General features: G+C 72.6%; 54 protein-coding genes (2 of these 54 only partly in view). 29 read left to right on the plus strand and 25 right to left on the minus strand.

Annotation, left to right across the window (positions count from 1 at the left end; genetic code table 11):
* Together ACIBNE_RS33205 and ACIBNE_RS33210 are read right to left on the minus strand one after the other, a co-directional pair.
* A protein-coding gene (locus ACIBNE_RS33205) for a threonine/serine exporter family protein (protein ID WP_399278233.1) crosses the window boundary here: on the minus strand, window positions 1-1,112 show its 5' portion. It extends 568 nt beyond the left edge of the window; 1,112 of the gene's 1,680 nt are visible here — the first part of the coding sequence; its start codon is at window positions 1,110-1,112; its stop codon lies beyond the left edge, outside the window.
* A 159-nt stretch (window positions 1,113-1,271) separates the two neighbouring features.
* Window positions 1,272-1,766 carry an inorganic diphosphatase gene (locus tag ACIBNE_RS33210; protein ID WP_399278376.1) on the minus strand — a complete coding sequence of 165 codons (495 nt, stop codon included), beginning with the start codon at window positions 1,764-1,766 and terminating at the stop codon, window positions 1,272-1,274.
* A gap of 56 nt (window positions 1,767-1,822) precedes the next feature.
* On the opposite strand from ACIBNE_RS33210, the gene dacB reads away from it, so the two are divergent.
* From dacB to folE, 6 genes are all read left to right on the plus strand, one after another.
* Complete coding sequence (gene dacB, locus ACIBNE_RS33215; RefSeq protein WP_399278235.1) at window positions 1,823-3,289, plus strand: D-alanyl-D-alanine carboxypeptidase/D-alanyl-D-alanine-endopeptidase; 1,467 nt, start codon at window positions 1,823-1,825, stop codon at window positions 3,287-3,289.
* Window positions 3,290-3,486: 197 nt separating this feature from the next.
* Complete coding sequence (locus ACIBNE_RS33220) at window positions 3,487-4,626, plus strand: zinc-dependent metalloprotease (protein ID WP_399278237.1); 1,140 nt, start codon at window positions 3,487-3,489, stop codon at window positions 4,624-4,626.
* Between the two features lie 199 nt (window positions 4,627-4,825).
* Complete coding sequence (tilS, locus tag ACIBNE_RS33225) at window positions 4,826-5,857, plus strand: tRNA lysidine(34) synthetase TilS (RefSeq protein WP_399278239.1); 1,032 nt, start codon at window positions 4,826-4,828, stop codon at window positions 5,855-5,857.
* A 54-nt stretch (window positions 5,858-5,911) separates the two neighbouring features.
* Window positions 5,912-6,451 carry a hypoxanthine phosphoribosyltransferase gene (gene hpt / locus ACIBNE_RS33230; protein ID WP_399278378.1) on the plus strand — a complete coding sequence of 180 codons (540 nt, stop codon included), beginning with the start codon at window positions 5,912-5,914 and terminating at the stop codon, window positions 6,449-6,451.
* A gap of 193 nt (window positions 6,452-6,644) precedes the next feature.
* Window positions 6,645-8,666, plus strand: coding sequence for an ATP-dependent zinc metalloprotease FtsH (ftsH, locus tag ACIBNE_RS33235; protein ID WP_399278241.1), 2,022 nt, complete (start codon window positions 6,645-6,647; stop codon window positions 8,664-8,666).
* A gap of 121 nt (window positions 8,667-8,787) precedes the next feature.
* Window positions 8,788-9,393 (plus strand): GTP cyclohydrolase I FolE, encoded by a 606-nt coding sequence (folE, locus tag ACIBNE_RS33240; RefSeq protein ID WP_399278243.1) that lies wholly within the window; start codon window positions 8,788-8,790, stop codon window positions 9,391-9,393.
* Window positions 9,394-9,472: 79 nt separating this feature from the next.
* Here the strand turns inward: folE and ACIBNE_RS33245 are convergent, their stop codons facing one another.
* From ACIBNE_RS33245 to ACIBNE_RS33270, 6 genes are all read right to left on the minus strand, one after another.
* Entirely contained in the window at window positions 9,473-9,964 is a 492-nt protein-coding gene (locus ACIBNE_RS33245) for a DUF3180 domain-containing protein (RefSeq protein WP_399278246.1), read from the minus strand.
* A 74-nt stretch (window positions 9,965-10,038) separates the two neighbouring features.
* A complete protein-coding gene (gene folK, locus ACIBNE_RS33250) occupies window positions 10,039-10,638 on the minus strand; it encodes a 2-amino-4-hydroxy-6-hydroxymethyldihydropteridine diphosphokinase (protein WP_399278248.1) in 600 nt (199 codons plus the stop codon).
* Complete coding sequence (folB, locus tag ACIBNE_RS33255) at window positions 10,635-10,994, minus strand: dihydroneopterin aldolase (protein WP_399278250.1); 360 nt, start codon at window positions 10,992-10,994, stop codon at window positions 10,635-10,637. The genes folK and folB overlap by 4 nt, the downstream gene beginning before the upstream one ends.
* Before the next feature lie 171 nt (window positions 10,995-11,165).
* Window positions 11,166-11,624 carry a nuclear transport factor 2 family protein gene (locus ACIBNE_RS33260; protein ID WP_399278252.1) on the minus strand — a complete coding sequence of 153 codons (459 nt, stop codon included), beginning with the start codon at window positions 11,622-11,624 and terminating at the stop codon, window positions 11,166-11,168.
* Between the two features lie 46 nt (window positions 11,625-11,670).
* Window positions 11,671-12,528, minus strand: coding sequence for a dihydropteroate synthase (folP, locus tag ACIBNE_RS33265; RefSeq protein ID WP_399278253.1), 858 nt, complete (start codon window positions 12,526-12,528; stop codon window positions 11,671-11,673).
* A 150-nt stretch (window positions 12,529-12,678) separates the two neighbouring features.
* A complete protein-coding gene (locus tag ACIBNE_RS33270) occupies window positions 12,679-14,517 on the minus strand; it encodes a phosphatidylglycerol lysyltransferase domain-containing protein (RefSeq protein WP_399278255.1) in 1,839 nt (612 codons plus the stop codon).
* A 152-nt stretch (window positions 14,518-14,669) separates the two neighbouring features.
* Between ACIBNE_RS33270 and ACIBNE_RS33275 the strand changes: the two genes are divergently transcribed.
* Window positions 14,670-15,785, plus strand: coding sequence for an alpha/beta hydrolase (locus ACIBNE_RS33275; protein ID WP_399278257.1), 1,116 nt, complete (start codon window positions 14,670-14,672; stop codon window positions 15,783-15,785).
* Between the two features lie 145 nt (window positions 15,786-15,930).
* Here ACIBNE_RS33275 and ACIBNE_RS33280 read toward each other — a convergent pair whose 3' ends face one another.
* Entirely contained in the window at window positions 15,931-17,073 is a 1,143-nt protein-coding gene (locus ACIBNE_RS33280) for an ABC transporter ATP-binding protein (RefSeq protein WP_399278259.1), read from the minus strand.
* Window positions 17,074-17,237: 164 nt separating this feature from the next.
* On the opposite strand from ACIBNE_RS33280, the gene ACIBNE_RS33285 reads away from it, so the two are divergent.
* The 4 genes from ACIBNE_RS33285 (at window position 17,238) to ACIBNE_RS33300 (ending at window position 20,906) form a co-directional block, all read left to right on the plus strand.
* The gene (locus tag ACIBNE_RS33285; RefSeq protein ID WP_399278261.1) at window positions 17,238-17,930 is read left to right on the plus strand and encodes an ABC transporter permease; all 693 of its coding nucleotides are present in this window, start codon (window positions 17,238-17,240) and stop codon (window positions 17,928-17,930) included.
* A 3-nt stretch (window positions 17,931-17,933) separates the two neighbouring features.
* On the plus strand, window positions 17,934-18,671 hold the full coding sequence (locus ACIBNE_RS33290; protein ID WP_399278263.1) for an ABC transporter permease: 738 nt from the start codon (window positions 17,934-17,936) through the stop codon (window positions 18,669-18,671).
* A gap of 32 nt (window positions 18,672-18,703) precedes the next feature.
* The gene (locus tag ACIBNE_RS33295; protein ID WP_399278265.1) at window positions 18,704-19,672 is read left to right on the plus strand and encodes an ABC transporter substrate-binding protein; all 969 of its coding nucleotides are present in this window, start codon (window positions 18,704-18,706) and stop codon (window positions 19,670-19,672) included.
* A 64-nt stretch (window positions 19,673-19,736) separates the two neighbouring features.
* Window positions 19,737-20,906, plus strand: a complete 1,170-nt coding sequence (locus tag ACIBNE_RS33300; RefSeq protein WP_399278267.1) for a hypothetical protein — start codon at window positions 19,737-19,739, stop codon at window positions 20,904-20,906.
* Window positions 20,907-20,986: 80 nt separating this feature from the next.
* Here ACIBNE_RS33300 and ACIBNE_RS33305 read toward each other — a convergent pair whose 3' ends face one another.
* Window positions 20,987-22,129 (minus strand): NADH-quinone oxidoreductase subunit D, encoded by a 1,143-nt coding sequence (locus tag ACIBNE_RS33305; protein WP_399278270.1) that lies wholly within the window; start codon window positions 22,127-22,129, stop codon window positions 20,987-20,989.
* 66 nt (window positions 22,130-22,195) lie between these two features.
* Window positions 22,196-23,155 (minus strand): SAM-dependent methyltransferase, encoded by a 960-nt coding sequence (locus tag ACIBNE_RS33310; protein WP_399278272.1) that lies wholly within the window; start codon window positions 23,153-23,155, stop codon window positions 22,196-22,198.
* Between the two features lie 95 nt (window positions 23,156-23,250).
* Here ACIBNE_RS33310 and ACIBNE_RS33315 point away from each other — a divergent pair, with 95 nt between their 5' ends.
* The 3 genes from ACIBNE_RS33315 to ACIBNE_RS33325 are packed head-to-tail and all read left to right on the plus strand — an operon-like array spanning window position 23,251 to window position 25,793.
* Complete coding sequence (locus ACIBNE_RS33315) at window positions 23,251-24,456, plus strand: sensor histidine kinase (RefSeq protein ID WP_399278274.1); 1,206 nt, start codon at window positions 23,251-23,253, stop codon at window positions 24,454-24,456.
* 48 nt (window positions 24,457-24,504) lie between these two features.
* Window positions 24,505-25,188, plus strand: coding sequence for a response regulator (locus ACIBNE_RS33320; protein ID WP_399278276.1), 684 nt, complete (start codon window positions 24,505-24,507; stop codon window positions 25,186-25,188).
* The gene (locus tag ACIBNE_RS33325; protein ID WP_399278278.1) at window positions 25,185-25,793 is read left to right on the plus strand and encodes an AAA family ATPase; all 609 of its coding nucleotides are present in this window, start codon (window positions 25,185-25,187) and stop codon (window positions 25,791-25,793) included. The genes ACIBNE_RS33320 and ACIBNE_RS33325 overlap by 4 nt, the downstream gene beginning before the upstream one ends.
* Window positions 25,794-25,928: 135 nt before the next feature.
* Here the strand turns inward: ACIBNE_RS33325 and ACIBNE_RS33330 are convergent, their stop codons facing one another.
* A complete protein-coding gene (locus ACIBNE_RS33330; RefSeq protein WP_399278380.1) occupies window positions 25,929-27,020 on the minus strand; it encodes a DUF5937 family protein in 1,092 nt (363 codons plus the stop codon).
* Between the two features lie 137 nt (window positions 27,021-27,157).
* Entirely contained in the window at window positions 27,158-28,441 is a 1,284-nt protein-coding gene (locus tag ACIBNE_RS33335; RefSeq protein WP_399278280.1) for a threonine aldolase family protein, read from the minus strand.
* 146 nt (window positions 28,442-28,587) lie between these two features.
* On the opposite strand from ACIBNE_RS33335, the gene ACIBNE_RS33340 reads away from it, so the two are divergent.
* The 10 genes from ACIBNE_RS33340 to ACIBNE_RS33385 all read left to right on the plus strand — a co-directional run bounded on the left by ACIBNE_RS33340 (window position 28,588) and on the right by ACIBNE_RS33385 (window position 36,567).
* On the plus strand, window positions 28,588-29,514 hold the full coding sequence (locus ACIBNE_RS33340; protein WP_399278282.1) for a Rossmann-like and DUF2520 domain-containing protein: 927 nt from the start codon (window positions 28,588-28,590) through the stop codon (window positions 29,512-29,514).
* A complete protein-coding gene (gene panC / locus ACIBNE_RS33345) occupies window positions 29,511-30,533 on the plus strand; it encodes a pantoate--beta-alanine ligase (protein WP_399278284.1) in 1,023 nt (340 codons plus the stop codon). Before ACIBNE_RS33340 ends, panC begins: the two co-directional genes overlap by 4 nt.
* Window positions 30,534-30,544: 11 nt before the next feature.
* Window positions 30,545-32,242: an L-aspartate oxidase gene (locus tag ACIBNE_RS33350; RefSeq protein WP_399278286.1), complete on the plus strand. Its 1,698-nt coding sequence runs from the start codon at window positions 30,545-30,547 to the stop codon at window positions 32,240-32,242.
* The gene (gene nadC / locus ACIBNE_RS33355; RefSeq protein ID WP_399278288.1) at window positions 32,239-33,264 is read left to right on the plus strand and encodes a carboxylating nicotinate-nucleotide diphosphorylase; all 1,026 of its coding nucleotides are present in this window, start codon (window positions 32,239-32,241) and stop codon (window positions 33,262-33,264) included. The genes ACIBNE_RS33350 and nadC overlap by 4 nt, the downstream gene beginning before the upstream one ends.
* Window positions 33,265-33,267: 3 nt before the next feature.
* The gene (locus tag ACIBNE_RS33360; RefSeq protein WP_399278290.1) at window positions 33,268-34,074 is read left to right on the plus strand and encodes a type III pantothenate kinase; all 807 of its coding nucleotides are present in this window, start codon (window positions 33,268-33,270) and stop codon (window positions 34,072-34,074) included.
* Window positions 34,075-34,204: 130 nt separating this feature from the next.
* Entirely contained in the window at window positions 34,205-34,777 is a 573-nt protein-coding gene (locus ACIBNE_RS33365) for a hypothetical protein (RefSeq protein WP_399278382.1), read from the plus strand.
* A gap of 30 nt (window positions 34,778-34,807) precedes the next feature.
* Window positions 34,808-34,984 (plus strand): hypothetical protein, encoded by a 177-nt coding sequence (locus tag ACIBNE_RS33370; RefSeq protein ID WP_399278291.1) that lies wholly within the window; start codon window positions 34,808-34,810, stop codon window positions 34,982-34,984.
* Window positions 34,985-35,078: 94 nt separating this feature from the next.
* A complete protein-coding gene (locus tag ACIBNE_RS33375) occupies window positions 35,079-35,522 on the plus strand; it encodes a BlaI/MecI/CopY family transcriptional regulator (RefSeq protein ID WP_399278293.1) in 444 nt (147 codons plus the stop codon).
* A 9-nt stretch (window positions 35,523-35,531) separates the two neighbouring features.
* On the plus strand, window positions 35,532-36,065 hold the full coding sequence (locus tag ACIBNE_RS33380) for an amino-acid N-acetyltransferase (protein WP_399278296.1): 534 nt from the start codon (window positions 35,532-35,534) through the stop codon (window positions 36,063-36,065).
* Between the two features lie 166 nt (window positions 36,066-36,231).
* A complete protein-coding gene (locus ACIBNE_RS33385) occupies window positions 36,232-36,567 on the plus strand; it encodes an Lsr2 family protein (RefSeq protein WP_399278298.1) in 336 nt (111 codons plus the stop codon).
* On the opposite strand, the gene ACIBNE_RS33390 is transcribed toward ACIBNE_RS33385, so the two are convergent.
* Window positions 36,546-37,166 (minus strand): SCO3374 family protein, encoded by a 621-nt coding sequence (locus tag ACIBNE_RS33390; protein ID WP_399278300.1) that lies wholly within the window; start codon window positions 37,164-37,166, stop codon window positions 36,546-36,548. The two genes, ACIBNE_RS33385 and ACIBNE_RS33390, sit on opposite strands and share 22 nt — an antisense overlap.
* Window positions 37,167-37,607: 441 nt before the next feature.
* Between ACIBNE_RS33390 and ACIBNE_RS33395 the strand changes: the two genes are divergently transcribed.
* A complete protein-coding gene (locus ACIBNE_RS33395; protein ID WP_399278301.1) occupies window positions 37,608-40,130 on the plus strand; it encodes an ATP-dependent Clp protease ATP-binding subunit in 2,523 nt (840 codons plus the stop codon).
* A gap of 72 nt (window positions 40,131-40,202) precedes the next feature.
* On the opposite strand, the gene ACIBNE_RS33400 is transcribed toward ACIBNE_RS33395, so the two are convergent.
* The 4 genes from ACIBNE_RS33400 to ACIBNE_RS33415 are packed head-to-tail and all read right to left on the minus strand — an operon-like array spanning window position 40,203 to window position 44,265.
* Entirely contained in the window at window positions 40,203-43,325 is a 3,123-nt protein-coding gene (locus ACIBNE_RS33400) for an NACHT domain-containing protein (protein ID WP_399278303.1), read from the minus strand.
* Entirely contained in the window at window positions 43,322-43,666 is a 345-nt protein-coding gene (locus tag ACIBNE_RS33405) for a trypco2 family protein (RefSeq protein WP_399278305.1), read from the minus strand. The genes ACIBNE_RS33400 and ACIBNE_RS33405 overlap by 4 nt, the downstream gene beginning before the upstream one ends.
* A gap of 57 nt (window positions 43,667-43,723) precedes the next feature.
* Window positions 43,724-43,972: a type II toxin-antitoxin system RelE/ParE family toxin gene (locus tag ACIBNE_RS33410; RefSeq protein ID WP_399278307.1), complete on the minus strand. Its 249-nt coding sequence runs from the start codon at window positions 43,970-43,972 to the stop codon at window positions 43,724-43,726.
* Window positions 43,969-44,265 (minus strand): hypothetical protein, encoded by a 297-nt coding sequence (locus ACIBNE_RS33415; protein ID WP_399278309.1) that lies wholly within the window; start codon window positions 44,263-44,265, stop codon window positions 43,969-43,971. The genes ACIBNE_RS33410 and ACIBNE_RS33415 overlap by 4 nt, the downstream gene beginning before the upstream one ends.
* A 276-nt stretch (window positions 44,266-44,541) precedes the next feature.
* Between ACIBNE_RS33415 and ACIBNE_RS33420 the strand changes: the two genes are divergently transcribed.
* Window positions 44,542-45,147 carry a M23 family metallopeptidase gene (locus ACIBNE_RS33420; RefSeq protein ID WP_399278311.1) on the plus strand — a complete coding sequence of 202 codons (606 nt, stop codon included), beginning with the start codon at window positions 44,542-44,544 and terminating at the stop codon, window positions 45,145-45,147.
* 22 nt (window positions 45,148-45,169) lie between these two features.
* Here the strand turns inward: ACIBNE_RS33420 and ACIBNE_RS33425 are convergent, their stop codons facing one another.
* The gene (locus ACIBNE_RS33425; protein WP_399278313.1) at window positions 45,170-45,748 is read right to left on the minus strand and encodes a TetR/AcrR family transcriptional regulator; all 579 of its coding nucleotides are present in this window, start codon (window positions 45,746-45,748) and stop codon (window positions 45,170-45,172) included.
* 115 nt (window positions 45,749-45,863) lie between these two features.
* Here ACIBNE_RS33425 and ACIBNE_RS33430 point away from each other — a divergent pair, with 115 nt between their 5' ends.
* The gene (locus tag ACIBNE_RS33430; RefSeq protein ID WP_399278315.1) at window positions 45,864-47,411 is read left to right on the plus strand and encodes an MDR family MFS transporter; all 1,548 of its coding nucleotides are present in this window, start codon (window positions 45,864-45,866) and stop codon (window positions 47,409-47,411) included.
* Between the two features lie 210 nt (window positions 47,412-47,621).
* On the opposite strand, the gene cseC is transcribed toward ACIBNE_RS33430, so the two are convergent.
* From cseC to ACIBNE_RS33455, 5 genes are all read right to left on the minus strand, one after another.
* A complete protein-coding gene (cseC, locus tag ACIBNE_RS33435; protein WP_399278317.1) occupies window positions 47,622-48,917 on the minus strand; it encodes a two-component system sensor histidine kinase CseC in 1,296 nt (431 codons plus the stop codon).
* A gap of 11 nt (window positions 48,918-48,928) precedes the next feature.
* Window positions 48,929-49,633 (minus strand): two-component system response regulator CseB, encoded by a 705-nt coding sequence (cseB, locus tag ACIBNE_RS33440; protein ID WP_399278319.1) that lies wholly within the window; start codon window positions 49,631-49,633, stop codon window positions 48,929-48,931.
* 13 nt (window positions 49,634-49,646) lie between these two features.
* The gene (locus ACIBNE_RS33445) at window positions 49,647-50,552 is read right to left on the minus strand and encodes a hypothetical protein (protein WP_399278320.1); all 906 of its coding nucleotides are present in this window, start codon (window positions 50,550-50,552) and stop codon (window positions 49,647-49,649) included.
* Complete coding sequence (locus ACIBNE_RS33450) at window positions 50,540-51,088, minus strand: SigE family RNA polymerase sigma factor (RefSeq protein WP_399278321.1); 549 nt, start codon at window positions 51,086-51,088, stop codon at window positions 50,540-50,542. Before ACIBNE_RS33450 ends, ACIBNE_RS33445 begins: the two co-directional genes overlap by 13 nt.
* A 215-nt stretch (window positions 51,089-51,303) precedes the next feature.
* On the minus strand, window positions 51,304-52,236 hold the full coding sequence (locus tag ACIBNE_RS33455) for an A/G-specific adenine glycosylase (protein WP_399278323.1): 933 nt from the start codon (window positions 52,234-52,236) through the stop codon (window positions 51,304-51,306).
* 175 nt (window positions 52,237-52,411) lie between these two features.
* On the opposite strand from ACIBNE_RS33455, the gene ACIBNE_RS33460 reads away from it, so the two are divergent.
* Together ACIBNE_RS33460 and ACIBNE_RS33465 are read left to right on the plus strand one after the other, a co-directional pair.
* Complete coding sequence (locus tag ACIBNE_RS33460) at window positions 52,412-54,217, plus strand: histidine kinase (protein WP_399278325.1); 1,806 nt, start codon at window positions 52,412-52,414, stop codon at window positions 54,215-54,217.
* Between the two features lie 107 nt (window positions 54,218-54,324).
* The gene (locus tag ACIBNE_RS33465; RefSeq protein WP_399278327.1) at window positions 54,325-54,975 is read left to right on the plus strand and encodes a response regulator; all 651 of its coding nucleotides are present in this window, start codon (window positions 54,325-54,327) and stop codon (window positions 54,973-54,975) included.
* Between the two features lie 7 nt (window positions 54,976-54,982).
* Here ACIBNE_RS33465 and ACIBNE_RS33470 read toward each other — a convergent pair whose 3' ends face one another.
* On the minus strand, window positions 54,983-55,319 hold the 3' portion of the coding sequence (locus ACIBNE_RS33470; RefSeq protein WP_399278329.1) for a phosphatase PAP2 family protein. The gene runs 299 nt beyond the window's last position; the window shows 337 of its 636 coding nt (coding positions 300-636); its start codon lies beyond the right edge, outside the window — the gene reads right to left on this strand; it ends in the stop codon at window positions 54,983-54,985.

Below are 55,319 nucleotides of genomic sequence, written 5' to 3' on the forward strand. Positions count from 1 at the left end.
AGGTAGCCGACCTCCAGGAGCCGCGCGGAGGCGGTGATGTAGTAGCCGGTCAGCCCGTCCTGCACGCCCGCGACCAGCGCCCGCCCCGGGATCAGCGCGAAGAGCCCGCCGGTGATCACCGCGGAGACCCGTACGTCCACGTGGGTCAGCGTCAGCGCGATGCCCATCGCGGCGGGCGGCATCGCGGCCACCACGAACTGGTAGAACTCCGGCAGCCCGCGCCCCGACGCCAGCCACGCCAGCCGGTCGCCGAGCATCGCGCCGACCGCCGCCGCGAGGAACACGATCAGGTTGCCGCCGACCAGCACCGCCGCCGCCCCGGCGAGCAGCCCGCCCGCGCAGGTCAGCACCCAGCCGGGGTACGGGTGCCGGTTGCGCCGGATCTCCGCGAGGCGCCGGTACGCCTCCTCCAGGGAGATGTCGATCTCCTTGGCGCTGATGTCGTCGACCAGGTGGTAGACCGCGGCCAACCGGGTGTAGTCGGTGCCGCGCCGCCGTACGGTACGGCTCGCCGTCACCGGGTCGTCGATCAGCGAGGGCTGGTACGAGATGGAGAGCAGCGTGAACGTCACGTTGGGCTCGCAGCGGTCGAGCCCGTACGCCTGCGTCACGGCGAACATCGCCGCCTCGACGTCCTCCGCGCCCTCCCCGCCCGCCAGCAGCAGCTCGCCGATGCGCAGGGTCAGGTCGAGCACGCGCGGCACGGCGGGCCCGGCCTCGTCCTGCTTCTGCACGGCCTCGGGGGCGGGCCGGTCGGCGATCGGGGTGCGCAGCATCGCGCGCATCCGGTCCTGCCAGGGCGCGTCCTGCGGCAGCTTGAGGACCGGGATGCCGGACGCCGGGGTGAAGGCGGCAGGCGGGTTGCGGGAGTCGTACGTCCGGGGCGGGGCGAAGGCGGAACCTTCCTGCGCGCCACCGGGAGCGGCGGTGCCGTCGGCGGCGGCCACGAGCCCGGGGGGAACGGCGAACTCCGACGTCGTGGAACCGTCGTCGGTCCCCGTGCCGGGCACCGGGGTCTGCTGGGTGACCTCCACCCCCGACGGCGTCGCGAACGCGCTGCGCGCCTCGTCGGACTGGGGCTTACGGTCCTCCGTCTCGGCAGGCTCCGCCACCGCCACTCCCTCCTCCACTGCCTCTCGTACTGCTCCTGCCACTTCCTTCCCCGCTCCATGCCCAGTATGGGCACGGACATGGGCCCACACGCGCGGCGGGCGGCGCACCCCCGAAGGGTGCGCCGCCCGCCGCGTACGTCCTGTCCGCGCGTTACGCGGTCAGTGGGAGCCGCCCTGCGCCTCCAGGCGCTTGTAGGAGGCCTCGATCTCGGCCTCGGCCTCGGCGCGGCCGACCCAGTCGGCGCCCTCGACCGACTTGCCCGGCTCCAGGTCCTTGTAGACCTCGAAGAAGTGCTGGATCTCCAGGCGGTCGAACTCCGACACGTGGTGGATGTCGCGCAGGTGCTCCACGCGCGGGTCCGAAGCCGGGACGCACAGCAGCTTGTCGTCGCCGCCGGCCTCGTCCGTCATGCGGAACATGCCGATGGCGCGGCAGGTGATGAGGCAGCCGGGGAAGGTCGGCTCGTCCAGCAGGACCAGCGCGTCCAGCGGGTCGCCGTCCTCGCCCAGGGTGTTCTCGACGAAGCCGTAGTCGGCCGGGTAGCTGGTCGAGGTGAAGAGGCGACGGTCCAGACGGATACGACCGGTCTCGTGGTCGACCTCGTACTTGTTCCGCGATCCCTTCGGGATCTCGATGGTGACGTCGAACTCCACGGGTGGCTCCTCCATGATCAACACATACGTCTGGTGATTAAGTGTCCCTCACGCAGATGTGTGATCGCGAAAGGGGCTGGTCAGCCGTGCTTGAGCCAAAGGTGTGGCGCGTCACGGCCTTCTCCGCCGTGCTCGGTCTCGCACTGGCTGCCGGGGTTTCGGCCGTAGCCGGCCCCTGGGACTCCGGTCAGCGTAAGGCCGAGCGGCACCGGGCCGCCGCCCGGGAGGGTACAGGTGGCGCAGATCACGGGCGTGACGGGCGTCCGCCGTCCGGACCCCGTCCGGCCCCCAGCGCACCCGGGGTCCTTGCCGCGCTCGGCGCCCCCGGCGCCCCGCCCGCCGGGCTCGGGGCCGCGCTGGCCCCGCTGCTGAGGGCCCCGGGCCTGGGGACGGTGCGGGCCGCCGCCGTACACGATGCGGTGACGGGCGAGCGGCTGTACGGGGTGGGGGAGACCGTCCCCGTGACGCCCGCGTCCACCACCAAGATCGCCACGTCGGTGGCCGCGCTCGCCGCGCTCGGCCCCGACCACCGCATCGCCACGACGGTGGCCGCGACGCCCGACGGCGGCCGGATCACCCTGGTCGGCGGCGGCGACCCCACGCTGGACGAGGCGCGCCTGACCGCGCTGGCCGACGCCACGGCGCGGGCGGTGCGGGCGGCCGCGAAGCCCGGCGCGAAGCCGGGGGCCGGGTCGGGGGCGAAGCCCGGGGCCACGTCGGTGGCCCTCACGTACGACACCTCCCGCTACACCGGCACCGAACAGCACCCCATCGGCCCGAACAACGAGAACCTCGCGCCGGTCACCGCCCTGATGACCAACGAGGGCCGCCTCGACGACTCCACCAGCGGTACGGCGGACCGCTCGCAGCGGCCCGCGGCCGCGACGGCCCGCACCTTCGCGTCCCTGCTGGCGTCCCGCGGCCTCCCGGTCGCCGACCCCGTGCCGGGCCGCGCCCCGGCCGCCGCGAAGACCGTCGCCCGTACGCACTCCGCGCCCCTCTCGGCCCTCGTCGAGCGGACGCTGACCAACAGCGACAACGACATCGCGGAGGCGCTCGCCCGGCAGACCGCGATCGCCCTCGGCGAGCCGGCGAGCTTCGAGGGGGCGTCGCGCGCCCTGAAGGCCCAGCTGACCAAGCTCGGACTGCCCCTCTCGGGCGCCCACTTCGCGGACGGCAGCGGGCTTGACCGCAACGACAAGGTGACCGCGCGCCTGCTGGCGGCGCTGCTGGCGAAGGCCGCGGACCCGGCGCGGCCGGAGCTGCGCTCCGTCCTCACCGGGCTCCCCGTCGCGGGCTTCACCGGCACCCTCAGCGACCGCTACTCCCCGACGTCGCCGGGGACGGGCCTGGTCCGCGCGAAGACCGGCACGCTGCGGGGCGTGAACACGCTGGCGGGCACGGCGGTCCTGCCGACGGGACGCCTGGTGACGTTCGCCTTCCTGACGACGGGCACGAGTTCCGCGGAAGCGGCCCAACCGGCCCTGGACGCGCTGGCCAACAGGTTGGCCACGACCGGGTGACCGGCGCCCCGCCCTGACGGGCCCGCCCGAGGGGGTGGGTACGCGCGGCGCGTGCCCCACCCTCGCGCAGTTCCCCGTGCCCCCGGGCGGTCCCGCCCCTGGGCGGTCCGCCCGAGCGGGCCCGCCGCCCCGGCCCCGCCCGCTCCGCGCCGCGGAACCCCTCACCACCCCCGCGCCCGACAACGTACGGTTGACGCATGACGAGCATCGGTGGTGCAGGCACGTCCGGCATGGTCGACTGGAACCTCGCGGTGGCGACCGCGACGCGCCTCGTGCGCCCCGGCCCCGACGTCAGCCGCGACGAGGCCCGCGCCGTCGTCGCCGAACTGCGGCGGCACGCCAAGGCGTCGGAGGAACACGTCCGCGCGTTCACCCGGATGATCCCCGAGGGGACGGTGCCCGAGGACACCCCCGTCCTCGTCGTCGACCGCGCGGGCTGGATCAAGGCGAACGTCGCGGGCTTCCGCCAACTCCTCACCCCGCTCCTGGACAAGATGCACGACCGCCGCTCAGGCACCCCCGGCGGCGCCGTGCTCGGCGCGGTCGGCGGCAAGGTCACCGGCGTGGAGCTGGGCATGCTGCTCTCCTTCCTGGCCTCCCGCGTACTGGGCCAGTACGAGACCTTCGCCCCCGCCACCCGCGACCTCCCCGCCTCCGCCAACGGCGGCGGCCGCCTCCTCCTCGTCGCGCCCAACATCGTCCACGTCGAACGCGAACTCGACGTCGACCCGCACGACTTCCGCCTCTGGGTCTGCCTCCACGAGGAGACGCACCGCACGCAGTTCACCGGCGTGCCGTGGCTGCGGGACCACCTGGAGGGCGAGATCCAGTCGTTCCTCGGCGAGACGGACATGGACCCCATGACCGTCCTTGAGCGGCTGCGCGAGGCCGCCCAGTCCCTCGCGGGCGGCAGGCCCGAAGGCGAGGAGGGCGAGCAGGGCCGCAGCATCGTGGAGCTCGTGCAGACCCCGGCGCAGCGCGAGATCCTCGGGCGCCTCACCGCCGTGATGTCCCTGCTCGAAGGGCACGCGGACTACGTGATGGACGGCGTCGGGCCCCAGGTCGTGCCGTCCGTGAACGAGATCAGGGAGAAGTTCCAGCAGCGCCGCGCCAAGGGCGCGTCCCGCCTCGACACGGCCCTGCGCAAGCTGCTCGGCCTCGACGCCAAGCTCCGGCAGTACCGCGACGGCGAACGGTTCGTCCGGGCCGTGGTCGATCAGGTCGGTATGGACGGGTTCAACCGGGTCTGGACGTCCCCGAACACCCTTCCCACCAAGACGGAGATCGCCAAACCGGCGGACTGGATCGCGAGGGTGCACCGTAAGGCAGAGTCCTGACGGAGGGACGGGCGACGGCAGAAGAACGCCCCCGTAATCACCCATCCGAGGGACCGTAGGCCGAGGGTAGGCGTGCAATGCTCGGGGAATGGCTCGGCTCTGTCACCATCGACGCACTCTGAGTGACGAAACTGTGTGACGGCCCCCCGCTCACCGACTTCCGACCTCCTCCCCCGGAACTTCACGAAGGGCACCGGACATGGGTCCCCATCCTGCGGTCGCAGCGATACGCCTGGCGGTCCGCCGCGTACTCCACGACGTACTCAACGACAACTCCAAGAACGGCGACGGCACCGGCCCGAACGGCCGCGCCGACGGCCCGCCCGTGGTGCTGGTGGCGTGCTCCGGCGGCGCCGACTCCATGGCCCTCGCCTCGGCCCTCGCCTTCGAGGCCCCCAAACTCTCCGTCCGGGCCGGTGGCATCACCGTCGACCACGGCCTCCAGGAAGGCTCGGCGGACCGCGCCGCCGAGGTCGCCACCCGGCTCACCGCAATGAACCTCGACCCCGTCGAGGCCGTCGCCGTGACCGTCGGGCGCGAAGGCGGCCCCGAGGCCGCCGCCCGCGACGCGCGCTACGCCGCCCTGGACGCCGCCGCCGAGCGCCACGGCGCCGCCGCGGTCCTGCTCGGCCACACCCGCGACGACCAGGCCGAGACCGTCCTCCTCGGCCTCGCCCGCGGCTCCGGCATCCGCTCCCTGTCCGGCATGGCCGCCACCTCGGGCGCCGCGGGCCGCTACCGCCGCCCCTTCCTCCAGCTCGACCGGCAGACCGCCCGCAAGGCCTGCCTCGTCCAGCAGCTGCCGGTCTGGGACGACCCGATGAACACCGACCCGGCCTACACCCGCTCCCGCCTGCGCCACGAGGGCCTGCCCGCCCTGGAGAAGTCGCTCGGCAAAGGCGTCGTCGAAGCCCTCGCCCGCACCGCCCAGCTCTGCCGCGACGACGCCGACGCCCTGGACACCTGGGCCGTCCAGGCCGCCCCCACCGTGCGCGACGACGCCGGGCTGCTCGTCTGCGACCGGCTCTTCGCCCTGCCCCCCGCGGTGCGCCGCCGGGTGCTGCGCCGCGCCGTGATCGACGCGGGTTCCCCGGCGGGCTCCCTCTTCGCCCGCCACATCGAGGAAGTGGACCGGCTGCTCACGAGCTGGCGGGGCCAGCGGGCCATCAACCTGCCCGGCCGGGTGGAGGCCCGCCGCCAGGGTGGCAGACTGGTGATCCGGCAGAGCTGAGCTCCTCAGTACCACGCAACCCTCAGAAAGCGGCCCCGGGTGAACGAGAAGGACATGGGCACCGACCTCCAGTCGGTGCTCATCACCAAGGAAGAGATCGACGCGAAGCTGGCCGAGCTGGCCGCCAAGGTCGACGCGGAGTACGCGGGCAAGGACCTGCTCCTCGTCGGTGTCCTCAAGGGCGCCGTGATGGTGATGGCGGACCTGGCGCGCGCCCTGTCCACCCCGGTCACCATGGACTGGATGGCCGTCTCGTCCTACGGCGCGGGCACCCAGTCCTCCGGCGTGGTCCGCATCCTCAAGGACCTCGACACCGACATCAAGGGCAAGCACGTCCTGATCGTCGAGGACATCATCGACTCGGGGCTCACGCTCTCCTGGCTGCTGTCGAACCTCGGCTCCCGCGAGCCGGCCTCCCTGGAGGTCTGCACGCTCCTGCGCAAGCCGGACGCCGCGAAGGTGGCGATCGACGTGAAGTGGATCGGCTTCGACATTCCCAATGAGTTCGTCGTGGGATACGGCCTGGATTACGCCGAGAAGTACCGCAATCTCCCGTTCGTCGGCACGCTGGCCCCGCACGTCTACGGCGGCTGAGGCGACGCCAATTCCCGGACGGGCACCGGGAACCCTCACCCGTTTCCCGCCGTTGGAGCATGCGAAGGCGGGATTGTCGGCCTTCCCCGGCCGTCGCGGGTGACAATGCTGGGGTACCGTCCGAAGAACAGTCTTTTCTCACAGCAGCATTTACCTACGGGCAGGAGGGACGGGGCGGCTTCGCCCCGTATGGATGGACGTGAAGCGATACTTCCGTGGGCCGGTCATGTGGATCGTGCTGGCCGTCCTCGCCGTGGTCGTGTTGATGCAGGTCGTCGGCTCGTCGGGCGGCTACAAGACAGTTGACACCGCCGAGGTCGTCCAGGCGATCGACAAGAACCAGGTCGATCAGGTCAAGCTGACCACCGGCGACGAACAGATGATCAAGGCCAACCTCAAGGACGGCCAGAAGGTCAAGGGCAGCAACAAGATCCAGGCCAGCTACATCGGCACCCAGGGCGCCGACCTGGCCGAGAAGCTGCAGGGGAAGTTCGAGAACGGCGACATCAAGGACGGCTACACGGTCTCGCCGTCGAAGCAGTCCCCGTTCGTCTCGATCCTGCTCTCCCTGCTGCCGTTCGTCCTCATCGTGGTCGTCTTCCTGTTCCTGATGAACCAGATGCAGGGCGGCGGCTCCCGCGTCATGCAGTTCGGCAAGTCCAAGGCCAAGCTGATCACCAAGGACACGCCGAAGACGACCTTCGCCGACGTGGCGGGGTCCGACGAGGCCGTCGAGGAGCTCCACGAGATCAAGGAGTTCCTCCAGGAGCCCGCGAAGTTCCAGGCCGTCGGCGCCAAGATCCCCAAGGGCGTGCTGCTCTACGGCCCGCCCGGAACCGGCAAGACGCTCCTCGCGCGTGCCGTCGCGGGCGAGGCGGGCGTCCCCTTCTACTCGATCTCCGGCTCCGACTTCGTCGAGATGTTCGTCGGTGTGGGCGCCTCCCGCGTCCGCGACCTCTTCGAGCAGGCCAAGGCGAACGCCCCGGCGATCGTCTTCGTCGACGAGATCGACGCGGTCGGCCGGCACCGCGGTGCCGGACTCGGCGGCGGTCACGACGAGCGCGAGCAGACCCTCAACCAGCTCCTGGTCGAGATGGACGGCTTCGACGTGAAGGGCGGCGTCATCCTGATCGCCGCCACGAACCGGCCCGACATCCTCGACCCGGCCCTCCTGCGGCCCGGCCGCTTCGACCGGCAGATCGCGGTCGACCGTCCGGACATGCAGGGCCGTCTGGAGATCCTCAAGGTCCACCAGAAGGGCAAGCCCGTCGCCCCGGACGTCGACCTGGCGGCCGTCGCCCGGCGCACGCCCGGCTTCACCGGCGCCGACCTGAGCAACGTCCTCAACGAGGCCGCGCTGCTCACGGCCCGCTCGGACAAGAAGCTGATCGACAACAGCATGCTGGACGAGGCGATCGACCGCGTCGTGGCGGGCCCGCAGAAGCGGACCCGGATCATGTCGGACAAGGAAAAGAAGATCACCGCGTACCACGAGGGCGGCCACGCCCTGGTCGCGGCGGCCTCCCCGAACTCCGACCCGGTCCACAAGATCACGATCCTGTCCCGCGGCCGGGCCCTGGGCTACACCATGGTCCTCCCGGACGAGGACAAGTACTCCACGACCCGCAACGAGATGCTCGACCAGCTGGCGTACATGCTGGGCGGGCGCGCGGCCGAGGAGCTGGTCTTCCACGACCCGACGACGGGCGCTGCCAACGACATCGAGAAGGCCACGACGACGGCCCGCGCGATGGTCACGCAGTACGGCATGACCGAGCGCCTCGGCGCGATCAAGTTCGGCGGCGACAACACCGAGCCGTTCCTCGGCCGGGAGATGGCGCACCAGCGCGACTACTCGGAAGAGGTCGCCGCGCTCGTCGACGAGGAGGTCAAGAAGCTCATCGAGACCGCGCACAACGAGGCGTGGGAGATCCTCGTCGAGAACCGCGACGTCCTCGACAACCTGGTCCTGGAGCTCCTGGAGAAGGAGACCCTGGGCAAGGAGGAGATCGCCGAGATCTTCGCGCCGATCGTGAAGCGCCCGGCCCGCCCGGCGTGGACCGGCTCCTCGCGCCGCACCCCGTCGACGCGTCCGCCGGTCCTCTCCCCGAAGGAGCTGGCCCTCACCAACGGGGCGGCTGGCACCAACGGCTCGGCCCCCGCGGACGCCGCCCCCTCGGCGGAGCCCGTCCCGGAGGAGCGCCCGGAGGCGTAGGCCTCCCGGCTCCCGGCAGCCCCGGAATGCAGCCCGCGGCCCCCAGGTTCTAGCCTGGGGGCCGCGGCTTTTTTTCGGGTACGCCCGCAGGCACGTACGCACGCAGAGGAACGAGGCACTGATGACCGACCCGGTGACGCTGGACGGCGAGAGCACGATCAGCGAGTTCGACGAGAAGCGGGCCGAGAACGCCGTGCGCGAGCTCCTCATCGCGGTCGGGGAGAACCCGGACCGCGAAGGCCTGCGGGAGACCCCGGCGCGGGTCGCGCGCGCGTACAAGGAGATATTCGCCGGTCTGTGGCAGGAGCCCGAGGACGTCCTGACGACGACGTTCGACCTCGGTCACGACGAGATGGTCCTGGTGAAGGACATCGAGGTGTTCAGCACGTGTGAACACCACCTGGTTCCGTTCAGGGGCGTGGCCCACGTCGGCTACATCCCCTCGACCACCGGCAAGATCACCGGCCTGTCGAAGCTGGCCCGCCTGGTGGACGTCTACGCCCGCCGCCCGCAGGTGCAGGAGCGGCTGACCACGCAGGTCGCGGACTCCCTGATGGAGATCCTGGAGCCGCGCGGCGTGATCGTGGTCATCGAGTGCGAGCACATGTGCATGTCGATGCGCGGCATCCGCAAGCCGGGCGCGAAGACCATCACCTCGGCCGTACGGGGCCAGCTGCGCGACTCCGCGACGCGCGCGGAGGCGATGAGCCTGATCATGGCCCGCTGACCCGGGCCCCCGCGTACCCCCGGAGGCCGGACACGGGCTCCGACGAGGCCCCGCGCCCCCGCCGTCGGCCCACGGGCCCTCAGGCCGGGGACGGGGCCTTCGTCTTGCCGTTGGGGTCGTCGTCCTCCGGGAGGCGGCAGACGCGCTCCAGGAACAGGGCCGCCGCGACGACCGCGATGCCGGCCAGGACCGCGAAGCCCGCGTAGATCGCCTGGTCGCGGCGGGCCGGGACGTCCAGGGAGCCCAGCAGGAAGACGCCCGTACCGCCGTACATGCCGCCCACCAGCGCCGCGACCAGCGCGCTCGCCTGGCCGAAGACGAGGGCCCTGGCCGCCATCAGGGGCTCGACGCCCTTGGCGCCGGGGCGGCGCTCGCGCTGGGCGCGGAGCCGGGAGCGGAGCGAGAGCGCGGTCGCCAGGAGGACGGCCGCGATCACCGCGAGCACGATCGGCGCGGCCAGCGGGACGCTCGGCACCGTGCCGTACGCCTCCCACAGCCGCATTCCGCCCCAGGACAGGATCCCGGCCACCGCGAAGGTTCCGGCCAGAACTCCGAGGCGCAACTGCTTCACCGGGGCGTGTCCTTACGTCAGGGGGTCGGGGCGGGAACCGCGGGGGACTGCGGGGGACTACGGAAGGGCAACGGTTACTCGGGCAGGCGGAGTTCCAGGTCCGCGCGGGCGAGTACGCCCTCGCGGCCGACGCCCGTCAGGAGGTCGGAGACCGGCCCGCGGCCGGGGATGCTGGCCTCGGGGTCCACGTCGTGCCAGGGGGCCAGCACGAAGGCCCGCTCGTGGGCGCGGGGGTGCGGGAGCGTGAGCACCGGGTCGGCGGAGACCACGTCGGCGTACGTCACGATGTCCACGTCGAGGGTGCGCGGGCCCCAGCGCTCCTCGCGGACCCGGTCGAACGCCTCTTCGATGGCCTGGCCGCGCTCCAGGAGCGAGGCGGGCGGCAGGGTCGTGCGGACGACGACCACCGCGTTGAAGTACGCCGGCTGGGAGCCGGGGTCGACGCCCCACGGCTCCGTCTCGTACACCGGGGAAACCGCCTTGACCCGCAGGCCCGGCGTGTCCTCCAGGGCGTCCACGGCGCCCTGGAGCGTCTCCAGGCGGTTGCCCAGGTTGGAGCCCAGGGCGATCACCGCCCACTTGGGGTTCGAGAGGGTGATGTCGGCGGCGTCCACCTGCTCCACGACGGAGGCGGGCACCGGCTGCACGATCGGGTCGCTCTGCGTCTGGTTCATGCTCGACTCCGGGTGATGGTGATGGTCACGTCGTCGAAGGGCACCGTGATCGGGGCGTCCGGCTTGTGCACGACCACCTCGACCTCCTGGACGCCCTCGTGCTTCAGGCACTGCTGGGCGATGCGCTCCGCGAGCGTCTCGATCAGGTCGACCGGCTCGCCCTGCACGACGTCGACGACCTCCTCCGCGACGATGCCGTAGTGCACGGTCTTCGCCAGGTCGTCGTCGACGGCCGCGGGGCGGGTGTCCAGGCTGAGCACCAGGTCGACGATGAAGGTCTGGCCTTCTTCCCGCTCCCGGGGAAAGACACCGTGGTGCCCACGGGCCTTGAGGCCGCGCAGCGCGACACGATCCACGCGAATCACTCCTGCTGTTGTTGGTCGTACGGGCCCACGGCCGCGTGCGGGCGGCACAGTGCCCTCAATCGAATCTACCTGCGGGCACCGACAGCGCTCGCCCGGGTAGCCGCCCCTACCCTCTGAGCGGAGATCGAACCCCACCGGATAGGGGGAGCGGGCCTCCCGGGCTCAGGCCGGAGTCGGTCCTTCCGGTTCGTCGCCGGTCTCGGCGAGCACCGGGGAGCCGTGGTGGGACCAGAGCTTCCAGCCCTCGGACGTGCGCCGGAAGACGTTGGTCGCGACGACGAGCTGCCCGACGAGCGGGCCCAGCTCGCTGCCCTCCTCGGCGGGGCCGCCGCTGAGGATGTTCTCGGTGCAGGTCACCAGGGCGGTGTTGGCGGCGATGGTGACCTTGACGTCGGTCAGGAAGAACTGGATGTAGTCGGTGTTCGCCATGATCAGGGCGTACGAGCGCAGCACCTCGCCGCGCCCGGAGAGCACCGGCCAGCCCGGGTGGACGCAGGAGATCTCGATCGAGCCGTCGTCGAGCCAGAGCCCGGACAGCTCCTCGAAGTCGCCGCGCTCCATCGCCTCGTAGAAGGCGGTGTTGGCCCGCTCGACCTGCTCGATCTCCAGGGTCCCGCTCACTGTCGTCTTCCGTTCGCCGGGACCTGTGCCGTTCTCGGGCGGTGCTTCACCGGGCGCCCTCGATCGCGCGGGCCACGCGCACCGCGTCCGCCGTGGCGCGCACCTCGTGGACGCGGACCGCCCAGGCGCCCGCCTGCGCGGCGAGCGCGGAGACCGCGGCCGTCGCGGCGTCGCGCTCGCGGGCGGGCGGCGGGGTGCCGTCCGGGGCCAGCACGTGGCCCAGGAACCGCTTGCGGGACGCGGCGACCAGCAGCGGGCTGCCCAGCTCCCGCAGGTCCGCGAGGTGGGCGACCAGCGCCAGGTCGTGCGGGGCCAGCTTGGCGAAGCCGAGGCCGGGGTCGACGACCAGGCGCTCGGGGGCGATGCCGCCCGCGACGACCGCGTCCACCCGGGCGCGCAGCTCCGCGGCGACCTCGGCGACCACGTCCTCGTACACCGCGAGGCTGTTCATGGACTCGCTGAAGCCGCGCCAGTGCATGACCACGAACGGCACGTCGGTGTCGGCCACGGTCGGAATCATCGCCGGGTCGGCCAGGCCGCCGCTGACGTCGTTGACCAGCCGGGCGCCGGCCGCGACGGCCTGCTCGGCGACGCTGGCGCGCATCGTGTCGACGGAGACCGTGGCGCCCTCGGCGGCCAGGGCCCGCACGACGGGGACGACCCGGCGCAGCTCCTCGGCCTCGTCGACCCGGGTGGCGCCGGGGCGGGTGGACTCGCCGCCGACGTCCACCAGGTCGGCGCCCTGGGCGACGAGGTCCAGGCCGTGCTTGACCGCGGTGGCGCTGTCGAACCAGCGGCCGCCGTCGGAGAAGGAGTCGGGTGTCACGTTGACGACCCCCATGACCGCGCAGCGGTCCCACTCCGGCAGGCCCTGGACCGTGCCCCGTCCGTGCAACGTACTCATACGACCAGCCTAGGCCCGTACGGACCCGGTTCACGCCCCGGTGGTGCGGGCGCGGTGCGCGGCACCGTACGGACACCGCGCACAGCACCGTGCGGGGCCCCGGAAGGGACCCCGCACGGTGTGGCCGTACGGCCGGGAACTACGCGGCGGTCACGCCGCGATCTCGTGCTTCGCGGCCTGCTGCGGCAGGTGCGCGCAGGGCCGGGGCTGGCGGGCCGGGCGGCGGCGGGCGAAGGGGCGGGGCAGCGCGAGGTTCACGAAGCCCTCCGCCTGCATCGCGGCCCAGCCGATGCGCGGCAGGTCGCGGCTGTGGCGGAAGACCACGAAGCGGGGCTCCCAGCGGGGCTGGAACTTCGCGTTGAACTTGTACAGCGACTCGATCTGGAACCAGCGCGAGAGGAAGACCAGCAGGCCGCGCCAGCCGCGCAGCACCGGTCCGGCGCCCAGCTTCTCGCCGCGCGCGAGCGCCGAGCGGAACATCGCGAAGTTCAGCGAGACCCGCTCGATGCCGATCTTCGGGGAGGCCTGGAGGGCGGCCACGATCAGCAGCTCGTTCATGCCGGGGTCGGCCGCGCGGTCGCGGCGCATCAGCTCCAGGGACATCCCGTCGGGGCCCCACGGCACGAAGTGGATCATTGCCTTGAGGTCGCCGTACGGGGACTCGGTGCCGTCCTCGTCGACCTTGTGGGCGGTCGCTATGACGCAGTCGCCGTCGCCCGGGTCGCCGATGCGGCCCAGCGCCATGGAGAAGCCGCGCTCGGTGTCGGTGCCGCGCCAGGCGACGGCCGCGGCGCGGACCCGCTCCAGCTCGGCGTCGGAGAGGTCACGCACCCGCCGGACGCGGGTGGTGTAGCCGTTGCGCTCGATGCGCTTCACCATCTGGCGCACGTTGCGCATCGCGCGCCCGGTGAGCGAGAAATCCGCGACGTCGACCACCGCCTCGTCGCCCAGCTCCAGCGCGTCCAGGCCCGTCTCGCGGGTCCAGACCTCGCCGCCGGTCTCGGAGCAGCCCATCACGGCCGGGGTCCAGGAGTGGGCCTTGGCCTCGTCCATGAACCGCTCGATGGCGCCGGGCCAGGCCTCGACGTCGCCGATCGGGTCGCCGGAGGCGAGCATCACGCCGGAGACGACGCGGTACGTGACGGCGGCCTTGCCGCTCGGCGAGAAGACGACGCCCTTGTCGCGGCGGAGCGCGAAGTGGCCCAGCGAGTCGCGGCCGCCGTGCTTGGCGAGCAGCTCGCGCAGGTGCGCCTCGTCGTCCTCGGTGAGCCGGGCGGCCGGGTGCTCGGGGCGGAAGGCCAGGTAGATCGTGGTGAGCGCGGTCAGCATGCCGAGCGCGCCCAGCGAGTAGCCGACGGTCCAGTCGACGTCACCCGTGTAGCCCACGGGGCCCTCGATGCCGAAGAGGCCGTACAGCACGTGCTCGATGCGGTCGGTGAGGCCGGGGTCGCCGACGACCTTGTCGGGGTGGGCGCTGACGATGAGCAGGCCCAGGCCCAGGGAGCCCGCGCCCATCAGGACGAAGTTGGCGAGCGCCTTCCAGCGGCTGCGCGGGTCGGGCAGGGCGGCGAATTCACCCCGGTGGCGCAACAGCAGCGTGAGGAGCAGCAGCGAGAGCGCGACGCCGATGAAGGAGTGGCGGTACGCGAACTGCGCGACGGCCCCCGCGGGCAGCAGCACCACGGCCGCGCGCCAGGCGCGGCGCTTGTGGCGCTTGAGCCCGTGGGCGAGGAGCAGCAGCAGGACTCCGGCGCTCAGCGAGAGCGCGGCCGCGAAGGGTCCGAGGGTCCCGGGGAGGACCTCGGCGAAGGTGTGCATGCGGCTGGCTCTGAACCGCGGGAAGACCCCGGCGGCGATGTCGATCAGGCCGACGAAGGTGCAGGCGGTTCCGACCAGGGCGGGTACCGTCTCGGCGCGCGGACCCCGGAGGATCCTGCGCATCCGATCCGGAACCAAACCCGATTTGTCCCCATCTACCGTGACAGACATCGCTTCCCGTGGCTCCGCGAGAGATCCTGAGTCCTGACGACGCGATGCGCCGCCGGCCCTGCTGGACGATTTGCGCCCTCTAGGACGACGCTTTCCGGGAGCCGGTTCACTCGCCCTCAGGAAAATCTCAGGAAGAAAGTTTCGATCTGCCCATGGGTCTCACCAGTAACAAAGTTCTGGCGCTGGCAGTGCTGGCGGCGGTGGCGCTGTTCGCGCTCACGGTCTGGCTCTGGCCCCGGCTGTCACGGGGCGGCGTGCGCCCCGTCGCGGGGCGAATAGGTCTGCTGCTGGCGACCCAGCTGGCGCTTTTCGCCGCGGTCGGCCTGGCAGCGAACAAGTCCTTCCTCTTCTACGGTTCCTGGGCCGACCTCTTCGGCCAGGAGGAGGAACTGGGAGTGGTCGTGGACCACTCGGCGGGAGCCAAGCCCGTGCAACTGGTCGCCAAGCAGAAGACGGACGTGCCGGGGAGCGGGAAGCCCGAGGTCGGCGGCCAGATACAGAAGGTCGTCGTACTGGGCAAGAAGTCCCGCATCAACAGTTCGGCGTACGTCTACCTGCCGCCGGAGTACTTCCAGCCCGCGTACGCCAAGAAGACCTTTCCGGCGACCGTGGTGCTCACCGGATACCCCGGCACCGCCGAGAACCTGCTCAAGGGCCTGAAGTACCCGAAGACGGCGTACCAGCAGGCCAAGGCCGGGAAGATGCAGCCGATGGTGCTGGTCATGATGCGCCCCACCGTGGCGCCGCCCCGGGACACGGAGTGCGTGGACGTGCCGAACGGCCCGCAGACCGAGACGTTCTTCGCGAAGGACCTGCCGAAGGCGGTCTCGGAGACGTACCGCGTCGGTGAGAAGGCGCGCAACTGGGGATTCGTCGGGAATTCGACCGGCGGTTACTGCGCGTTGAAGATCGGCCTTCACCACCCCGAGCAGTTCCAGGCGAGCGCGGGCCTTTCCGCGTACTACAAGGCGGCGGACGACCCGACGACCGGTGACCTCTTCCACGGCGACGAGTTCCAGAAGAACCGCGCGAATCTGCTGTGGAGCCTGGACAACCTTCCGCAGGGCAAGAACTCCTCGTTCCTGGTGACCACGTCGAAGAAGGGCGAGGGGAATCTGAAGTCGACGAAGAAGTTCATCAAGAAGGTGAAGGCGCCCGCGCGGGTCTCGTCGATCACGCTGGACAGCGGGGGGCACAACTTCAACACGTGGAACCGGGAGATTCCGCCGATGCTGGAGTGGATGAGCGGCCGCTTGAGCGCGGCGTAGCGCTTCGCGGGGCCGGGGGCCCCGGGGGGGGCGTTCAAAAGATTGCGCAGTTCCCCGCGCCCCTGAAGGGGCGCGGGGAACTGCGCGAGGGTGGGGCACACGCCGCGCGTACCCACCGGCCCCGCGCAGCGGAACCCGCCCCGCCCTAGCTGACCGTCTCCAGGTCCACCGCTTCGCGCGCGATCTCGCGCGCGTCCGCGTCGATCGAGCGGCGCAGCGCCTCGTGGAGGCGGGCCGGGGTGAGGACCCCGAGGAACCGCCCCGCGCTCTCCTCGTCGATCACCGCGATCCACCCCGCGTCGTGCTGGAGCATCGTCGCGAACGCCTGCTTGAGCGACGCCCCCACCGGCAGCCACGCCTCCATCCGCCGCGCGTGGTCCCGGACGACCCCCCGTGCGCCCCCGGCGCGCTCCGCGGAGATCCACCCGTGGAGGTTGTCCTCCGCGTCGAGGACCACCGCCCACCGCCCGTCCAGGTCGCGCGGCAGCGGGTCGTCGAGGTGCACGACCGGCGGCTGCTCCAGGTCGCCCTCCTCGATGGGCGTGACCGACAGCCGCTTCAGTCCCCGGTCCGCGCCGACGAACTCGGCGACGTACGGCGTCGCGGGCGCGCCCAGCACCGTCGCCGGCGGGTCGAACTGCTCGATGCGGCCCTCCCCGTACACCGCGATGCGGTCGCCGAGGCGGACGGCCTCCTCGATGTCGTGCGTCACGAACAGCACCGTCTTGCGGACCTTCCGCTGGAGCGCCAGGAACTCGTTCTGGAGCCGCTCGCGGACGACCGGGTCGACCGCGCCGAACGGCTCGTCCATGAGCAGCACCGGCGGATCCGCGGCGAGCGCGCGGGCGACGCCGACGCGCTGGCGCTGGCCGCCCGAGAGCTGCTCGGGGTAGCGGGAGCCGTACGTCCCCGGGTCGAGGCCGACCAGGTCCAGGAGCTCGGCGGCGCGCTCCCTGGCCTGCGCGCGCTTGACGCCGAGCAGGTGCGGGACGGTCGCGGTGTTCTCCAGGACCGTCTTGTGCGGGAAGAGCCCGACCTGCTGGATCACGTACCCGATGCGGCGCCTGAGTTGGACCGGGTCGACGGTGGATATGTCTTTCCCGTCAAGGAATATGCGCCCCGACGACGGCTCGATCAGCCGGTTCACCATCTTCATCGTGGTGGTCTTGCCGCAGCCGGAAGGCCCGACGAGCGTGACCAACTCGCCCTCCGCGACCTCGAACGAGAGGTCGTCGACGGCCGTGGTGCCGTCCGCGTAGCGCTTGGTGACGTGCTCGAAACGGATCATGGCTCCCCATTGTGCGGCAGTGGTGCTACGACGGGTGTGAAGGCCATGTTGCGGGAATGTGGCGGCCTCCGGCGAATGTCAGTGGCGGGCGATAGGGTCGCTGGACAACAGTTCGTACGATCAGCGGTCGACGCCGGGGATCGACACGGGGGAGGGGGCGGACTGTGAGCAAGAGCAACTGCCTGATCACCAATGACTGGATTTGCGGCGAATATCTCCGCACCCGCAGCCAGGAGTTGACCGACGCCACGGTCGAGCACATCTGGATCACCGCGGTTTCGGTGCTCATCGGGCTCGTCGTCGCCTTTCCGCTCGCGCTGCTCGCGCGCCGCGGACGGCACTTCGCGGGGCCGGTGCTGGGCCTGACGACCGTGCTCTACACCGTGCCGTCGCTGGCGATGTTCTCGCTGCTCCTGCCGGTCTTCGGACTCTCGGCCGCGCTCGTGGTCACGGGCCTGGTGCTGTACTCGCTGACGATCCTGGTGCGCAACATCCTGGCCGGGCTCCAGGCGGTGCCCGCCGAGGCCCGCGAGGCCGCGAAGGGCATGGGGTACGGACCGGTGCGGCTGCTCTGGGAGGTCGAGCTGCCGCTCGCGCTGCCCGCGCTGATGGCGGGGGTGCGGATCGCCACGGTCTCCACGATCGCGCTGACCACCGTCGGCTCCATCGTCGGCAAGGGCGGCCTCGGCAACCTCATCGAGGACGCGCTGCCCAGCTTCTTCAAGGCCCAGGTGCTGGCCGCCTCCGTGCTCTGCGTCCTGCTGGCGATCGTCGCGGACCTGCTCCTGCTGGGCCTCCAGCGGCTGCTGACCCCGTGGACCCGAATACGCACCCCGCGTGCGGCGAAGGCGGGCTGACCCGTGGGAGTGCTGGGCGACGCCTGGACCTGGCTGACGACCGGGGCCAACTGGTCGGGGGAGAGCGGTGTCTGGCACCGCCTGGGGGAGCACCTGTACGTCTCCGGGGTCGCGCTCGCGGTCGCCTGCGCGATCGCCCTGCCGATCGCGCTGTGGCTCGGGCACATCGGCAGGGGCGGCGCGATCGCGGTCAACGTCTCCAACGTGGGCCGGGCGGTCCCCGTCTTCGCCGTGCTGGCGCTGTTCATGGTGGGCCCGCTGCGCAACTCCGGCTACCTGCCCACGATCGTCGCCCTGGTGCTCTTCGCGGTGCCCCCGCTGCTCACCAACGCCTACCTCGGCATGACCGAGGTGGACCGCTCGGTGAAGGAGGCCGCCCGGGGCATGGGCATGTCGGGCCGTCAGCTCTTCCTGAAGGTCGAACTGCCGCTGGCCTATCCACTGCTGATGACCGGTCTGCGCTCGGCGTCCGTCCAGGTCGTGGCGACGGCGACGATCGCCGCGATGGTCGGCCAGGGCGGGCTCGGGCGGATCATCACGGCCGGCTTCAACACCTACGACACCGCGCAGGTGGTCGCGGGCGCGCTGCTGGTCGCGGTGCTCGCCCTGCTCGTCGAGGGCGCGCTGGTGCTGGCCGACCGGCTGTGTTCGCCGCTGCGCGGACAGCGCGAGCGGTCAGGGCGGGCCGGATGGGCCGAGCGGTCCGGGCGGTCCGGGCGGGCCGTGCACGACAACGTATGACGTATTCCGTTTTCCATGGATGGGGAAGTCTCATGAGGAAGACCGCGCGCATCGCGGGAGCCGTCGTCGGAGCGCTGGCGCTGGCGGGTTCGCTCGCCGCGTGCGGCGGCGACAGCCTGGAGAAGGAGAAGGGCGGCGGCGACGGCGGCTCGGGCAGCGGCGACAAGGGCTCCCTGGTCGTCGGCTCGGCGTCGTTCACCGAATCCAAGGTGCTGGCCGAGCTGTACGCGCAGATCCTGCGCGACGCCGGATACAAGACCTCCGTGCAGACCGTGAAGAACCGCGAGCTGTACGAGCCCTCGCTGGAGAAGGGCGAGATCGACGTCGTACCCGAATACGCGGCGACGATCGCGGAATTCCTCAATGCCAAGGCGAACGGCAAGGCGGCGGAGAAGAAGCCGGTCGCCTCCAGCGATCCGGCGGCCACGGTCGCCGCGCTCAAGCAGCTCGCCGAACCGCGCGGACTGAAGGTGCTGGAACACGGGCAGGCCGTCGATCAGAACGCCTTCGCGGTGAGCAGGGAATTCGCCGAGAAGAACAAGCTCAAGACCCTTTCCGACCTCGGCAGGTCCAAGATCAAGGTCAAGATCGCGGCCGGCGACGAGTGCGAGATACGGCCCTTCTGCGCACCGGGCCTCAAGGCGAAGTACGGCATCGAGGTCGCGGGCATCGACCCCAAGGGCGTCGGCACCCCGCAGTCCAAGCAGGCCGTCAAGGACGGGGTGGACCAGCTCGTGCTGACCACGACCACGGACGCGGTCATCGACGGCCTGGTCTTCCTCGACGACGACAAGAAGCTCCAGAACGCCGACAACGTCCTGCCCGTCGTCAATGCGAAGGACGCCGGAGCGCCGGAGATCGCCGAAGCACTCGGGAAGCTCACGAAGGTGCTGACGACCGAGGATCTCGCGGAGTTGAACCGCAAGATCGACGCGGAACGGGTGAAGCCGGAGGACGCCGCGAAGGAGTATCTGGAGTCCAAGAACCTGGTGGGGAAGTAACCGGGTGAGAACAGATTGGCGGGCGGCGCCCCAAGCGAAGCCTACGCACGGTAAATTTCAGGCCATGCCACGTGGACGCCACCGCCATTCCCCACCCCTGCACCGGATCCTTCCTCCTTCCGCCGTCGCGGGAGCCGCGGTGCTCAGCGCCGCGGGTGCCTGGTTCTTCGCGGATCCCGTGGTGCTCCGCGTGCTGGCGGGAGCGGCGGCCGCGGCCGCCGTCACCGGCTCCGTGATGATGCGCGGCTGGGACCGCGGCGCGGGCCGCAGGGTCGCCGAGCTGACCCGCGCCCGCGCCGGGGACCAGTGGAAGTACGAGGAGCGCACGGCCGAGCTCGAAGGCGACCTGGAGGACGCCCGCGAGGTGCGCGCCAAGATCGAGGCGAAGCTGCGCGCCAAGCGGGTCGAGCTGGCGGGGCTGCGCGGCGAGCACGCCGAGCTGCTGCGCCGGTACGCCACGGCGGAGACCGAGCGGGCCAGCGCGCTGGAGGGCAGGCGGCAGCTCGCCATCGAGGTGGCCGCCCCGGCGAAGGGTGCCGATGGCGGGGCGCTCGCGCTGCCCGCCGCGACGAGCACGCCGACCCCGGAGGCGTACCGCAAGGCCGCCGAGGCGCTGAGCAGGCTCGGCCGCGCGGCGGACGTCGACGCGGACCCCGAGGGCGCGGCGGACGCGGCGGACGCGGACGCCGACCCCGAGGGCGCGGCGGACGCGGAGGGCGTGGCGGCCCCGGTTGACGCGGAGCCCGCGCAGGCCCCGGCTGCCGTACCGGCTCAGGTCCAGGCTGCCGTACCGGCTCCGGCTTCCGCGGCCGCGCTCGCGCCGGCCCCGGCCGCAGGTGCTCCCGCCGCTGCCGTTCCCGCCGTTCCTGCCGTTCCCGCTGTTTCCGCCGGTGCGGACAGCGAGGAGCACTCCCGTCCCGAGGTCCCCGCGCAGGCCGCGCCCGTGGCGCCCGTCGCGAAGGCGGTGCCCTCGGCCTCGGTGGTGCCGTACGCCGGGCTGAACCGGCGCGCGGTGCCGCAGGGCAGCTTCGACTTCTTCGGGACGCAGAAGGCGGCCGACGCCATCGAGTCCGTGCAGAACGAGGACCTGGCCGACGTGGTGGGCGAGGAGGCACTGGCCGTGCACCGGTCCGTGACGGTGGAGAACCGCGCGGTCGGCAAGGTCATCGACCTGACCGCGCACGACGAGACCGAGCAGCTGGACGTGGCCAGGCTGCGCGCGATCTCCTCCTAGGACGTACGACCGACGAAAGGGCGCGCCCCCCTCGGGGGGTGCGCCCTTTCGCGTCGCACGGCTACTTGCCGACTACTTGTCTACTTGTCGATGTCTCCCACGACGAAGAAGAGCGAGCCCAGGATCGACACCATGTCGGCGACGAGGGTGCCGGGCAGCAGGACGGCGAGCGCCTGGATGTTGTTGTAGGACGCCGACCTGAGCTTGAGCCGGTACGGGGTCTTCTCGCCCTTGGAGACCAGGTAGTAGCCGTTGATGCCCAGCGGGTTCTCGGTCCAGGCGTACGTGTGCCCCTCCGGGGCCTTGAGCACCTTCGGCAGCCGCTGGTTGATCGGGCCCGGCGCCAGCTCCGCCAGCCGGTCCAGGCAGGCGTCCGCGAGGTCGAGCGCGTTGCGGGTCTGCTCCAGCAGCACCTCGAAGCGGGCCAGGCAGTCGCCCTCGGTGCGGGTGACGACCTTCAGGGTGTCCTGGAGCTCGGCGTACGCGAGGTACGGCTCGTCGCGGCGCAGGTCGAAGTCGACGCCCGAGGCGCGGGCGATCGGGCCGCTGACGCCGTACGCGTGCACGGCCTCGGCGGACAGGACGCCGACGTTCCTGGTGCGGCCGCGGAAGATCTCGTTGCCGAGGACCAGGTCGTCGTAGACGCCCGTGCGGGAGCGCACGGCGGCCACGGCGTCGCGGGCGCGGCCCGTCCAGCCCGCCGGCAGGTCCTCCTTGAGGCCGCCGACCCGGTTGAACATGTAGTGCATCCGGCCGCCCGAGACCTCCTCCATCACGTTCTGGAGCTCTTCGCGCTCGCGGAAGGCGTGGAAGACCGGGGTGATGCCGCCCAGCTCCAGGGGGTACGAGCCGAGGAACATCAGGTGGTTGAGCACCCGGTTCAACTCGGCGAGGAGGGTACGGGTCCACACCGCGCGCTCGGGGACCTCCATGCCGAGCATGCGCTCCACGGCCATGACGACGCCCAGCTCGTTGGAGAAGGCGGAGAGCCAGTCGTGGCGGTTGGCCAGCATGACGATCTGGCGGTAGTCGCGGGCCTCGAAGAGCTTTTCCGCGCCGCGGTGCATGTAGCCGATGACCGGCTCGGCGTGGGTGACGCGTTCGCCGTCGAGGGTGATGCGGAGGCGGAGGACGCCGTGGGTGGAGGGGTGTTGGGGGCCGATGTTCAGGACCATGTCGGTGGGTTCCGCTGCGCCGCCGATGCCGACTGTCGTCTCCGTCATGGCGCCCAGTATCCCCTGGGGGCGTTGCCCCGGGGCCCCCTTGCCCGGGGGCGGCCCCCGCCCCCCTCAGGCCACCTCGGCGCGCAGCCAGGTGAAGTCGCCCAGGCCGCCGCGCGCGGTCAGTTCCGCCGCCTCGCCCGCCTGGGCCAGTGCCCTGACGTACTCGCGGGGGGACGTGCTCGCCAGGGACAGCGGGGGGCGTGCTCCCGAAACGCCCAGGGACTCCAGCGCGTCCCGCTGGGAGGACAGCGTCCCGCCCCCCGCCGCCGCGCACGCGTCCAGCGCCACGTGCGACGTGATGTCGCACGACCCGTCGGGCACCGGCCGCACCTCGCGCCCGTCCCGGAAGCCGGTGAGCGTGCCGAAGGGCGGCCTGGCCCCCCGTACGTGCGCGTAGTCGACGGCCACCGCGGTCCCCGCCGTCAGGCACCCCACCGCGCCCGCCCACGCCGCGTCGCGCGGGCGGCCGATCTCCGCCCGGTCGCCGGGCTCGGCCGGCTGCCACCACTCGGTGAGCCACTCCAGGTCCGGCCCGGTCACCGGGGGACCCGCCTCCTCCGTGCCGTCGCCGCGCACCAGCACGTACCGCGCGACGCCCTCCGCGTCGAGTTCGGCGACGTCGACGGGGACGTTGTCGAGCCATTCGTTGGCGAAGACCAGCCCGGTGACGCCGGACGGAAGCGCGGCGGTCCACTCGATCCGGGGATCGAGGCCGGCCGGGCGCGGCGCCCGCTCCACCCCGTACGGGAGGACCCGCAGCCCGGCGGGGGCCGCCGCCAGCACCCCCGTCAGGAGCTCCCCGCGCCCCGCGCCGACGTCCACGAAGTGCACCGCGTCCGTGCCGAGCCGCTCCGCCGTCCCGGCCAGCAGCCGGGCCACCGCGCCCGCGAACAGGGGCGACGCGTGCACGGACGTACGGAAGTGCGCGGCGGGCCCGCCGGGGCCCAGGTAGAAGCCCCCGGGGCCGTACAACGCCGTCTCCGTGGCCTCGCGCCACCCGCGCAACTGACACGTCTCATCCGTCACGCGCCCCAGTCTCCACCTTGCGGAGTACGCCCCCGCACACCGGATCGACCCTTCGGTTGACCCCTGGACTTTCCGGCTTCCCTACGCTGGGTTACGTGCAGCGTCTCTACGACTTCATCCGCAGACACCCGACGAGCGTCGACAGCTTCTGGGCTGTGATGCTCTTCGGGCTCTCGTTGTTGTGGGTGTCCTCGGGGTACATCGGGAACCTTCCCGCTCTGGTGCCCGGTGCCGTGGTGTTCCTGCTCTGCCTGGTGATCGCGCTGCGCAGGCGCGCGCCGCGCCAGATGCTGGCGCTCGCGGCGCTCCTGGGCCTGTTCCAGGTCGCGATCGACATCGAGCCCAACCCGGCCGACTGGTCGATGCTGGTGATCATCTACACCGTCGCGGTCCGCGACGAGCCGCGCTGGGTCTCCCGGCTCGCGCTGGCCGGCGGCCTGCTCGCCGCCCCGGTCGCCGCGCTGCGCTGGTCCCCCGACGGGGCCGGCACCACCGCGGCCAGCACCGTCTTCTTCATCGCGATCATGACCGTGCCGTTCGTGCTCGCCTGGGTGCTCGGCGACTCGATGCGCACCCGCAGGGCGTACTTCGCGCAGCTGGAGGAGCGCGCCGCGCGCCTGGAGAGGGAGCGCGAGGCGCAGTCCAAGGTCGCGGTCGCCGCCGAGCGCGCCCGCATCGCCCGCGAGCTGCACGACGTCGTCGCGCACAACGTCTCGGTGATGGTGGTGCAGGCGGACGGCGGCGCGTACGTCATCGACGCCGCGCCCGACCAGGCCAAGCAGGCGCTGGAGACCATCTCGGCCACCGGCCGCCAGGCGCTCGCCGAGATGCGCCGCCTGCTGGGCGTGCTGCGCACCGGTGAGGGCCCGCAGGGCGGGGAGTACGTCCCGCAGCCGGACGTCGAGCAGATCGAGGACCTGGTCGAGCAGGTGCGGGGCGCGGGCCTGACCGTGGACTTCAAGGTCGAGGGCACGCCGCGCCCGCTGCCCAGCGGCGTGGAGCTGACCGCGTACCGGATCGTCCAGGAAGCCCTCACCAACACCCGCAAGCACGGTGGCCCCGACGCGGGCGCCAGCGTCCGTCTGGTGTACTTCGACGACGGGCTCGGGCTGCTCGTCGAGGACGACGGCCGGGGCGCGGCGCACGAGCTGTACGAGGACGGCGGCGCGGACGGCGCGGGCCACGGGCTGATCGGCATGCGCGAGCGCGTCGGCATGGTCGGCGGCACGCTGGACGCGGGGCCGCGGCAGGGCGGCGGCTTCCGGATCAGCGCGCTGCTGCCGCTGAAGCCCGCGCACTAGTTCCCGAGCTGTCCCCATTTCCTGATTTCCTGGAAGGATCCGGACAAGATGCCCATTCGAGTCATGCTCGTCGACGATCAGGTGCTCCTGCGGACCGGTTTCCGCATGGTGCTCGCCGCGCAGCAGGACATGGAGGTCGTCGCGGAGGCGGGGGACGGCGCCGAGGCGATCGAGAACCTGCGCTCCACCGCCGTCGACGTGGTGCTGATGGACGTCCGCATGCCACGGCTGGACGGCGTCGAGGCGACCCGGCGCATCTGCGCGGAGCCGAACGCCCCCAAGGTGCTCATCCTGACCACCTTCGACCTCGACGAGTACGCGTTCTCGGCGCTGAAGGCGGGCGCGGGCGGCTTCATGCTCAAGGACGTGCCGCCCGCCGAGCTGCTGGGCGCGATCCGCTCGGTGCACAGCGGCGACGCGGTCGTCGCGCCGTCCACGACGCGGCGCCTGCTGGACCGCTTCTCGCCGATGCTGCCGTCCACCGGCAAGGAGTCCCAGCACAAGGAGCTGGACCGGCTCACCGACCGGGAGCGCGAAGTCATGCTGCTGGTCGCGCAGGGCCTGTCGAACGGCGAGATCGCGGCGCGCCTCGTGCTGTCGGAGGCCACCGTCAAGACCCACGTGGGCCGCATCCTCACCAAGCTGGGCCTGCGGGACCGGGTGCAGGTGGTGGTGCTGGCGTACGAGACGGGCCTGGTGCGCGCGGGCGGCGGCGCCGGGTTCGCCGGATGACGCTGATCTGGCTGAACGGCCCCTTCGGGGGCGGCAAGACCCAGACGGCGTACGAGCTGCGCCGCCGCGTCCCGGGCAGCGTGGTCTGCGACCCCGAACACCCCGGCTTCGGCCTGCACCGCATGATGCCGCCCGCGCTGCGCGGCGACTTCCAGGACCTGGCGGCGTGGCGGCAGGGCGTGTACGAGGTGCTGGACCTGGTGCTGCGGAGGCACGCGGACGGTCCGGTGATCGCACCGATGACGGTCGTGGAGCCCGGCTACTTCGCCGACACCGTCGGCAGGCTGCGCGGAGCGGGCCACGAGGTGCACCACTTCGCGCTGCTCGCGGACCGGGCGACGGTGCTGCGGCGGCTGTCCGAGCGGGGCCTGGGGCGCGGGCTGAAGCGGGAGAGCTTCGCGGTGGCGAAACTGGACCACTGTCTGGAGCGGCTGCGGGAGCCGGAGTTCGCCGAGCACGTCACGACGGACCGGCTGACCGTTCCGCAGGTCGCGGAGCGGGTGGCGGGGGCGGCCGGGGTGCGGCTGCTGCCGAACAGGTACGGGCCGGTGCGGCACCGGCTGGTGCGGGCGTGGACGGGCGTGAGGCACATCAGGGCGCTGTGACCCGACAGTGCGCTGTGATCCGACGGTGCGCTGTGATCCGACGGTGCGCTGTGATCCGACGGCGCGCTGTGACCCACCGGTGCGCTGTGACCCGCCGGTGCGCTGTGACCCGCCGGTGCGCTGTGACCCGCCGGGTCATCTGAGCACCCCTTCGATGAAGTCGCTGCCCAGGCGGGCGACGAGCGTCAGGTCGAGCTGGTGCTGTACGTAGCGGCCGCGCCGCTTGGTGGTGATCAGGCCCGCCCGCTTCAGCACCGCCAGGTGCCGGGAGACCTCGGGCGCGGTGATGCCGTGCGCCTCGGCCAGTTCGCCCGTCGTGTACGGGGAGCGGGCGAGGTTGCGGCACAGGCGCATCCGCAAGGGGTGCGCCAGGGCCTCCATGCGCAGCTTCAGCACCTCCACGGAGGCGGGCGGGCGCAGCTCGGGGGCGCGCACCGGGTAGTGGACCACCGGCAGCCAGCCCGGCGCGTGCAGCACCATCAGGTGGGGCCAGCCGAAGGTGGACGGCACGAAGGCGAGAGCGCGGCGGGCGTCGGCGTGGCCCTCGGTGAGCTTGTCCGCGCTGAGGCGGGTCAGCCCCTCGTCCACCGCGAGGGCGGGGGACACGGCGCGGACGGCCTCTTCGAGGCCCTTGTGGCGCAGGATCTCGGTCTTGTGCCGGGCGTCGGACACCAGGGCGGGGCGGATGCGCTCCCAGGTGTCCGCGAAGAACGCCTCGTCGCAGTCCTCCATGAGCCGCCGTGTCCAGCCGCGTACGGCGGCGGGGTCGGCCAGCAGGGCGTGCGTGAACTCCACCTGGCGCGGGCCGCGCGCGGCGGCCATGTCCAGGGCGCGCTCGCGCATGCGGGGGTCGGTGAGCGGGGAGGCCGACTCGGTGCCGTACAGGCTGGAGCAGCTGAACTCCAGCGCGGACGCGACGAACCGCTCGTCGTCGAGGCGGTCGAGGATGTCGAGGTCATCGGCGAGGGTGGCGCCGGTGGAGCCGTCGTGCCCGCGGACGCCCGCGAACGGCATGAACACGTCGGAGAAGGTGTTGCGCCAGAGGAAGTCCGCCTCGTGCAGCCGGTCCGCGAGGTCGGGTTCGAGCGCGGCGGACGTGGCGGCGGTCCAGCCCTGGACGGCGGGGTGGTGGGCGGGCTCGGAGAGGGCGTGGAGGGCGAGGCCGAGTTCCGCGAGGGGGGAGACGCGGAAGGCGATGTCGGCGGGGGCCAGGCCGGTGATGTTCATGGTGACGCTCACGCCCCCATAGTGCGGGGTCCGAGGGGCGGGCGGGGCCGGCGGTCACCCGCGCCCCTTCCGGGGCGCGGGGAAGGGGCGGGGACCGGCCCGCCGCGGGTGGAACGGCCCCCGGGGGCAGCCGCGCCCTACCCCACGCGTGCCAGGAACCCGCGCACCGCCTCCCGGACGTCGTCCGGCGTCCACGCCGTCCCCGCCTCGCCCACCGTCACCTCGGTGACCGACACCCCGGGCGGCCCCCACGCCCCCGCGTCGTACCACCGCCGGAACAGCGCCGTCCCCGTCTCCTCCGCCTGCCGCACCGCCGCACCGGTCAGCGCTTCGGGGCCGTACGGGAGCCACACCTGGAACTGGTGGGTGTGCGGCACCTCCGGATGCACCCGGAACCACGGCACCCCGCCCTCCGCGAACCCCGCGGCGATCGCGGCGGCGACCTCCTTCGCGTGCGACACGTACAGCGGCAGCCGGGGCAGCACCCGCTCGATCCCGACGAGCCCCGCGAGCGCCGCGGGGAACTGCTGGAACAGGGTGCCCCCGTACCTGTGCCGCCAGGCCCGCGCCTCGTCGGCCAGCCCGGAGGGACCGGCGAGCAGCGCGCCCGACAGCCCTTCGAGGGACTTGTAGAGCGAGACGTACACGCTGTCCGCGAGCCCCGCGACCTCGTCGAGCGGCCGCCCGAAGTGCGGGGCGCACTCCCACAGCCGCGCCCCGTCGAAGTGCACGACGGCCTCCCGCTCGCGCGCCGCCTCCACGACCTCGACCAGTTCGTCCCAGGTCGGCAGCACGAAGCCCGCGTCGCGCAGCGGCAGCTCCAGCATCAGCGTGCCGAAGGGCTCGTCGAGGCCGCGGACCTCGTCCGCGGTGGGCAGCCGGGGCGCCTGCGTGGGGTGCACGGTCCGCAGCCCGGAGAGCGCGGACAGCGCGTCCCGCTCGTGCTGCTCCGGATGGGCGAGCGGGTGCAGCGCGACGACGGGGTTGCCGGTCCGTCCCGCCCAGCACCTGAGTGCCACCTGCTGGGCCATCGTCCCGGTCGGGAAGAACACCGCGTCGTCGAAGCCGAGCAGCCCGGCGACCCGCCGTTCCAGCGCGGCGACGACCCCGTCGCCGTAGATGTCGACCGGCGCGTCCAGGTCGTGCACGGCGGCCCCTCCGGAGGCCAGCGCGGCCAGCCGCTCCGCCATGGTGCGGTCGCTCCCGCCGCGCACGAGGACGCGCTCGGCCCCGCGCCAGGCGGCGGCGCGCCGCTTCTGCGCGGCCTCCTCGGAGTCGCCCGCGCCGCTGTGCCCCGTGCCGTCCGCCGCGCCGCTGTGCCCCGTGCCGTCCGCCGTACTGTTGTGCCCCGTGCCGTCCGCCGTACCGCTCGCGGCGCCACCCGTCCGCTCGTCCGTCTGGTGGTCCGTCTCCTCGTTCATCCGGCGATGATGACCCAGCCCGCGCCCCCGCGCCCGCACTTTTCCACAGCCTGTGGGCAACCTGATGGCCCCGTGAAACGCTGGCGTAGCATGACGATGAATCGTCCGGTACCCCCCGCGGACTGGAACGGAAGGCCACCGCCCGCGTGAACGCACCATCAGCCCCCACACCCGCAGCGGACTCCCCGCAGGACCGCCCCGCGCGCCTCACCGTCGGCGTCGTCGGCGCCGGCCGCGTGGGCCCCGCGCTCGCCGCCGCGCTCCGGCTCGCCGGGCACCGCCCCGTCGCGGTCTCCGGCGTCTCGGACGCGTCCGTGCGCAGGGCCGCCGCGCTCCTGCCCGACGTGCCGCTCGTGCCGCCCGCCGAGGTCCTGGCGCGCGCCGAGCTGGTCCTGCTCACCGTCCCCGACGACGCCCTGCCCGGCCTGGTCGAAGGGCTCGTGGAGACCGGCGCCGTACGCCCGGGACAGCTCCTCGTGCACACCTCGGGGCGGTACGGCACCGGAGTCCTGGACCCCGCCCTGCGCGCCGGAGCCCTGCCGCTCGCGCTGCACCCCGCGATGACGTTCACCGGCACCTCCGTCGACGTCCAGCGCCTCGCGGGCTGCTCCTTCGGCGTGACCGCCCCCGAGCAGCTGCGGCTGGCCGCGGAGGCGCTGGTCATCGAGATGGGCGGCGAGCCCGAGTGGATCGCCGAAGAGGCCCGCCCGCTCTACCACGCGGCCCTCGCGCTCGGCGCGAACCACCTGGTGACCCTGGTCGCCCAGGCCATGGAGCTGCTGACCGCCGCAGGCGTGAGCGCCCCCTCCCGGATGCTCGGCCCGCTGCTCGGCGCCGCCCTGGACAACGCCCTGCGCTCCGGCGACTCCGCCCTGACCGGACCCGTGGCGCGCGGCGACGCGGGCACCGTCGCGGCGCACGTGGAAGAGCTGCGCAAGCACGCGCCGGGCGCCGTCGCCGGTTACCTCGCCATGGCCCGTACGACCGCCGACCGCGCGCTGGCGCACGGCATGCTCAAGCCGGAACTGGCGGAGGACCTGCTGGGCGTCCTCGCGGAAGGAGACCCCCGGTGACACCCCCCACCCCCACCACCCCGGCGGCGCCCCCCGCCCCCGTGCGCACCGCGGCCGAGCTGGAGGCCCTGCCCCGCACCGGCCGGCGCGCCGTCGTCATGACCATGGGCGCCCTGCACGAGGGGCACGCGACCCTGGTCCGCAGGGCCCGCGCCCTCGCGGGCCCCGAAGGACAGGTCGTCGTCACGGTCTTCGTCAACCCGCTCCAGTTCGGCGCGGGCGAGGACCTGGACCGCTACCCCCGCACCCTGGACGCCGACGTGGAGCTGGCCCGCGCGGCGGGCGCCGACCTGGTCTTCGCGCCCCCGGTCGACGAGGTCTACCCGGGCGGCGAGCCGCAGGTGCGGATCACCGCGGGGCCCATGGGCGAGCGCCTGGAGGGGGCCTCCCGCCCCGGGCACTTCGACGGAATGCTCACCGTCGTCGCCAAGCTGCTCCACCTCACCCGCCCCGACCTGGCGCTCTTCGGCCAGAAGGACGCCCAGCAGCTCGCCCTGATCCGCCGCATGGTCCGCGACCTGAACTTCCCCGTGGAGATCGTCGGCGTCCCCACGGTCCGCGAGGAGGACGGCCTCGCGCTCTCCTCCCGCAACCGCTACCTCTCCGCGGCCGAGCGCCGCACCGCCCTCGCGCTGTCCGCCGCGCTCTTCGCGGCCCGCGACCGCCTCGCCGCCCAGCAGGCGCTCAAGGCGCGCGCCGAGTCCGAGGCCGCGCCGCCCGGCAGGGCCGCCGCGCTCTCCGCGCTCGGCGAGTCCCGCGCCGCGGCCGACACGCACGCGGTGACCCACGCCGGTGCCGACGGCGCCCTCACGGTCCGCGGAGCCGCCCTGACGGTCCTCGCCGAAGCGGCGAAGGCGACGCCCCCGCTGGTGCTGGACTACCTCGCCCTGATCGACCCCGCCGACTTCTCCGACGTCGTCGACGCGCACACCGGCGACGCGGTCCTCGCGGTCGCCGCCCGGGTCGGCTCGACCCGGCTCATCGACAACATCCCGCTGACCTTCGGCACCCCCTCGTGAGGAGTCCCCGCGTGACCGGCATACGGCTGACCGCCCCCGCCCCGGGCTGGGCCATCGACGCGGACGTCGTCGTCGTGGGCTCCGGCGTCGCGGGCCTCACCGCGGCCCTGCGCTGCACGGCCGCCAGCCTGCGCACCGTCGTCGTCACCAAGGCCCGCCTGGACGACGGCTCCACGCGCTGGGCGCAGGGCGGCATAGCCGCGGCGATCGGCGAGGGCGACACCCCCGAGCAGCACCTGGACGACACCCTCGTGGCGGGCGCGGGCCTGTGCGACGAGGAGGCCGTGCGCCTCCTGGTCACCGAGGGCCCCGACGCGGTCCGCAGGCTCATCGAGACGGGCGCGCGCTTCGACGAGACGCCCGAGGGCGCGATCGCGCTGACCCGCGAGGGCGGCCACCACCGCAACCGCATCGCGCACGCGGGCGGCGACGCGACGGGCGCCGAGATCTCCCGCGCCCTGGTCGACGCGGTCCAGGCGGCGGCCGTGCGCACGATCGAGAACGCGCTGGTCCTGGACCTGCTGACGGACGCGGAAGGCCGTACGACCGGCATCACGCTGCACGTCATGGGCGAGGGCCAGCACGACGGCGTCGGCGCCGTCCACGCCCCGGCCGTGGTGCTCGCCACCGGCGGCATGGGCCAGGTCTTCTCGGCCACCACCAACCCCGCGGTCTCCACCGGCGACGGCGTGGCGCTCGCGCTGCGCGCCGGGGCGGAGGTCTCGGACCTGGAGTTCGTCCAGTTCCACCCGACCGTGCTCTTCCTGGGTCCGGGCGCCGAGGGCCAGCAGCCGCTGATCTCGGAGGCCGTACGGGGCGAGGGCGCCCACCTCGTCGACGCGTCGGGCACCCGCTTCATGCTCGGCCAGCACGAACTCGCCGAGCTGGCCCCGCGCGACATCGTCGCCAAGGCGATCACCCGCCGCATGCAGCTCCAGAACGCCGAGCACATGTACCTGGACGCGCGGCACTTCGGCGCCGAGATGTGGGAGCGCCGCTTCCCCACGATCCTGGCCGCCTGCCGGGCGCACGGCATCGACCCGGTGACCGAGCCCGTCCCGGTCTCCCCGGCCGCGCACTACGCGTCCGGCGGCGTCCGCACGGACCTGCACGGCCGCACCACCGTCCCCGGCCTGTACGCCTGCGGAGAGGTCGCCTGCACGGGCGTGCACGGCGCGAACAGGCTGGCGTCCAACTCCCTCCTGGAGGGCCTGGTCTTCGCGGAGCGCATCGCGGCGGACATCGCGCGGGACGCCGCGGAGCACGGGCCGCGCGGCGCGGGCGAGAGCGTCGCCCCGACCCGCAGCCCCCTCACGCTCCTGGACCCCGCCGTGCGCCCGCAGATCCAGCGCATCATGACCGCGGGCGCCGGAGTGCTGCGCTCGGCGGGCAGCCTCGCCGCCGCGGCCCGCGCGCTGGACGAGCTGCGCGGCGGGAGCGCGGCCCCCGCCAAGGAGGCCGAGCCCGGCGTGGAGGCGTGGGAGACCACCAACCTGCTGTGCGTGGCCCGCGTCCTGGTCGCCGCCGCCGGCGAGCGCGCCGAGACCAGGGGCTGCCACTGGCGCGAGGACCGCCCGGAGCGCGACGACGAGCAGTGGCGCCGCCACCTGGTGGTGCGCCTGGCGCACGACCGCGGCCTGACGGTCACCCGTACCGCATCGACCCAGTTCCCCCCAACCACCGACCACGCCAGGGAGCAGCAACCGTGAGCACCCCCGAAGACCGTCCGCTCCCCGTGGACGTACCGGTCATCCAGATCAGCGAGCCCGCGGCGAGCGGCTGCGGCGACGGCTGCGGCTGTTCGGGCGGCGGGGACGACGAGGACGGCTACGCCGAGGTCGAGTGCGGCCTCGACCCGCACCTCGCGCAGCTCCTGCTGGACGCCGGGCTCGACCCGGTCCAGGTCGAGGACGTCGCGCACGTCGCGCTCGGCGAGGACCTGGACGGCGGCGTGGACGTCACCACCGTCGCCACGGTCCCCGAGACGGCCGTCGCCACCGGCGACTTCACCGCCCGCGAGGCGGGCACGGTCGCGGGCCTGCGCGTCGCCGAGGCGGTGCTGTCCATCGTCTGCACCGAGGAGTTCGAGGTCGAGCGGCACGTCGAGGACGGCGACCGCGTCGAGGCCGGGCAGAAGCTCCTGTCGGTCACCACCCGCACCCGCGACCTGCTGACCGGCGAGCGCTCGGCGCTCAACCTGCTGTGCCGCCTGTCGGGCATCGCGACGGCCACGCGCGCGTGGGCCGACGCCCTGGAGGGCACCGGGGCCAAGGTCCGCGACACCCGCAAGACGACGCCTGGGCTGCGCGCCCTGGAGAAGTTCGCGGTGCGCTGCGGCGGCGGCGTCAACCACCGCATGTCGCTCTGGGACGCGGCCCTGGTCAAGGACAACCACGTGGTCGCGGCGGGCGGCGTGGCCCAGGCGTTCAAGCTGGTCCGCGAGGCCTTCCCGAACGTGCCGATCGAGGTCGAGGTCGACACCCTCGACCAGGTCACCGAGGTCCTGGCGGCGGGCGCCGACCTGATCCTGCTGGACAACTTCACCCCGGAGCTGACCGCCGAGGCCGTCGCGCTCGTCGCGGGCCGCGCGGTCCTGGAGTCCTCGGGCCGCCTCACCCTGGACACCGCCCGCGCCTACGCCGAGACCGGCGTGGACTTCCTCGCGGTCGGCGGGCTCACCCACTCGTCCCCGATCCTCGACATCGGCCTCGACCTGCGCGAGGCGGCGTAAGCGATGCTCCTGACCATCGACGTCGGCAACACCCACACCGTCCTCGGCCTCTTCGACGGCGAGGAGATCGTCGAGCACTGGCGGGTCTCCACCGACCCGCGCCGCACCGCCGACGAGCTCGCGGTCCTGCTCAACGGCCTGATGGGGATGCACCCGCTGCTGGGCGTGGAGCTCGGCGACGGCATCGACGGCATCGCGATCTGCGCCACCGTCCCCTCCGTGCTGCACGAGCTGCGCGAGGTGACCCGCCGCTACTACGGCGACGTCCCGGCCGTCATCGTGGAGCCCGGCATCAAGACGGGCGTCCCGGTCCTCACCGACAACCCCAAGGAGGTCGGCGCGGACCGCATCATCAACTCGGTGGCGGCCGTGGAGCTGTACGGGGGACCGGCGATCGTCGTGGACTTCGGCACGGCGACGACCTTCGACGCGGTCAGCGCCAAGGGCGAGTACGTGGGCGGGGTCATCGCCCCCGGCATAGAGATCTCCGTCGAGGCGCTGGGCGTCAAGGGCGCGCAGCTGCGCAAGATCGAGCTGGCCCGCCCGCACCGCGCGATCGGCAAGAACACGGTCGAGGCCATGCAGTCCGGGATCGTCTACGGGTACGCGGGCCAGGTCGACGGGGTCGTACGGCGCATGAAGCGCGAGCTGGCGGGCCCCGCCGGGGACCCGGACGACGTCACGGTGATCGCGACGGGCGGGCTCGCGCCGATGGTGCTCGGCGAGGCGGAGCAGATCGACGAGCACGAGCCGTGGCTGACGCTGATAGGGCTGCGCCTGGTGTACGAGCGGAACGTCGCGCGCATGTGAGGCGGGGCGGGCGGCGGCCCGCGTCCGGTGCGACCGGGCCGCCGCCACGCCTACGGGGCAATTAACCCGATTTTGTCCATTTAGCACGTATCGTCGTTTCATGCCCACGCCATACGGATCCCGGGGCGGCATGGCCTTCGGCTCGGACGAGCTGCGCGTGCTCCGCCGAGCCCTCGCCCACGCCCTGCACCCCGCCCCGCTCGCCGACGAGGACGTTCAGGACTGCCTGCGCCTCGCGGACTCCGTGGACGACGCGGTGCGCGAGGCGGGCAGGCTGCGCGCCTTCCTCCTCGCCGACCTCGCCCGCTACCGCGCCTCCCTGCCCGCCGCGGCCCCCGGCTACCTGGAGCTCCTCCAGGACGCCCTGGCCGCTGGCTACGACCCCGCCCCCGAGGACCTGGCCGCGCTGCGCACCCTGCGCGCCAACCCCGTCGGCGCCGTGCTCCTCGGCCGCTGCCAGACCCTCGCCGAACGCTCGGTGCGCGCCCGTCTGGCGGGCGCCACGGCCTCCTCCCGCGCCCGCGCGGCGACCCCGGGCCCGCGCACCCGCCTGCTCGCCCTGCCCGGCGGCAGGGCGGCCGACGACCCCAGGCCCGGCCCCTCGGACCCGGCCCCCGCCGAACGCCCCGTACCGAAGCCGTCGGAGGTCTTCCCGCCGCGCCGCCGCCCCGCGCCCCCGCCGCAGGAGCGGGCCGCGGGCTAGCGCCGGACGGGTCCTGGCTACCCTGAAGGCATGGACTACGTATCCGCGCTCCTTCCCCCCGTCGTGATGGCCGGCTTCTTCATCTGGCTCATCGTCACGATCGTCAAGACCCAGGGCGGCCCGAACAAGGCCAAGGAGGACGCCGCGGTGGACGCGGCGCTCGCCCGTGCGGAGGCGGCGCGGCCGAAGACCGGCGACGCCGCCTAGCCGCCCCCGAGGGCGTACGGCCATTCCCGCGCCGTGCGCCCTTTTGCTCCGCAAATAACCAGCCATTCCGGGCATCTGCCACTATGGTGTCGCTGTGCCGCGCCAATTGGGAGAGCTGGAAGACGCCGTCATGACGCGCGTCTGGCAATGGAACCGGCCGGTCACCGTCCGGGAAGTGCTCGAAGACCTTCAGCGGGAACGGTCCATCGCCTACACCACGGTCATGACCGTAATGGACAATCTCCATCAGAAGGGCTGGGTGCGCCGGGAAGTCGACGGCCGCGCATATCGCTATACGGCGGTCTCCACCCGCGCCGCCTACTCGGCCGCACTGATGAACGAGGCCTGGTCCAAGAGCGACAATCCCGCCGCGGCCCTGGTCGCCTTCTTCGGGATGATGTCGGCCGAGCAGCGCGAAGACCTGCAGGCGGCGGTGCGGATGGTCCAGGACTCCCCGCAGGAAGCCCCGGAAGCCCCGGGGGAACGGGAACCCGCCTCTCCGGCTCCCGCCGACACCGCGCCGAACGCGGGGCGATAGCGTCCCGGCATGTCGCTCACGCCGCTCACGCCGCCAGCAAAAGACATCACCGTGCGCCGGGCCAGGACCACCGATGTGCCCGCGATCCGCGACCTCCTCGACGGGTACACCGACCAAGGCATCCTCCTCGACAAAGCGACGGTCACGCTTTACGAGTCCATCCAGGAGTTCTGGGTCGCGGAACGCGACGGGGACGCCGGCGTCATCGGCTGCGGAGCTCTCCACGTGATGTGGGAAGACCTCGCCGAAGTACGCACTCTCGCCGTCGACCCGTCCGTCAAGGGCGGCGGAGTGGGGCATCAAGTGCTTGACAAGTTGCTGCAGACCGCCCGCTGGCTCGGCGTGCGCCGGGTTTTCTGTCTCACCTTCGAAGTCGGCTTCTTCGCGAAGCACGGGTTCGAGGAGATCGACGGCTCTCCGGTCGGCGGAGATGTCTACACCGAGCTCCTGCGTTCCTATGACGAGGGCGTCGCCGAGTTCCTGGGTCTCGAACGAGTGAAGCCGAACACCTTGGGTAACACTCGGATGCTTCTGCACCTGTGATCGTCAGAAGCGGTCAGAACCCGGTCGGAAGCGGTGCGGATCCCTATGTCCGAATCGCGCATGTTTCCCGCGTTCTTGTGCTCCTGAACCTCTGCCAGGGGTTTGTGTTTTCCAGGCAAAAGCGGTTTCCTTTCCGCGTACTGCATTTTCGATGAAAGGAAATCCGGTGGCACAGAAGGTTCAGGTCCTTCTTGTCGATGACCTCGACGGCGGCGAGGCGGACGAGACGGTGACGTTCGCGCTGGACGGCAAGACGTACGAGATCGACCTCACCACCGCCAACGCGGACAAGCTGCGAGGTCTTCTCGAGCCGTACACCAAGGGCGGCCGTCGCACCGGTGGCCGTGCGTCCACCGGTCGCGGCAAGGCGCGCGCGGGCGTCGGCGGCAACAAGGACACCGCCGAGATCCGCAAGTGGGCCAAGGAGAACGGCTACAACGTGAACGACCGGGGCCGCGTCCCGGCCGAGATCCGCGAGGCCTACGAGAAGGCCAACGGCTGAGCACCGCGACGCGCACCGCGCGTCAACCGGACCCGGTGGCACTCGGTGGCCGCCGCGTCCACGAGCCGTACGAGATCGGGGGCGCCCGACGCTCGACTGCCCCCCGCTCCCGCACGGGCGAAGCCGGTGAAGGCGGGGAGCACCGGCTCCACCTCGCGCCGCGGCTCGGGGGGCCGCAGCCAGCGAGCGGTCCCCTGCGCACCGGCCGGGCCGCCCGCGGGCCGATCCGCCGGAGCGGGCGGCACGGGGGCGGTGATCCTGCCCCCCGCGCCCACGGCCGTCAGGTCGAGCGCCACCCCGCCCCACTCCAGCCACTCCAGGAGGCCGGGCACCTCGTCGGCGCTCCCGGCCGCCAGCAGGATCCGCATCCGCTGCCCCATGAGGGCCACGGGGCCCGTCCCGCCGCAGCGCCGCAGCACCGCGTGGCCCGCGTCGGCGGGCAGCTCCAGCACGTCGAACCTGAGCCCGGTCACGAGCTGCACGGGCGAGTCGCCCGGGGCCTGCGCCGTGGCCCAGCCCAGCTCGTTCTCGTACCACTCGGCGATGCCGCCGGGAGGGCCGGGACGAGGCGCGCGCGGAATCGGGACAGTGATGGCCATGTCCGGAGCAACTGCGTCCGGCGCCACCGGGTTACGCAGCGTCCGCGACCGTACGCGGAACGTGTCCGCTCCGGGGGCGCGCGCGTGTCAACAAGAGCGCAAGGGTGTTCGCCCGTAGCTGAGGGAACCGGCGTGCGCCGCATGGAGTGTCAGTGCTTACGGGTAAGACATTCCTAGTGGAGAGGGGCGACACGCCGGTCGGCGCGTCTCACGTTCGCCACGGGCGTAGTGAAGACAGGGGTATCTGCCTGGCCTGCGGGAACATCGTCTCGCACCATCGGGTTGGAGCAGTTGTCGGCGTTCGGGGTCTGGAGGCCCCCAGGTTCTCGGCCGGGTGTCGGCAGTTGGAATGAGCGGTCCCCGCTTGCGGGACTAAGCTGCGGAAGGACAGGGAGGGGACCGACCCCTTTACTGCCTGACCGCTCTGAGGAGCGATTAACGATGTTCGAGAGGTTCACCGACCGCGCGCGGCGGGTTGTCGTCCTGGCTCAGGAAGAAGCCCGGATGCTCAACCACAACTACATCGGCACCGAGCACATCCTCCTGGGCCTTATCCACGAGGGTGAGGGTGTCGCCGCTAAGGCCCTGGAGAGCCTCGGGATTTCTCTTGAGGCGGTCCGCCAGCAGGTGGAGGAGATCATCGGCCAGGGCCAGCAGGCCCCGTCCGGGCACATCCCCTTCACGCCCCGTGCCAAGAAGGTCCTGGAGCTGTCGCTCCGAGAGGCCCTGCAGCTGGGCCACAACTACATCGGCACCGAGCACATCCTGCTCGGCCTGATCCGCGAGGGCGAGGGCGTCGCCGCCCAGGTCCTCGTGAAGCTGGGCGCCGACCTCAACCGGGTGCGGCAGCAGGTCATCCAGCTGCTCTCCGGCTACCAGGGCAAGGAAGCCGCCACCGCCGGCGGCCCTGCCGAGGGCACGCCCTCCACGTCCCTGGTGCTCGACCAGTTCGGCCGCAACCTGACGCAGGCCGCCCGTGAGTCCAAGCTCGACCCGGTCATCGGGCGCGAGAAGGAGATCGAGCGCGTCATGCAGGTCCTGTCGCGCCGCACGAAGAACAACCCGGTCCTCATCGGCGAGCCCGGCGTCGGCAAGACCGCCGTCGTCGAGGGACTGGCCCAGGCCATCGTCAAGGGCGAGGTGCCCGAGACCCTCAAGGACAAGCACCTCTACACCCTGGACCTCGGCGCGCTCGTCGCCGGATCCCGCTACCGCGGTGACTTCGAGGAGCGCCTGAAGAAGGTCCTCAAGGAGATCCGCACCCGCGGCGACATCATCCTGTTCATCGACGAGCTCCACACCCTCGTGGGTGCGGGCGCCGCCGAGGGCGCGATCGACGCCGCCAGCATCCTCAAGCCGATGCTGGCCCGCGGCGAGCTCCAGACGATCGGTGCGACGACGCTCGACGAGTACCGCAAGTACCTGGAGAAGGACGCCGCGCTGGAGCGCCGCTTCCAGCCCATCCAGGTCGCGGAGCCGTCGCTGCCGCACACCATCGAGATCCTCAAGGGCCTGCGCGACCGGTACGAGGCGCACCACCGCGTCTCCATCACCGACGAGGCGCTGGTCCAGGCCGCGACCCTGGCCGACCGGTACATCTCGGACCGCTTCCTGCCGGACAAGGCGATCGACCTGATCGACGAGGCCGGATCCCGCATGCGCATCCGCCGGATGACCGCGCCGCCGGACCTCCGCGAGTTCGACGAGAAGATCGCCGGCGTCCGCCGGGACAAGGAGTCCGCGATCGACTCGCAGGACTTCGAGAAGGCCGCGTCCCTGCGCGACAAGGAGAAGCAGCTCCTCGCCGCGAAGGCCAAGCGCGAGAAGGAGTGGAAGGCCGGCGACATGGACGTCGTCGCCGAGGTCGACGGCGAGCTGATCGCCGAGGTCCTCGCGACCGCGACGGGCATTCCGGTCTTCAAGCTGACCGAGGAGGAGTCCAGCAGGCTCCTGCGCATGGAGGACGAACTCCACAAGCGCGTCATCGGTCAGAAGGACGCCGTCAAGGCCCTTTCGAAGGCCATTCGCCGTACGCGCGCCGGCCTGAAGGACCCGAAGCGTCCCGGCGGCTCGTTCATCTTCGCCGGTCCGTCCGGTGTCGGTAAGACCGAGCTGTCGAAGTCGCTCGCCGAATTCCTCTTCGGCGACGAGGACGCGATGATCTCCCTCGACATGTCGGAGTTCAGCGAGAAGCACACGGTTTCCCGCCTCTTCGGTTCGCCCCCCGGATACGTGGGTTACGAAGAGGGCGGCCAGCTCACCGAGAAGGTGCGCCGCAAGCCGTTCTCCGTCGTCCTCTTCGACGAGGTCGAGAAGGCCCACCCCGATATCTTCAATTCCCTTCTCCAGATCCTGGAGGACGGTCGCCTGACCGACTCCCAGGGCCGGGTCGTGGACTTCAAGAACACGGTCATCATCATGACGACCAACCTCGGGACCAGGGACATCTCGAAGGGCTTCAACCTCGGCTTCGCGGCCGCGGGCGACACGAAGACCAACTACGAGCGGATGAAGAACAAGGTCAGCGACGAGCTGAAGCAGCACTTCCGCCCGGAGTTCCTGAACCGCGTCGACGACATCATTGTCTTCCCGCAGCTCACCGAGGACGACATCCTCCAGATCGTCGACCTGATGATCGGCCGCGTGGACGAGCGTCTGAAGGACCGCGACATGGGCATCGAGCTCAGCTCGACCGCCAAGTCGCTCCTCGCGAAGAAGGGCTACGACCCCGTGCTGGGCGCCCGGCCGCTGCGCCGGACCATCCAGCGCGAGATCGAGGACACGCTCTCCGAGAAGATCCTCTTCGGCGAGCTGCGTCCCGGTCACATCGTGGTCGTGGACACCGAGGGCGAGGGCGCGGACCAGAAGTTCACGTTCCGCGGCGAGGAGAAGTCGGCGCTGCCCGACGTCCCCCCGATCGAGTCCGCCGCAGGCGGCGGCCCGGACCTGACGAAGGGCGCGTGACGCGCCGCTGACGGTCGGAACCGCCCCGGCCCCGTACGCACCGCGTACGGGGCCGGGGCGGTTTTCCGTGCGTCAGAGGACCTTGCGGACGGTGAGGCGGTCACCGAAGGCGCGGTGGCCCCTCAGCCGGGACTTCGGGAGGTCGTAGGTGTCGACCTCCAGGTCCGGTACCGCCTGGAGCGGCGTGAGGTCCACGGGCAGGTCTCCCTGCGGGCAGGACAGGCCGAGCCAGCTGAGCGAGGGGAAGAGCCGGACCACGGTGCTCAGGTCGCAGGACGACTTGCTCGGATCCACCCGGACCTCCAGCCACTCGACGTGGGACAGCGGCGGACCGCCGTCGAAGACCAGCAGTTCCCGGAGCGTGTCGGGGAGGAGCAGGGCGACGTGCCTGGCGGCCTTCCAGTCGTGCAGCCCCCGCAGGTCCATCTCGCTTTCGCCGTGGATGAACAGCCGGACGACGCCGGGGTGCGGCGGTACGTCGGAGAGCCGGTGGAGCGGGGCGCCGCGGAGGGTGAGCTGGCGCAGGGAGGGGACGGCGGCGATCTCCGTCAGCGGGGGGTAGTCGGTTTCGGGGCCGGCGGTCAGGGTCAGGGAGTCCAGTGCGATGAACCGGGGGAGCGCGGCCAGGCACTCCGGGGACAGCGAGCCCCTGAGCCCGAGCGTGCCCAGGGTGCCCCGGGAGGCGTCGAGGAACGACAGGTCCTCCACGGCCTCGGCCGTGAAGTGCACCCCGTACCACGCGCGCCCCGCGAGCGCGGCGTCCAACTGGGCGGTGGTGAACGCCCCGGACAGCGTGAGCCGCCAGGCGGAGGGTATGCGGGGCAGCTGGGCCAGCTCCTCGGGCTCGTTGACGAGCAGGAACGTGTCGCGCAGGTCGAGCCGGGAGAGCACCTGACGGGCGTACGGCTCGGTGGGGAAGTACGACCAGTACCTGGCCAGCGGGCCCCGCGCGTCGGGATGGCCGGTGAAGCGGGCCGCGTACTCCACCGCCTCGATGCCCCCGACCTCGGAGATCAGGTCCGTGTAGGCGGCGACGTCCTCCTTGGACATTCCGGTCGGGGCGGGGATCAGGTCGAGGACGTAGGTGCCCAGCCGCGCCAGGCTCAGCACCGTGTGCCGCTGGGGCGGGAGCATCGCCGTGAGGCTCTTGCGCAGCCGCTCCACCGTGGCCTCGTCCAGGCGCGCCCCGTGCTGGCTGCACAGGCCCGCCAGGACGGGGGAGTAGTTGCTGCGCAGCGAGCGGCGGGGGGCCCTGCTCAGCAGGCCCTCGACCAGTTCGGTGAGCTGCTGGCGGGTGCAGTGGCCCGCCGCGAGCAGGATGACGTCCTCCCACTGGTCGTCGGTGCCGTGCTGGAGCAGTTCCTTGAGGTGCCCTCCGGTGGTGAACTCCTTGGCCGCCAGGAAGTCCTGGAAGGTGCGGTGGGTGAACTGGAAGGAGTCCTCGGCCCGTTCCTGGAGCAGTCCGCTGCGGTTGAGGAGGTGGTTCAGGACGGCCTCGGGCGCGTACTTGGTCGCGACCATGCCGCGCAGCCCCAGGGCGAGCTGCTTCAGGGCGTCCTGCTTGTCGAACTCGCTCTGGCCGCCGCGCACCAGCCAGACCGCGATCACCTGGAGGAGCTCGTACGACTCCTTGAGGCCGAGCGTGACGCCCTCGGTCGGGCCGACCTTGCGGCGCTTGTCGCGCTCGCCCAGGAGCATGTCCAGGGCCGACTTGTAGAGGTCCCAGCGGGTGCTGGGCAGGAAGCCGTCCCTGCGGGTGTGCAGCGCGCAGATGACCGCGCACAGCAGCGGGGTGCTGGCGAGGTCGGTGAGGGTGTCGTTCTGCTTGAGCTGGTGGATCAGGCCGCGCTCCAGCTCGGTCAGCGCCTCCGGCTCGTCGCTCTCCAACCGGGCGGCGCGGTGCCAGGCGGAGACGAACGCCCGGATGTCGCTGTCGCGCAGCGGCAGCAGCCGCAGCTCCTGGAAGTCCTGCTCCTTGAGCCAGTCGGTCTCCACGGCGAGCGGCCGCACGGTGACCAGACAGCGCGACTTCGGGTACTGGTCGAGCAGCCGGGTCAGCCAGGTGTACGCCTCCTCGCGGTCCTCCGCCGTGACCTCGTCGAGCCCGTCGATCAGCAGGTAGGCGCGGCCCGATCTGAGGACGCGGCCCGCCCAGCCCGGCGGGGGCGCCTCGACGGCCAGGCCGGCGGCGAGCGGCAGGGCGTCGGGCGAGGGGAAGTCGGACTGCCGGGCGCGCAGCGAGCGCAGCGGTACGACGAAGGGGACGCGGTCGTTGAGGTGGGCGAGCGAGGGGCCCATGGTGCGGGCGGAGGTGTGGGCGGCGAGCCACCACACCAGGGTGGTCTTGCCCGCGCCCGCGGCGCCGCGCAGCAGTACCCGGGAGCGGCCCGCGAGCAGGGGTTCGATGCGCTGCGGGACGGGTGCGTCGCCCGCCGACTTCGGTTCGGCCTCCAGGCTGAGGTAGGCGGTGTCCAGGTCCCACTCGGCCTCGCGGCGGCTCAGGTCGTCCAGGCCGAAGATCTTGGTGCGGCGGTAGACGCCGTCGACGGCGCGGGCGTACTCGCGTTCGTAGAGGACGTCCAGCCGGTGGTGGCTGTCGATCGGTTCGAGGCTGATCTTGCGCAGTTCGTCGAGGGCCGACAGCGGGGTGCCGGTGACCCGCACGTGGTCGCGGCCCTTGGGGACGCTGGTGACGATGCCGAGCAGGACGTCCCCGGCGAAGACGGGGGATCCCGAGAGGCCCGCGAGCGGGGAGGTGCCGTCGGTGCGCTCGGCGACGGACGGCTGGTCGAAGCCGAAGGTGAGGACCCTGCGGGGGCGGCCCGCCGCGGGCAGGACGGTGCCGGTGAACTGGTCGAGGGCGAGGTGGCCCTCGGCGCCGTACCGCTGGATGTCGGGGAAGCCGGTGACGACGCAGTCGGGGATCGGGTCGTCGGAGGTGATGGTGCCGCAGCGCATGCCGGTGCTGTCGGTCACCAGGGGTTCGCTCAGGTCCAGGGCGCAGACGTCGAGCGCCTCGTCGGTCCACAGGACGGTGGCGGCCCGGCGTCCGGACAGCGCGGGGTGGGCGACGACGGGGCTCGGGTTGCCGCCGACGACGTGCGCGCAGGTGAGCACGGTGGTGCGGGAGATGAGCACGCCGCTGCCCTGGACGTCGCCGATGACGACGACCGTGCGGTCGACCGCGCCGGTCATGACGTGCCGAAGTGCGCGGTGCCGCCCTGCTGCTCGTTGCCGACGACCCAGGAGCCGCCGGTCGTGGTGTCCCGGGGTTTGAGCGTGAAGGCGACGCGGTGGGTGCGGGCGCTCGACGCGCCGGCGTCGGTGCCCGCCTCCACGACCCACGCCTTGACCTTGACCCCGCCCTTGACCTCCTTGCGCAGCTCCAGTGCGAACTCCATCTGGATGTCGCCCACTTCGAAGGCGACGGGCTGCCCGGCCGTGCGTCCCGCCGCCTCGACCAGCTGGTCGCGCAGCGACGCGATGGCGTCGGCGAGTTCGATTCCGTCGAAGCCGTCGGAGCCGTTCGTGTTCATGCCGTCCCCCTCGTCGAGGCGCCAACTGCCCGCTGTGGTGCGGAAGGTGAATCCTAGTCAGGCGTGGACGATGCGGAGGGCCGTTACGACGAGGACCTCCGCGCTCACGTAGTAGACGACGAACGTGCCGCCCACCGTGATCTCGCGGTAGTCGCGTTCGTGTTTGATCGCCGTCGAGCCGTGGCCGTACGGGTCGGTGCCCAGGGCCTGGGTCATGGCCGTTTCGAAGCGGTGGCGTAACGCGCGGTCCATGGCCCTGCGGTCGGCCTCGGCCTGGTCTGCGTACTGGATGCGGTAGACGCTCACACCGCTCCAGCCGGGGGCTCGGCGGTGGTGTCGTCCTGCGGCACGCAGCCGGAGAAGTCGCCCTCGCGCAGCCGGGCGACCGTCTCGGCGTCCTCCGCGTGCGCCTCGGGCGGCAGGGCCCAGCGGGCGAGGACGCGGTGGAGGTACTGGCCGGGGGTGCGGGCGACCTCCGCGTCGAACGACGCGACGTCGGCGGTGCGCAGGGTCGCGCGGATGCCCGCGACGGTGGCGGGGAGCTGGACCGGCTTGCCCCTGATGTGGGTGGTCCAGGTCGCTGCCGCGCTCTCGGCCATGGCGGGCTCCTTCGTGGGGCGGGTCGGGGAGTGGCGGGGGCCACAGCGGGGCCGCGCGGCCGGTGACAAGGCGCACAGCCGGATCGGCGCCTACTAGGCAGGTTAGGGGCGGTCGGGGGCGGGTGGGAGGCCCTGTCGGGGCGCGCGGCTACGGCCCGGGGTCGTAGTGGGGCGTTTTGGGGCGTAAGGGGGTGCCGGGTTACCAAAGTGGGGCGAGCCCGGAGGCGTGAGGCGCCCCGGGTTCTTCCCTTGCCCGGTCCACCTGGAGGTTGTCGCATGTTCCCGCGTACCGAGGTCCGCCGCCGTTTCCCGGCGGCGGTCGCTGCCGCCGCCGGTGTCCTGGTGCTCGGCACGGGCGGCGCGGTCGCGGCCGACGGCGCCGCCGAGTCGGTGGCCGCGCAGGCCGACGCGCAGGCCAGGGCGGCGGCGAAGGCCAGGGCCGCGGCCCTGGCGAAGGCGCGGGCGTGGTGCGACCCGGTCGGGGGCGGCTACGTGCTGAGCGCGAGCTACGGCAGCGGCGGCGCGCGGTGGGCCCGTACGCACTCCGGGCAGGACTTCGCGGTCCCGGTGGGCACCCGGGTGGTGGCCGTGCACACGGGCACCGTCGTGAAGGCGGGGGCGAACGGCGCCGGGGACGGCCCCGCGTACGGCAACGCCGTGGTGATCAAGCACGACGACGACACGTACTCGCAGTACGCGCACCTGTCGCGGGTCGACGTGCGCCCCGGGCAGCGGGTCGCGACCGGGGAGGTCGTGGCGCTCTCCGGGAACACCGGCAACTCCAGCGGACCCCACCTGCACTTCGAGATCCGGACCACGCCCCGCTTCGGGTCGGCGGTCGACCCGGTGGCGCACCTGCGCGCGGTGGGCGTGCGCGTCTGAACCCGGCTTCCCGCGCGGGGGCTCAGCGGTTCTCGTGCGCCTGGGCGATCAGGTCGAGCGCCACTTCGAGCACCGCCGCGTGCTTCTCCTCCGGGTCCCCCTCGACCCCGTTGAGCAGCAGCGTTCCCGCGTGCATCGTGGTGAGCGCCGAGAAGCAGCGCAGGTGCGAGGTGAGCTTGGCGTCGGGGTCCTTGAGCAGGTCGACGAGGGCCAGGACGCGGGCCTTGAAGGACTCGCCGATCTTCAGGTCCCGTACGGTCCCCTGGTTCTCCTGCATGAAGCGGAAGACCGGGGCGGCCCGGACGAGCGTCTCGCCGTAGCGGCGGATGATCTCCTGCTTCGTCTCCAGCGTCCTGGGCTGCTCCTTCGCCCAGGCGATCAGCTCGTTGACCGGCGTCTCGACGCCCTCGAAGAGGGTGACCAGGATGTCTTCCTTGGTCTTGAAGTGGTAGTACAGCGCGGCCTTGGTGACGTCGAGGCGCTCGGCGATCTCGCGCAGCGAGGTCTTCTCGTACCCCTGCTCGCCGAAGAGTTCCAGGGCCACCTCCTGGATGCGCAGGCGGGTGTCCCCGCGGCGCGGCTGGCGCGTGCTGCTGCCCATGACCTCACTCGCTCGTTTACTTACTTGACGCCCGGCTAGTTGGGCACCTACCTTCCCTCAGTGTAGTTACTTGCCGGGCGGCAAGTAAGTGGACGGTCTAGGGGGAGTCGGACCCATGGGGAAAGTCAAGGAAGAACGCGAAGAACGCAGCGTGCGGGCCGTGATGCTCGCGCTGATGATCGCGATCCTGCTGGCCATGCTGGACAACATGATCGTCGGCACCGCCATGCCGACGATCGTCGGCGAGCTGGGCGGGATGGCGCACCTGTCGTGGGTGGTCACCGCCTACACGCTGGCCACCGCCGCGTCCACGCCGATCTGGGGGAAGCTCGGTGACCTGTTCGGGCGCAAGGGCGTCTTCCTCACCTCCATCGTGGTCTTCCTGGTGGGCTCGGCGCTCAGCGGAATGGCCCAGGACATGGGGCAGCTCATCGGCTTCCGGGCCGTGCAGGGGCTCGGCGCCGGCGGTCTGATGGTCGGCGTCATGGCGATCATCGGCGACCTCGTGCCGCCCCGGGAGCGCGGCAAGTACCAGGGCATGATGTCCGCGGTGATGGCCGTCGCGATGATCGGCGGGCCGCTGGTCGGCGGCACCATCACCGACCACCTCGGCTGGCGCTGGTCGTTCTACATCAACCTGCCGCTGGGCGCGGTCGCGCTCGCGATGGTCACCGCCGTACTGCACCTGCCGAAGCGCGAGCGGACCACCAAACCGCGCATCGACTACCTCGGCGCCGCGCTGCTGACCGTCGGCATCACCGCGATCGTGCTCGTCACGACCTGGGGCGGCACGGAGTACGCCTGGTCCTCCGCGGTCATCATGGAACTCGTCGCGATCGGCGTCGCCTCGCTCGTCGGCTTCCTCTTCGTCGAGACGAAGGCGGCCGAGCCGATCATGCCGCTGCACATCTTCCGCAGCCGCAACTTCTCGCTGATGTCCGCCGCGGGGTTCCTCACCGGCTTCGTGATGTTCGGCGCCGTGCTGTTCCTGCCGCTCTTCCAGCAGTCCGTGCAGGGCGCGTCCGCGACCAACTCGGGGCTGCTGCTCCTGCCGCTGCTGATGGCGATGCTGATCGTGTCGGTGTTCGTGGGGCGGGCCACCACCAACACCGGGAAGTACAAGGCCTTCCCGGTCGCCGGCGGCGCGCTGATGACCGTCGGGTTCTTCCTGCTGTCCACGATGGACACCGGGACCTCGCGGCTGACCGCCGCGCTCTACATGATCGTGCTCGGCGCCGGCATGGGCTTCCTGATGCAGATCACCATGCTGGTCGCGCAGAACAGCGTGGAGCTGAAGGACATGGGCGCGGCGTCGTCCGCGACGACCCTGTTCCGGACGCTCGGTTCGTCGTTCGGCGTGGCGCTGATGGGCGCGCTGTTCACGTCCCGGGTGCAGGACGAGATGGCGGTACGGGGCGGGGGCGCGGCGACCGCCGAGTCCGCGCAGCTGGACGCGTCGAGCATGGAGAAGCTGCCGGACGCGGTGCGGGCCGCGTACGAGTACGCGGTGGCCTCCGGGACGCACGCGGCGTTCCTGCTCGGGACGGGGGCGGCGCTGGTGGTGTTCCTGGTGGCGCTGTTCGTACGGGAGGTGCCGCTGCGGGGCGCGGGCGCGGGCGCGCCCAAGGACGCGGCGCCGGAGAAGGTGACGGAGCGGGTGTAGGGGGCCGTTGCCCCGGGGGCGCCAAAGACCGCGCAGTTCCCCGCGCCCCTCAAAGGGGCGCGGGGAACTGCGCGAGAGCGTGGCACACGCCGCGCATGCCCACCCAGCCCCCGGCAGGGTTTCGGGAAGGGGCGGGGAGGGGCCGAGCCCGCCGCAGGCGAAACGGAGCCCCCGGGCAACGGGAACCCCGTGCCCCGTCCACCGGAAGGGCTACTCCTCCGGGGGCATGATCATGGGGAAGCTGCCCGTGTTCGTCGGGGCGTGCTCCGGAAGCCACAGCACCGCGATCGCCCCGCCCCGCACCCCCGCCGCGTTGCGGAACGTGAGCCGCGCCCCCAGCACCCGCGCCTGGCCCGCCGCGATCGTCAGGCCGAGGCCGTGCCCGTGACCGGCACGGTCGCTGCTCCCCGTGCGGAACCGGCTCGGCCCCTCGCGCAGCAGCTCCTCGGGGAAGCCGGTCCCGTGGTCCCTGACCCGCACCACGCGGCCCTCGACCGTGACCTCCACCGGCTTGGAGCCGTGCTTCGCCGCGTTGCCGAGCAGGTTGCCCAGGATCCGCTCCAGGCGCCGGGGATCGGTGCTGACCCACGACTCGTGCACCACCTGGACCTTCACCTCGGGATCGAGCACCGCGATCCGCCGGCTCACGAACTCGCCCAGCGCGATCTGCTGGAGCTCGGCCCGCTCGGACGCCGAGTCGAGGCGGGCCACCTCCAGGACGTCCTCGACCAGCGTGCGCATCGCCCGCGCCCGGTCCAGCACCAGCTCGGTGGGGCGGCCGGGCGGCAGCAGTTCCGCGGCGGTGAGCAGCCCGGTCACCGGGGTGCGCAGCTCGTGCGCGATGTCCGCGGTGACCCGCCGCTCCGCCTCGATGCGCCCGTTGAGCGCGTCGGTCAGCGCGTCGATCGAGCGCGCCAGGTCGTCGGTCTCGTCCCGGACGACCCCGCCGACCGCCTCCCGCACCCGTACGTCCGTGTTGCCCTCGGCCACCTTGCCCGCGGCGGCCGCCGCGCGCCGCAGCCTGCGCGACAGCTGGCCGCCGATCAGCACGCCCAGCGCGCAGCCGCCGAAGACGACCGCGATGGAACCGACGATCAGGGCCTTGTCGAGGTCCTGCATGATCGTCGCGTTGCGCCCGGCGAACCGGCTGTGCAGGGAGAGGACGTCGCCGTTGGCCGTCGGCATCGCCGCCCAGACGTCCGGCGCCCTGCCGGGCCGCTCCTCCACGTGCGTGGCCTTGTTGCCCTTGCGGACCTCCGCGCGCAGGCTCGCGGGCAGCGAGGGGTCGTTGATCTGCGCCTGGAGCAGCGGACGCTTGCCTGAGGAGGACATCCGGTGGGCGAGCGTGAGGCGGTCCAGCTGGAGCTCGCGCATGTTGTCGAGCATCGAGACGCGTGCCGCGTTGTGCACCACGAGGCTGAGGGTGACCGCGATCAGCGCGCCGACGGCCGCGATCGCCATGGCGATCTTCCAGCGGACCCCGGTGCGCGGGACGAGACGCTTCATTCCGCCGGTGCCTATGCCTTGAGCTTGTAGCCGAAGCCGCGGACCGTCTCGATGCGGTCCTGCCCGATCTTCGTGCGCAGCCGCTGGACGTGGACGTCCACCACCCGGGTGTCGCCGCCCCAGCCGTAGTCCCAGACCCGCTCCAGGAGCTTGTCGCGGGACAGCACGGTGCCGGGCGCCGAGGAGAATTCGAGCAGCAGCCGCATCTCGGTGGGCGTCAGCGCCACCGGCTCGCCGTCCTTGCGGACCTCCATGCCCTCCGTGTCGACCTCCAGGCCGCCGAAGGCCAGCACTCCGCGCTCGCCGGGCCCGGCCGCCGCCTCGCCGCCCGCGCCGGAACCGCCCGCGTGGCCGAAGCGGCGCAGCACGGCGCGGATGCGGGCGACCAGGACGGCGCCGTCGAAGGGCTTCGTCACGTAGTCGTCGGCGCCGGCCTCCAGGCCGAGCACCACGTCGATGGAGTCGGCGCGCGCCGACAGCATGATCACCGGCACCGTCGACTCGTCGCGGATGCGGCGGCACAGGCTGACCCCGTCGAGCCCCGGCAGCATCACGTCGAGCAGGGCGATGTCGGGCTGGTTCGCGCGGAACGCCTCCAGGCCCGAGAGCCCGTCGGGCATCGCGGTCACGGCGAAGCCGTCGCGCTCCAGCGCGAGCTGGGTGGCTTCGCGGATGACGTCGTCGTCCTCGACGAACAGGACGTGCGTTTCGGCCATGGCTGAGCTGCTCTCAGTTCTTGGTCGGGGCGGTGGGGGGCGCGGTGGCGGGGGCGGTGGCGGTGGGTGCGAGGGGAGCGGTGGAGGGCGCGCCGGTCGGCCGTACGGTACCGGGTTCGTGCCCGGCCTCCCGCTTCTCGGCCTTGGGCTCGGCGTCGCCGTCCCCGCCGCCGTCGTCGCCGACCGCCCGGCTGAACTCGCTGCTGACCCGGTCGCGCACGACGAACCTGTCGCCGGACCAGCGGTAGGTGATCGCCTCCTCGCCCGAGGGGGAGGCCACCTGGTCGTTCTCCTTGTAGACGGAGGTGGTCACCACCAGGTCGCCCCGGTCGATGATCCCGTAGACCGCCGGGGCCTCGGCCGCGAAGACGTTGTCGTACTTGTCGCCGTCCCCGCGGTACACGTACGTCCCGAGGCCGATCGCGTCGCCGCAGGTCATCACGTTCACCACCACGTCGGCCGACGGGCCGCCCGTGAGGTTCCCGTACATGGTGTCGATCGGATAGGCGTCCGCGACGCACGGCTTCAGGTCGTCCTTGACCTGCGCGCTGACCTTCGGATCGTTCATGATCAACCGGACCGCGTCGACCTTGCGCTTCGGCTTGGCCGTGGCGGAGGCGTCGGGCAGCGGCGAGGCCCGCACGATGTCGCCGGTGCGGACGCGGCCCTCGTCGCGGGTGCCCGTACCGCCCGTGGAACAGGAGGCGGCGAACAGCCCGAGGGCGGCGAGGCCGGCCAGTGCCGTGCCGCTCGCCGCCCAGGTGCCCCGGCCGGGACGCGCGCGCCGCGCGCGCCGTCCGCCGGGGTCCGTCTCGTCGCCGCTGTCGCCGCTTCGACCGCCGTCGCTCCCGGTCCCGGCCCTGCGGCCTTCGTCGGACCCGTCCGCTCCGTCGGGCGTACCGGCTGTCAGGCCGCGCACCGCTCCCGCCCCCGTTCGTCCCTGCTCATGAGTGCCTGCGCGTCGAGGTCGCGCCGCTCCAGTTCCTGCCGCAGCCGGGCGAGCGCCCGGTGCAGTGTGCTCTTCACCGTACCGGCCGACATGCCCAGAGCGGCAGCGGTCTCCTCGGTGCTCATCTGCTCCCAGTGCCGCAGCACGACGACGCTGCGCTGCTTGGGCGCCAGCACGCCGAGGATGTCCATCAGCAGGGCGCGGTCGGCGCGCTGCTCGGTGCCGTCCTCGACGCTCGCGTCGGGCAGCTGCTCGGTGGGGACCTCTTCGAGCTTGCGGGCGCGCCACCACTCGGTCCGGGTGTTGATCATGACGCGGCGCAGGTAGGCGTCGGCCAGCGACTTGTCCGCGATGCCGTCCCAGCGGCCGTACGTGCGGGCCAGGGCGGTCTGGAGCAGGTCCTGGGCGTCGACCGGGTCGGGCACCAGACGGCGGGCGCTGCGCAGCAGTGCGTCCTGTCGGGTACGTACGTACTCCTCGAACTCGAGCACCTCGCCGTGCGCCATATCCAACCGCCTCCATCCCCGTAACAAGCCCGTGTGCCGTGTACGTCGAAGACGCTACGGAGGGCTTGTCACGGGGGTGTGCGGAGCAGCCATAGGCGGACGCACGGCTGTCCATAGATTGTGTAACAGACAGCTTTTCATTCAGGTTTCAACCCGGCGGGGACGGGATAAAGCGCCCCCGCCGGGGCGGTGTTCGGGACGTCCGGAGCCGTCGCTCAGGTCAGCGGCAGCCGGTAGAGACCGTCCGCGAGCGGCTCCACCAGTCCGTCCGCGACCAGCCCGTCCAGCGCCCTGGCGCGCTGCACCGGTTCGTCCCAGACCGCGTCGAGCGCCCGCTGCGGCACCGGGGCGACGGCCTCGCGGAGCACCGCGAGGAGCTTGCCGCGGACCTGCCGGTCGGTGCCCGCGTACGTCTGGCCCCGGCGCGGCGGTCCGGTGTGCTCGGGCTTGCCCGCCAGCCGCCAGGCACAGCGGGCGGCGATCGGGCAGGCGCCGCAGTTCTCGTTCTTCGCGGTGCACACCAGCGCGCCCAGCTCCATCGAGGCGGCGGCCCAGCGCGCGGCGGTCGCCTCGTCTTCGGGCAGCAGGGCGCGGGCGAGCTTGCGCTCGGCCGCTGTGGTGGCGTTCGGCGGGTACTGGACGCCGGTCGCCGCGCGGGCGAAGACCCGGCGGACGTTGGTGTCCAGGACCGCGTGGCGCTGGCCGTACGCGAAGGAGGCGACGGCGGCCGCGGTGTACTCGCCGATGCCGGGCAGCGCGAGGAGCTGCGCGTGGTCGTCGGGCACGTCACCGCCGTGCCGTTCCGTTATCGCCTGCGCGGCGCCGTGCAGGCGCAGGGCGCGGCGCGGATAGCCGAGGCGGCCCCAGGCGCGGACCGCCTCGCCGGGCGCGTCGGCGGCCAGGTCGGCGGGGCGCGGCCAGCGGGCCAGCCACTGCTCGTACACCGGCAGGACGCGGCTGACGGGGGTCTGCTGGAGCATGAACTCGCTCACCATCACGCCCCAGGCACCTGCCTCGGGGCGGCGCCACGGCAGGTCGCGGGCGTGCGTGTCGAACCACGCGATGACGGGGGTGTGCAGGGCGTCGGGAGGGACGGGAACGGGGCTGGGGGTGGAGGACGTCGTGGTCGTCTCAGTCGTCGCAGTCATGGCACTGGAAATCCTGGCATGCCGGGAGGGGGAAGGGCCGCAGGGACGGGTCGACGGGGACGTGAAGATCGGCTCGGCGGGGGCGTGGGGATCGGGTCGGCGGGGGTGTGGGGATCGGCGAAGACCTGACGGTCGGCAGGGGCGGGCGGCCGACCCGCGCTTGTAGCGTCGGGGGATGTTCTCGTCCCTCGCGCTGTGGCTGGCCCTCGCCGTCCCCGCGCTCTCCGCCGACCGACTGGGCCTGAACGAGCCGAGGCCCGGCTGGCAGGAGGTCGTGGGGCTCGCCGTGCTGGGGCTGGCCGCGTGGGCGTGGCGCGCGCGCCCGCTGACGGCGTTCTGCCTGGCGGCCGGGGTGGGCCTGGCGACGGCCCCGTCGCTGTTCACGCTGTCGTACGGTCCGGCGCTCGCCGTGTTCGCGCTGCTGCTGGGGCTACGGGCGGCCCGCTCGCGGCCCGCGCTGCTGGCGTTCGCCGCGGTGGGCGCGGCGGGCACGCTGCGGATCGGGGCGCGGGGCGAGGACCCGGTGGTGGAGTGGCTGGTGCTGCTGGGGACGCTGCTGTTCGCGGCGGTGTTCCCGTGGCTGGCCGGGCGCCACTGGCGCCAGCGCAGGGAGCTGACGCGGGCGGGCTGGACGCTGGTCGCGGACCGGGCGAGGCAGCGGGAGCGGGAGCGGATCGCCCAGGACATGCACGACTCGCTGGGCCACGAACTGAGCCTGATCGCGCTGCGCGCGGGCGCGCTCCAGGTCGCCCCCGACCTCCCGGCCGCGCACCGGGAGGCGGCGCGGGAACTGCGGGGCGCGGCGGCGGACGCGACGGACCGGCTGAGCGAGATCGTGGGGTTGCTGCGGGGCGCCGGGGAGACGGCTCCGGCGGGGGAGTCGGCTCCTGCGGGGGAGGTGCTGGTCCCCGCGGGGGAGGCGCTGGTTCCCGCGGGGGAGTCGATCGGGGCGCTGGTGGAACGGGCGGCCGGATCGGGGCTCGCGGTACGGCTTCAGGGGGCGGACGAGGCCCGGCCGGGAGTCGCGGGGCGCACGGCGTACCGGGTGGTGCAGGAGGCGCTGACGAACGCGGCGAAGCACGCGCCGGGCGCGGAGGTGGTGGTGACGGTGGCCGGGGACGCGGTGACGGTCACGGACACCGGGGCGGCGCGGGGCGCGGGCGCTGGGCGGGCCCGGGGGAACGGTTCGGGCCTGCTGGGGCTGCGGGCCCAGGTCGAGAGCCTGGGCGGCGGCTTCGAGGCGGGGAGGCACGGGACGGGGTTCCGGGTGCGTGCGGTGGTGCCGGGTGCCGGGCCGGGTTCGTGCGGCGGGCCCGCCGGGCGCGGGTGGTCACCCGCGGCCCGGTGGCGGCTTGCTCGCACGGTTCCCCGGGCCCCTGACGGGGCGCCCGTGCTGGACGACCCCGTTCGGGCGGACCGCCCGGGGGCGCGGGGAACCGTGCGAGGGCGCGGCACACGCGGCACGCACCCACCCACCGAGAGCGGGCCCGCCACCTTGCAGGGGCCCGGCACTCCGCAGGGGCCTGGTACCCCGCAGGAGCCCGGTACCCCCGGCCACCCCCCCCCCCAGGGCCCCGCCCACCCCGGCGGCGCCGCCTACGACCTCGCGCGCCGCGCCGCCCGCCGCCGCGCCGCCCGCTCCTTCGGCGCCGCGGCCACCGCGGGCGCCCTCCTCGTCGCGGGCGCCGTCGCCTGGTACGCGTACACCCGCACTCACTCCACCCTCGCCCCCGCCGCCTACGCGGAACTCCGCACGGGCCAGCCCCAACGCGAGGTCGACCGGCTGCTGCCGCCGTACGACGTCACGGACCCGCCGGTCGAACGCGCCCCCACCCCGCCGCCCCAGGGCGCGGAGTGCCGCTACTACCGCGACAGCCCCGAACTCTTCGTGGCGGTCGGATACTTCAGGCTCTGCTTCGAGGGCGGACGCCTCGTGAGCAAGGACATCATCCCCGGGCTGGGGACGAAGGAGACACGTTGAGCACGCCGAGCCCGACCACGGGCCCCGTAACCCCCGCAACTCTCGTAACCTCAGTGACCCCCGTAACTCCCGTAATCCCCGTAGCCCCTGCGACCCCGAAGATCCGCGTGCTCCTCGCCGACGACGAAGCCATGGTCAGGGCCGGCGTCAGGGCCATCCTCTCCGCCGACCCCGGCATCGACGTCGTCGCGGAGGCCGCCGACGGCCGGCTCGCCGTGGACGCGATCCTCGCGCACCGCCCCGACGTGGCCCTGCTCGACATCCGCATGCCGAACCTCGACGGCCTCGCCGCGGCCGAGGAGGCCGCCAGGCTCGCGCCCGCCACGGCGGTGGCGATCCTGACGACGTTCTCCGAGTCCGCGTACGTCGCCCGCGCCCTCGCGGGCGGCGCCTCCGGCTTCCTGCTCAAGTCCGGCGACCCGTACGAACTGATCGCGGGCGTGCGCGCGGTCGCCGACGGCGGCGCCTTCCTTTCGCCGAAGGTCGCCGCGCACCTCATCGACCGCGAGCGCATCGGCCGCGGCGCCCAAGCCCGGTCCCGTACGGCGGAACTGACGGCACGTGAGCGCGAGGTGCTGGGGCTGCTCGGCGCGGGCCTCTCCAACCCGGAGATCGCCGCCCGCCTCCACCTCGTCGAGGGCACGGTCAAGCAGTACGTCAGTGCGATCCTGGAGCGCCTGGGGGTCCGCAACCGCGTCCAGGCCGCGATCGTCGCGTACGAGGCCGGCCTGGTCCACGAAACGCCCGGCCTCCCCTGACCCCCGCTCAGAGCCCGGCGTGCCGGGACGTCCAGCCGCCCGCCCGTGGCCCCGCCCCCACCAGCCACCCGACCGCCCCGTTCCCGCTCCCGCGCATCGCCTCCACCAGCGCCCGCACCGCCCGCGTCCCGACCGCGACGCCCACCGCCGCGACCACCGCGCCGAACGCCAGGCCCACCGCCACGTCGTGCGGGTAGTGCACGCCGACGAAGACCCGCGAGAAGCCCATCAGCAGCGCCATCGGCACGGTCAGCCACCCCAGTCGCGGCCGTACGAGCAGCAGCGCGACCGCCGCCGCGCCCGCGATCGTCGCGTGGTTGCTGGGGAACGACCAGTCGCCGACC

It is taken from the genome of Streptomyces sp. NPDC050504 (genome assembly GCF_044458065.1).
In the GTDB taxonomy this organism is placed as follows: domain Bacteria; phylum Actinomycetota; class Actinomycetes; order Streptomycetales; family Streptomycetaceae; genus Streptomyces.

Bases quoted from the DNA above. Each gene is read 5' to 3' on its own strand.
- ACIBNE_RS33430 (WP_399278315.1), top strand. From the start codon at position 45,864: ATGGGGAAAGTCAAGGAAGAACGCGAAGAACGCAGCGTGCGGGCCGTG.
- dacB (WP_399278235.1), top strand. From the start codon at position 1,823: ATGTGTGATCGCGAAAGGGGCTGGTCAGCCGTGCTTGAGCCAAAGGTG.
- ACIBNE_RS33395 (WP_399278301.1), top strand. From the start codon at position 37,608: ATGTTCGAGAGGTTCACCGACCGCGCGCGGCGGGTTGTCGTCCTGGCT.
- ftsH (WP_399278241.1), top strand. From the start codon at position 6,645: ATGGACGTGAAGCGATACTTCCGTGGGCCGGTCATGTGGATCGTGCTG.
- hpt (WP_399278378.1), top strand. From the start codon at position 5,912: ATGGGCACCGACCTCCAGTCGGTGCTCATCACCAAGGAAGAGATCGAC.
- ACIBNE_RS33270 (WP_399278255.1), bottom strand. From the start codon at position 14,517: ATGTCTGTCACGGTAGATGGGGACAAATCGGGTTTGGTTCCGGATCGG.
- ACIBNE_RS33325 (WP_399278278.1), top strand. From the start codon at position 25,185: ATGACGCTGATCTGGCTGAACGGCCCCTTCGGGGGCGGCAAGACCCAG.
- ACIBNE_RS33370 (WP_399278291.1), top strand. From the start codon at position 34,808: ATGGACTACGTATCCGCGCTCCTTCCCCCCGTCGTGATGGCCGGCTTC.
- ACIBNE_RS33275 (WP_399278257.1), top strand. From the start codon at position 14,670: ATGGGTCTCACCAGTAACAAAGTTCTGGCGCTGGCAGTGCTGGCGGCG.
- ACIBNE_RS33365 (WP_399278382.1), top strand. From the start codon at position 34,205: ATGGCCTTCGGCTCGGACGAGCTGCGCGTGCTCCGCCGAGCCCTCGCC.
- ACIBNE_RS33420 (WP_399278311.1), top strand. From the start codon at position 44,542: ATGTTCCCGCGTACCGAGGTCCGCCGCCGTTTCCCGGCGGCGGTCGCT.
- ACIBNE_RS33305 (WP_399278270.1), bottom strand. From the start codon at position 22,129: ATGACGGAGACGACAGTCGGCATCGGCGGCGCAGCGGAACCCACCGAC.
- ACIBNE_RS33320 (WP_399278276.1), top strand. From the start codon at position 24,505: ATGCCCATTCGAGTCATGCTCGTCGACGATCAGGTGCTCCTGCGGACC.
- ACIBNE_RS33335 (WP_399278280.1), bottom strand. From the start codon at position 28,441: ATGAACGAGGAGACGGACCACCAGACGGACGAGCGGACGGGTGGCGCC.
- folK (WP_399278248.1), bottom strand. From the start codon at position 10,638: ATGAACCAGACGCAGAGCGACCCGATCGTGCAGCCGGTGCCCGCCTCC.
- ACIBNE_RS33415 (WP_399278309.1), bottom strand. From the start codon at position 44,265: ATGGCCGAGAGCGCGGCAGCGACCTGGACCACCCACATCAGGGGCAAG.
- cseC (WP_399278317.1), bottom strand. From the start codon at position 48,917: ATGAAGCGTCTCGTCCCGCGCACCGGGGTCCGCTGGAAGATCGCCATG.
- ACIBNE_RS33425 (WP_399278313.1), bottom strand. From the start codon at position 45,748: ATGGGCAGCAGCACGCGCCAGCCGCGCCGCGGGGACACCCGCCTGCGC.
- folE (WP_399278243.1), top strand. From the start codon at position 8,788: ATGACCGACCCGGTGACGCTGGACGGCGAGAGCACGATCAGCGAGTTC.
- ACIBNE_RS33400 (WP_399278303.1), bottom strand. From the start codon at position 43,325: ATGACCGGCGCGGTCGACCGCACGGTCGTCGTCATCGGCGACGTCCAG.
- tilS (WP_399278239.1), top strand. From the start codon at position 4,826: ATGGGTCCCCATCCTGCGGTCGCAGCGATACGCCTGGCGGTCCGCCGC.
- cseB (WP_399278319.1), bottom strand. From the start codon at position 49,633: ATGGCCGAAACGCACGTCCTGTTCGTCGAGGACGACGACGTCATCCGC.
- ACIBNE_RS33380 (WP_399278296.1), top strand. From the start codon at position 35,532: ATGTCGCTCACGCCGCTCACGCCGCCAGCAAAAGACATCACCGTGCGC.
- ACIBNE_RS33450 (WP_399278321.1), bottom strand. From the start codon at position 51,088: ATGGCGCACGGCGAGGTGCTCGAGTTCGAGGAGTACGTACGTACCCGA.
- ACIBNE_RS33405 (WP_399278305.1), bottom strand. From the start codon at position 43,666: ATGAACACGAACGGCTCCGACGGCTTCGACGGAATCGAACTCGCCGAC.
- ACIBNE_RS33330 (WP_399278380.1), bottom strand. From the start codon at position 27,020: ATGAACATCACCGGCCTGGCCCCCGCCGACATCGCCTTCCGCGTCTCC.
- ACIBNE_RS33460 (WP_399278325.1), top strand. From the start codon at position 52,412: ATGTTCTCGTCCCTCGCGCTGTGGCTGGCCCTCGCCGTCCCCGCGCTC.
- folP (WP_399278253.1), bottom strand. From the start codon at position 12,528: ATGAGTACGTTGCACGGACGGGGCACGGTCCAGGGCCTGCCGGAGTGG.
- ACIBNE_RS33300 (WP_399278267.1), top strand. From the start codon at position 19,737: ATGCCACGTGGACGCCACCGCCATTCCCCACCCCTGCACCGGATCCTT.
- ACIBNE_RS33220 (WP_399278237.1), top strand. From the start codon at position 3,487: ATGACGAGCATCGGTGGTGCAGGCACGTCCGGCATGGTCGACTGGAAC.
- ACIBNE_RS33390 (WP_399278300.1), bottom strand. From the start codon at position 37,166: ATGGCCATCACTGTCCCGATTCCGCGCGCGCCTCGTCCCGGCCCTCCC.
- ACIBNE_RS33360 (WP_399278290.1), top strand. From the start codon at position 33,268: ATGCTCCTGACCATCGACGTCGGCAACACCCACACCGTCCTCGGCCTC.
- ACIBNE_RS33295 (WP_399278265.1), top strand. From the start codon at position 18,704: ATGAGGAAGACCGCGCGCATCGCGGGAGCCGTCGTCGGAGCGCTGGCG.
- ACIBNE_RS33455 (WP_399278323.1), bottom strand. From the start codon at position 52,236: ATGACTGCGACGACTGAGACGACCACGACGTCCTCCACCCCCAGCCCC.
- ACIBNE_RS33280 (WP_399278259.1), bottom strand. From the start codon at position 17,073: ATGATCCGTTTCGAGCACGTCACCAAGCGCTACGCGGACGGCACCACG.